This window comes from Actinacidiphila bryophytorum (assembly GCF_016916835.1).
GTDB classification, from domain to species: Bacteria; Actinomycetota; Actinomycetes; order Streptomycetales; family Streptomycetaceae; genus Actinacidiphila; species Actinacidiphila bryophytorum.
The window spans coordinates 1-56,018 of record NZ_JAFFIX010000026.1 but is presented as its reverse complement, the minus strand read 5'-3'; the positions used below and the strand labels follow the sequence as shown (position 1 = coordinate 56,018).

The 56,018-nt window shown below is 73.1% G+C and carries 51 protein-coding genes and 1 pseudogene (1 of these 52 running past the window's edge); 17 read left to right on the top strand and 35 right to left on the bottom strand.

Translation table 11 applies throughout. The features are described from left to right. On the top strand, positions 1-71 hold the 3' portion of the coding sequence (locus JT723_RS28910) for a HEAT repeat domain-containing protein (RefSeq protein ID WP_205047776.1). Its footprint begins 1,441 nt before the window's first position; 71 of the gene's 1,512 nt are visible here — the last part of the coding sequence; the start codon falls outside the window, past its left edge; its stop codon occupies positions 69-71. A 186-nt stretch (positions 72-257) separates the two neighbouring features. Here JT723_RS28910 and JT723_RS28905 read toward each other — a convergent pair whose 3' ends face one another. Both JT723_RS28905 and JT723_RS28900 read right to left on the bottom strand, forming a co-directional pair. After that, a complete protein-coding gene (locus JT723_RS28905) occupies positions 258-914 on the bottom strand; it encodes an HhH-GDP family DNA glycosylase (protein WP_205047775.1) in 657 nt (218 codons plus the stop codon). A 51-nt stretch (positions 915-965) separates the two neighbouring features. After that, a complete protein-coding gene (locus JT723_RS28900) occupies positions 966-2,558 on the bottom strand; it encodes an MFS transporter (protein ID WP_205047774.1) in 1,593 nt (530 codons plus the stop codon). A gap of 187 nt (positions 2,559-2,745) precedes the next feature. On the opposite strand from JT723_RS28900, the gene JT723_RS28895 reads away from it, so the two are divergent. Then, positions 2,746-2,994, top strand: coding sequence for a DUF6479 family protein (locus tag JT723_RS28895; RefSeq protein WP_205047773.1), 249 nt, complete (start codon positions 2,746-2,748; stop codon positions 2,992-2,994). 171 nt (positions 2,995-3,165) lie between these two features. Here JT723_RS28895 and ligD read toward each other — a convergent pair whose 3' ends face one another. Further along, complete coding sequence (ligD, locus tag JT723_RS28890; protein WP_205047772.1) at positions 3,166-4,173, bottom strand: non-homologous end-joining DNA ligase; 1,008 nt, start codon at positions 4,171-4,173, stop codon at positions 3,166-3,168. A 289-nt stretch (positions 4,174-4,462) separates the two neighbouring features. On the opposite strand from ligD, the gene JT723_RS28885 reads away from it, so the two are divergent. The 4 genes from JT723_RS28885 to JT723_RS28870 all read left to right on the top strand — a co-directional run bounded on the left by JT723_RS28885 (position 4,463) and on the right by JT723_RS28870 (position 6,609). Further along, positions 4,463-4,834 (top strand): DUF3040 domain-containing protein, encoded by a 372-nt coding sequence (locus JT723_RS28885; protein ID WP_205047771.1) that lies wholly within the window; start codon positions 4,463-4,465, stop codon positions 4,832-4,834. Between the two features lie 63 nt (positions 4,835-4,897). Further along, complete coding sequence (locus tag JT723_RS28880; protein WP_240166342.1) at positions 4,898-5,389, top strand: MarR family winged helix-turn-helix transcriptional regulator; 492 nt, start codon at positions 4,898-4,900, stop codon at positions 5,387-5,389. Further along, positions 5,386-6,204: a class I SAM-dependent methyltransferase gene (locus JT723_RS28875; protein ID WP_205047770.1), complete on the top strand. Its 819-nt coding sequence runs from the start codon at positions 5,386-5,388 to the stop codon at positions 6,202-6,204. The genes JT723_RS28880 and JT723_RS28875 overlap by 4 nt, the downstream gene beginning before the upstream one ends. A 51-nt stretch (positions 6,205-6,255) precedes the next feature. Continuing rightward, positions 6,256-6,609, top strand: a complete 354-nt coding sequence (locus tag JT723_RS28870; protein WP_205047769.1) for a VOC family protein — start codon at positions 6,256-6,258, stop codon at positions 6,607-6,609. A gap of 48 nt (positions 6,610-6,657) precedes the next feature. Here the strand turns inward: JT723_RS28870 and JT723_RS28865 are convergent, their stop codons facing one another. Then, positions 6,658-8,118 (bottom strand): ricin-type beta-trefoil lectin domain protein, encoded by a 1,461-nt coding sequence (locus JT723_RS28865; protein WP_205047768.1) that lies wholly within the window; start codon positions 8,116-8,118, stop codon positions 6,658-6,660. Positions 8,119-8,431: 313 nt separating this feature from the next. Between JT723_RS28865 and JT723_RS28860 the strand changes: the two genes are divergently transcribed. Further along, positions 8,432-9,643, top strand: coding sequence for an ABC transporter substrate-binding protein (locus JT723_RS28860; protein WP_251513198.1), 1,212 nt, complete (start codon positions 8,432-8,434; stop codon positions 9,641-9,643). On the opposite strand, the gene JT723_RS28855 is transcribed toward JT723_RS28860, so the two are convergent. The 5 genes from JT723_RS28855 to JT723_RS28835 form a co-directional block, all read right to left on the bottom strand. After that, on the bottom strand, positions 9,624-10,319 hold the full coding sequence (locus tag JT723_RS28855) for a hypothetical protein (protein ID WP_205047766.1): 696 nt from the start codon (positions 10,317-10,319) through the stop codon (positions 9,624-9,626). The two genes, JT723_RS28860 and JT723_RS28855, sit on opposite strands and share 20 nt — an antisense overlap. Before the next feature lie 5 nt (positions 10,320-10,324). Then, positions 10,325-11,149, bottom strand: coding sequence for a carbohydrate ABC transporter permease (locus tag JT723_RS28850; RefSeq protein WP_205047765.1), 825 nt, complete (start codon positions 11,147-11,149; stop codon positions 10,325-10,327). Next, positions 11,146-12,066: a carbohydrate ABC transporter permease gene (locus JT723_RS28845; protein ID WP_205047764.1), complete on the bottom strand. Its 921-nt coding sequence runs from the start codon at positions 12,064-12,066 to the stop codon at positions 11,146-11,148. Before JT723_RS28845 ends, JT723_RS28850 begins: the two co-directional genes overlap by 4 nt. Further along, entirely contained in the window at positions 12,063-13,328 is a 1,266-nt protein-coding gene (locus tag JT723_RS28840) for an ABC transporter substrate-binding protein (protein WP_205047763.1), read from the bottom strand. Before JT723_RS28840 ends, JT723_RS28845 begins: the two co-directional genes overlap by 4 nt. Before the next feature lie 73 nt (positions 13,329-13,401). Continuing rightward, positions 13,402-14,421, bottom strand: coding sequence for a hydroxyacid dehydrogenase (locus JT723_RS28835; protein WP_205047762.1), 1,020 nt, complete (start codon positions 14,419-14,421; stop codon positions 13,402-13,404). A 169-nt stretch (positions 14,422-14,590) separates the two neighbouring features. Here JT723_RS28835 and JT723_RS28830 point away from each other — a divergent pair, with 169 nt between their 5' ends. Continuing rightward, positions 14,591-15,742, top strand: coding sequence for a substrate-binding domain-containing protein (locus tag JT723_RS28830; RefSeq protein WP_240166341.1), 1,152 nt, complete (start codon positions 14,591-14,593; stop codon positions 15,740-15,742). Positions 15,743-15,841: 99 nt separating this feature from the next. On the opposite strand, the gene JT723_RS28825 is transcribed toward JT723_RS28830, so the two are convergent. The 4 genes from JT723_RS28825 to JT723_RS28810 form a co-directional block, all read right to left on the bottom strand. Beyond that, positions 15,842-16,555, bottom strand: coding sequence for a glycoside hydrolase family 12 protein (locus JT723_RS28825; protein ID WP_205047761.1), 714 nt, complete (start codon positions 16,553-16,555; stop codon positions 15,842-15,844). 230 nt (positions 16,556-16,785) lie between these two features. Continuing rightward, a complete protein-coding gene (locus JT723_RS28820; RefSeq protein ID WP_205047760.1) occupies positions 16,786-18,777 on the bottom strand; it encodes an anthranilate synthase family protein in 1,992 nt (663 codons plus the stop codon). Beyond that, entirely contained in the window at positions 18,777-19,460 is a 684-nt protein-coding gene (locus JT723_RS28815) for an isochorismatase family protein (protein WP_205047759.1), read from the bottom strand. The genes JT723_RS28820 and JT723_RS28815 overlap by 1 nt, the downstream gene beginning before the upstream one ends. 101 nt (positions 19,461-19,561) lie before the next feature. Then, the gene (locus JT723_RS28810) at positions 19,562-20,383 is read right to left on the bottom strand and encodes an arylamine N-acetyltransferase family protein (RefSeq protein ID WP_205047758.1); all 822 of its coding nucleotides are present in this window, start codon (positions 20,381-20,383) and stop codon (positions 19,562-19,564) included. A 265-nt stretch (positions 20,384-20,648) separates the two neighbouring features. Here JT723_RS28810 and JT723_RS28805 point away from each other — a divergent pair, with 265 nt between their 5' ends. Both JT723_RS28805 and JT723_RS28800 read left to right on the top strand, forming a co-directional pair. Further along, entirely contained in the window at positions 20,649-21,608 is a 960-nt protein-coding gene (locus JT723_RS28805; protein ID WP_205047757.1) for a 3-oxoacyl-ACP synthase III family protein, read from the top strand. A gap of 36 nt (positions 21,609-21,644) precedes the next feature. Beyond that, entirely contained in the window at positions 21,645-22,403 is a 759-nt protein-coding gene (locus tag JT723_RS28800) for an SDR family NAD(P)-dependent oxidoreductase (RefSeq protein WP_205047756.1), read from the top strand. A gap of 7 nt (positions 22,404-22,410) precedes the next feature. On the opposite strand, the gene JT723_RS28795 is transcribed toward JT723_RS28800, so the two are convergent. From JT723_RS28795 to JT723_RS28760, 9 genes and pseudogenes are all read right to left on the bottom strand, one after another. Then, positions 22,411-23,394, bottom strand: coding sequence for an NADPH:quinone reductase (locus tag JT723_RS28795; protein ID WP_205047755.1), 984 nt, complete (start codon positions 23,392-23,394; stop codon positions 22,411-22,413). Between the two features lie 306 nt (positions 23,395-23,700). Further along, positions 23,701-23,823: pseudogene (locus tag JT723_RS35525) on the bottom strand (ADP-ribosylglycohydrolase family protein); the annotation flags it as partial. Next, entirely contained in the window at positions 23,820-25,061 is a 1,242-nt protein-coding gene (locus JT723_RS28790) for an FAD-dependent monooxygenase (RefSeq protein WP_205047754.1), read from the bottom strand. The pseudogene JT723_RS35525 and the gene JT723_RS28790, both read right to left, overlap by 4 nt. Before the next feature lie 8 nt (positions 25,062-25,069). Further along, positions 25,070-26,647 (bottom strand): class I adenylate-forming enzyme family protein, encoded by a 1,578-nt coding sequence (locus tag JT723_RS28785; RefSeq protein WP_205047753.1) that lies wholly within the window; start codon positions 26,645-26,647, stop codon positions 25,070-25,072. Positions 26,648-26,660: 13 nt separating this feature from the next. Then, complete coding sequence (locus JT723_RS28780; protein ID WP_205047752.1) at positions 26,661-27,209, bottom strand: SRPBCC family protein; 549 nt, start codon at positions 27,207-27,209, stop codon at positions 26,661-26,663. Positions 27,210-27,342: 133 nt separating this feature from the next. After that, the gene (locus JT723_RS28775; protein ID WP_205047751.1) at positions 27,343-27,777 is read right to left on the bottom strand and encodes a pyridoxamine 5'-phosphate oxidase family protein; all 435 of its coding nucleotides are present in this window, start codon (positions 27,775-27,777) and stop codon (positions 27,343-27,345) included. An 83-nt stretch (positions 27,778-27,860) separates the two neighbouring features. Then, on the bottom strand, positions 27,861-28,700 hold the full coding sequence (locus JT723_RS28770; RefSeq protein ID WP_251513196.1) for an enoyl-CoA hydratase/isomerase family protein: 840 nt from the start codon (positions 28,698-28,700) through the stop codon (positions 27,861-27,863). Positions 28,701-28,726: 26 nt separating this feature from the next. Continuing rightward, positions 28,727-29,500, bottom strand: a complete 774-nt coding sequence (locus JT723_RS28765) for a 2,3-dihydro-2,3-dihydroxybenzoate dehydrogenase (protein ID WP_205047750.1) — start codon at positions 29,498-29,500, stop codon at positions 28,727-28,729. A gap of 87 nt (positions 29,501-29,587) precedes the next feature. Beyond that, on the bottom strand, positions 29,588-30,844 hold the full coding sequence (locus tag JT723_RS28760; protein ID WP_205047749.1) for an IS701 family transposase: 1,257 nt from the start codon (positions 30,842-30,844) through the stop codon (positions 29,588-29,590). A gap of 236 nt (positions 30,845-31,080) precedes the next feature. Between JT723_RS28760 and JT723_RS28755 the strand changes: the two genes are divergently transcribed. Continuing rightward, a complete protein-coding gene (locus tag JT723_RS28755; RefSeq protein ID WP_251513194.1) occupies positions 31,081-32,139 on the top strand; it encodes a methyltransferase in 1,059 nt (352 codons plus the stop codon). A gap of 18 nt (positions 32,140-32,157) precedes the next feature. Here JT723_RS28755 and JT723_RS28750 read toward each other — a convergent pair whose 3' ends face one another. From JT723_RS28750 to JT723_RS28735, 4 genes are all read right to left on the bottom strand, one after another. Continuing rightward, complete coding sequence (locus tag JT723_RS28750; RefSeq protein ID WP_240166351.1) at positions 32,158-33,429, bottom strand: phosphatase PAP2 family protein; 1,272 nt, start codon at positions 33,427-33,429, stop codon at positions 32,158-32,160. Positions 33,430-33,653: 224 nt separating this feature from the next. Continuing rightward, positions 33,654-34,046 carry a TIGR03618 family F420-dependent PPOX class oxidoreductase gene (locus JT723_RS28745; RefSeq protein ID WP_205047746.1) on the bottom strand — a complete coding sequence of 131 codons (393 nt, stop codon included), beginning with the start codon at positions 34,044-34,046 and terminating at the stop codon, positions 33,654-33,656. Positions 34,047-34,161: 115 nt separating this feature from the next. Then, on the bottom strand, positions 34,162-35,439 hold the full coding sequence (locus JT723_RS28740) for an alpha-L-fucosidase (protein ID WP_205047745.1): 1,278 nt from the start codon (positions 35,437-35,439) through the stop codon (positions 34,162-34,164). 232 nt (positions 35,440-35,671) lie between these two features. Next, a complete protein-coding gene (locus tag JT723_RS28735; protein WP_205047744.1) occupies positions 35,672-36,511 on the bottom strand; it encodes a pectate lyase in 840 nt (279 codons plus the stop codon). A 413-nt stretch (positions 36,512-36,924) separates the two neighbouring features. Here JT723_RS28735 and JT723_RS28730 point away from each other — a divergent pair, with 413 nt between their 5' ends. Together JT723_RS28730 and JT723_RS28725 are read left to right on the top strand one after the other, a co-directional pair. Then, positions 36,925-38,016 carry a pectinesterase family protein gene (locus JT723_RS28730; protein WP_205047743.1) on the top strand — a complete coding sequence of 364 codons (1,092 nt, stop codon included), beginning with the start codon at positions 36,925-36,927 and terminating at the stop codon, positions 38,014-38,016. Positions 38,017-38,130: 114 nt separating this feature from the next. Beyond that, a complete protein-coding gene (locus JT723_RS28725; protein WP_205047742.1) occupies positions 38,131-39,264 on the top strand; it encodes a Rieske 2Fe-2S domain-containing protein in 1,134 nt (377 codons plus the stop codon). A gap of 114 nt (positions 39,265-39,378) precedes the next feature. Here JT723_RS28725 and JT723_RS28720 read toward each other — a convergent pair whose 3' ends face one another. Further along, positions 39,379-40,299: a sigma-70 family RNA polymerase sigma factor gene (locus JT723_RS28720; protein ID WP_205047741.1), complete on the bottom strand. Its 921-nt coding sequence runs from the start codon at positions 40,297-40,299 to the stop codon at positions 39,379-39,381. An 83-nt stretch (positions 40,300-40,382) separates the two neighbouring features. Between JT723_RS28720 and JT723_RS28715 the strand changes: the two genes are divergently transcribed. After that, positions 40,383-40,832 (top strand): carboxymuconolactone decarboxylase family protein, encoded by a 450-nt coding sequence (locus JT723_RS28715; RefSeq protein WP_205047740.1) that lies wholly within the window; start codon positions 40,383-40,385, stop codon positions 40,830-40,832. Positions 40,833-40,866: 34 nt separating this feature from the next. On the opposite strand, the gene JT723_RS28710 is transcribed toward JT723_RS28715, so the two are convergent. The 3 genes from JT723_RS28710 to JT723_RS28700 are packed head-to-tail and all read right to left on the bottom strand — an operon-like array spanning position 40,867 to position 43,973. Next, positions 40,867-42,012: a caspase, EACC1-associated type gene (locus JT723_RS28710; RefSeq protein WP_240166339.1), complete on the bottom strand. Its 1,146-nt coding sequence runs from the start codon at positions 42,010-42,012 to the stop codon at positions 40,867-40,869. Beyond that, positions 41,996-42,604, bottom strand: coding sequence for an effector-associated constant component EACC1 (locus tag JT723_RS28705; protein WP_205047841.1), 609 nt, complete (start codon positions 42,602-42,604; stop codon positions 41,996-41,998). Before JT723_RS28705 ends, JT723_RS28710 begins: the two co-directional genes overlap by 17 nt. Then, a complete protein-coding gene (locus tag JT723_RS28700; protein WP_205047738.1) occupies positions 42,597-43,973 on the bottom strand; it encodes a serine/threonine-protein kinase in 1,377 nt (458 codons plus the stop codon). The genes JT723_RS28705 and JT723_RS28700 overlap by 8 nt, the downstream gene beginning before the upstream one ends. A 355-nt stretch (positions 43,974-44,328) precedes the next feature. Here JT723_RS28700 and JT723_RS28695 point away from each other — a divergent pair, with 355 nt between their 5' ends. From JT723_RS28695 to JT723_RS28685, 3 genes are all read left to right on the top strand, one after another. Further along, positions 44,329-47,868 carry a phosphodiester glycosidase family protein gene (locus tag JT723_RS28695; protein ID WP_205047737.1) on the top strand — a complete coding sequence of 1,180 codons (3,540 nt, stop codon included), beginning with the start codon at positions 44,329-44,331 and terminating at the stop codon, positions 47,866-47,868. A 232-nt stretch (positions 47,869-48,100) separates the two neighbouring features. Next, on the top strand, positions 48,101-49,447 hold the full coding sequence (locus JT723_RS28690) for an FAD-dependent monooxygenase (RefSeq protein WP_205047736.1): 1,347 nt from the start codon (positions 48,101-48,103) through the stop codon (positions 49,445-49,447). Between the two features lie 41 nt (positions 49,448-49,488). After that, entirely contained in the window at positions 49,489-49,869 is a 381-nt protein-coding gene (locus JT723_RS28685) for a VOC family protein (protein WP_251513192.1), read from the top strand. Here the strand turns inward: JT723_RS28685 and JT723_RS28680 are convergent. The 5 genes from JT723_RS28680 to JT723_RS28660 all read right to left on the bottom strand — a co-directional run bounded on the left by JT723_RS28680 (position 49,850) and on the right by JT723_RS28660 (position 55,877). Next, positions 49,850-51,235, bottom strand: coding sequence for an MFS transporter (locus JT723_RS28680; RefSeq protein ID WP_240166338.1), 1,386 nt, complete (start codon positions 51,233-51,235; stop codon positions 49,850-49,852). The genes JT723_RS28685 and JT723_RS28680 overlap by 20 nt on opposite strands. After that, positions 51,232-52,350 (bottom strand): MerR family transcriptional regulator, encoded by a 1,119-nt coding sequence (locus tag JT723_RS28675; RefSeq protein ID WP_205047823.1) that lies wholly within the window; start codon positions 52,348-52,350, stop codon positions 51,232-51,234. The genes JT723_RS28680 and JT723_RS28675 overlap by 4 nt, the downstream gene beginning before the upstream one ends. A gap of 103 nt (positions 52,351-52,453) precedes the next feature. Beyond that, positions 52,454-53,854, bottom strand: coding sequence for a choice-of-anchor A family protein (locus JT723_RS28670; protein WP_205047735.1), 1,401 nt, complete (start codon positions 53,852-53,854; stop codon positions 52,454-52,456). A gap of 62 nt (positions 53,855-53,916) precedes the next feature. Next, a complete protein-coding gene (locus tag JT723_RS28665) occupies positions 53,917-55,275 on the bottom strand; it encodes an MFS transporter (RefSeq protein WP_205047734.1) in 1,359 nt (452 codons plus the stop codon). Then, complete coding sequence (locus JT723_RS28660; protein ID WP_205047733.1) at positions 55,272-55,877, bottom strand: ArsR/SmtB family transcription factor; 606 nt, start codon at positions 55,875-55,877, stop codon at positions 55,272-55,274. Before JT723_RS28660 ends, JT723_RS28665 begins: the two co-directional genes overlap by 4 nt. Positions 55,878-56,018 lie beyond the last annotated feature (141 nt).

The window sequence follows — 56,018 nt, the reverse complement described above, 5'->3', positions numbered from 1 at the left end:
CGGCCGAGCTCGAATGGGAGCTGCTGGCCGAGGTCCAGGGGAAGCTGAAGGTCTACAACCCCGACCTCTAGGCCGTGTTTTGGAAGTCCCGCCTGCCCCGCGGCGCCTGGCACGCACGCTCGCTGCGTTGTCGGAGTCGTCCGAGTAGGCCCACTACGAGGACGACCCTCCGCCTTGCGATCGCACGCACCGGACGCCGCGGGGCCCGCCCTGTGGGCGGACGGCGCTACTTCCAAAACACGGCCCAGCCGGCAGGGTCAGGCGGCCGCGGCCTCGCGGACCGCGGCGGGGGCCTTCTTGTCCAGGGCCACGCGGACCAGGGCCGCCGCCAGGACGGCGGGGGCGGTGTCGTCGGCAAGGCGGAGCAGGCGGGCGGGCGACGGGGGAAGGTCCAGGGCGCGGGCGCCCTGGAGGGCCTTGCTGTCGATGTACGGGGACGCCTGCGGCCAGACCGCCTGGGCCTCGCGCAGGAAGATGTCCGCTCCGGCCGGGCCGAGGCCGGGGAAGTCCTGGAGGGCGCGGCGCATCGCCTCGCGGTCGCCGTGCGCCTCGTCGCGCAGCCGGCGCAGGTCGCCGCCGTAGCGGCGGCTCACCAGCTCCGCGCCCTCGCCGAGCTGCGTGGCGGTGCGCTCGTCGTAGCGCCGGTAGCCGCCGCGCCCGAGCGCGTCGACCCGCTGCTGCCAGGTCGCCGCGGCCATCCGGCGCGGGTCGCGCATGCCGGCCTGCGACAGTTCGCGGGACGCCCCGACGGCGGCGTCGGCCCTGATGCGGGCGCTGAGCAGGCAGGCCAGTACGAGCAGCTGGTAGAGCGGCTGCGGGGTGTCGCGCAGCCGTATCCCCGCCTGGGCGGCGTACGTACGGCCGTATCCGTCGACGAGCGCGTGCACGACATCCCGCTGGGTGGTGCGGGTCACTGGGACCACCTCCCGTGGGTAGGCCCCTCGGCTACCCGGCCGTGCCCGCCGTCACTCCTGCGTCGCAGGGACGAAGTCCCGGCTGCGGATGAGCAGCAGCGACAGGACGCCGCTGACCAGGGCGATGACCGCCGCCACCAGCAGGATGTGGTTCAGGCCCGCGGTGAAGGCCGAGCGGGCGGCCAGCGCGGCGGCGGGCCGCTGCCGGGCGGGGACGCCGGCCAGGGCCGCGGAGAAGCGGCCGTCGGTGAGCGAGGAGGCGATCTGCGGGGCGCGGGGGCCGAGCCCTGGCACCCGGTCCAGCCGGTCGGTCACCACCGACTGCACCCGGGCGGCGAACAGCGAGCCCAGCAGGGCGATCCCGGTGGCGACGCCGACCTGCCGGAAGGTGGAGTTGACGCCGGAGGCCATGCCCGCCTGCCGCGGCGGTACGACGCCGACCGCGGTCGAGGCCAGCGGCGGGTTGATCATGCCGATGCCGGCGCCGCCGAGCAGCAGGCCCGGTACGAGGTGGGTCCACTGCGAGCCGGCGTCGAGGCCGCGCATCCACAGCAGGCTCAGCCCGATCACGATGCCGCCGGGGCCGATCAGCAGCCGCACCGGGACGTGCGAGGACAGCCGTCCGGCGACGGCGGAGACCACGAAGATCGTCGCCGAGGCCGTCAGCAGCCGCAGGCCCGTGCCGAAGGCGGAGTAGCCGAGCACGTCCTGCAGGTACAGCGTCAGGTACAGCAGCATCGCGAACATCGACGCGGACATCCCGAAGGCCGCGATCAGTCCGCCGGAGAAGGTGGGCTTCGACAGCAGCGACAGGTCGAACATCGGCTCGCGTCCCGCGACCTCGACCACCAGGAACACCGCGAGGAGCACCGCCGACGTGGCGAAGCACCCCAGCACCAGCGGGTCGGAGAAGCCGCGCTCGCCGGACTTGATGAGCGCGAAGACCAGGAAGGCGAGCGAGGCGGTGAAGCAGACGAAGCCCCACCAGTCGGGCCGCCGCGGGCGCGGGTCGCGCGATTCGCGGACCCGGGTCCAGGTGATCGCCAGGGCGGCGGCGCCGACCGGCACGTTGACGAAGAAGATCCAGCGCCAGGACAGCCCCGAGGTCAGCGCGCCGCCGACGACGGGGCCGACCGCGACCGCCAGCCCGGTCACCGCGCCCCACACGCCGAAGGCGATGCCGCGGTCCTTGCCGCGGAAGGTCTGCGCGAGCAGCGCGAGCGACACCGCGAACATGGCCGCGCCGCCGACGCCCTGCGCTCCGCGGGCCAGTTCGAGGAAGAGCATGCTGTTGGCCAGGCCGCACAGCAGCGAGGCGGCCGTGAAGAGCATGAGCCCGGCCACGTACGCCCGCCGGCGCCCGAAGAGGTCGGCGAGCGACCCGCAGGTCAGCAGGGTCGAGGCGAGGGTGAGGGCGTAGGCGTCGACGACCCACTGCAGCCCGGAGAAGCTGCTGTGCAGCTCCTTCTGGACGTCGGGCAGCGCCACGTTCACGATCGTGATGTCCAGCAGCAGCATGAAGGTGCCCACGCACACGGCGGTCAGCGTCCACCAGCGGTGGACCTCGGGGCTTGAGCCCGGGCCGTTTCCGGGGCCAGGCGCTGCCAGGACCTCGTCCCGCCTTTCGTCGCCGGCCATGGGCATGGGCCGCTCCTTCCCTCGCCGCCTCGCCTCCCACGGGTGCCCGGTGCGGCCGCCCGCCATGCATTCCGCCGCCGGTCGCAGGCCCGGCCGGGTGACCCGTCCTGGTTGCCGGGCGGCAGGACGGGTACGCGCGGGCCGAGAGGGAATTGCGGCATCCGGTCGGTGGCGGCCGAGGGAGGCGGAGCGTATGGACACGGCGGTACGGCAGGCGGACCAGCTGGCCTCTGCGGCGGTCACCGGGTGGGCGGTGGTCTTCGGGGTGCTCGTCGTGGTGGTGCTGCTGCTGGCCTTCTGGTGGGGCGGCCGGCGGGCGCGGCGTCGGCGGATGCCGCCGCGCGACCCGCAGCCGGGCGCCACGTCGTGGCACGAGCCGCAGCGCACCGAGACCCACCACTCGGCGCGCTTGCACGGCGGCGACGACGACCCGGGCAGCTGACGGGGGCGGGGCCGACGGCGACCGGCCCCCTGAGCGGTCGCGCACGTGGTGAGCGAGCGGCCGCAGGCCCGGTGTGACCTCAGCGGCCGGTGGGCACCGGTCCGGTGTGACCTCAGCGGCCGGCGGCCGCAGGCCCGGTGTGCCGCCTGCGGTCAGCGACCCGGGCGGCGTTCAGCGCCCCCGCGGGGTCTCGCGGACCACGTCGGCCGCCGCCTTGTCCTCGCGCAGCCCCAGGTAGCGGGGGTGGCGCAGGCGGCCGTCGCGGGTCCACTCGGTGAAGCCGACCTGCGCGACGAGTTCGGGCCGCACCCAGTGGGCGCCCCGCTCCCTGACGGGCTCGCCGAAGGGCGGGCGGTCCACCTCGATCGCGTCGAGCCGGGCGCGCAGCGACCGCAGGGTCGCGGTGTCGTAGCCGGTGCCGACCTTGCCCGCGTACCGCAGCCGCCCGCCCTGGTGGTAGCCCAGCAGCAGGGCGCCGAAGCCGACCCGGCTGCCGGACGGCTCGGTGAAGCCGCCGACGACCAGCTCCTGCCCGGCCTCGCATTTCAGCTTGAGCCAGTTCGGCGAGCGGCCGTGCGTGTACGGGGCCGAGGCGCGCTTTGCGATCAGCCCCTCCCAGCCGCGGCCGCACGCCTGGTCGAGCAGTTGCTGCCCGCCGTGGTTGCGGTGCGGGGTGAAGCGCAGCGGCGCCCGGAAGTCCAGGACGTCGCGCAGCAGCGTCTTGCGCAGCCGCTGCGGCAGCCGGGTGGTGTCGATGCCGCCGACCCGCAGCAGGTCGAAGACGTAGTAGGTCACGGCCACACCGCTCGCGCGGACGGCGGCGGGCGCGGTCAGGCCGCTGCGCTGCTGGAGGAGGGCGAAGTCGGTACGGCCGCGGTGCAGCGCGACGACCTCGCCGTCCACGACGAAGTCCGGGCACGGCTGAGCGGCCAGCGCCTCCGCGACCTCGGGGTAGGTGGCGTTCAGCCGCTGGCCTGTGCGGGACCACAGCTCCACCCGGCCGTCCCGGAGGGACGCCAGCATCCGGATACCGTCCAGCTTGCGTTCGAAGAGCCAGTCGTCGCCGAAGTCCCTGAGGTCGGTGAGCCGGGCGAGCATCGGCGCCCCCGGGTCGTCGTCGGCGGGCCGCAGCAGCCTGCGCTGCCCCTCGGGGAGCCGCTGGAGCAGGTCGGGCCTCATGAGCCGGGCCTTCCGCCCGGCCCGGCGTGGTCTGCGGCCATGGCAGGCACTCCTCCCGGACACGACGATGCGACGACGACGGTGCGACGACGGTGCGACGCGGTCACCCGGGCGCGTACCCGGACCGGCGTGGCATATCCCGAATGGTGACTCATCGGTAAACAGCAGGTATAGGGGGGATTGGTCGGTTCTGTACCGGGTACCCGTCGTTCGTGACGGGTCCGAGCCGTCGGTACGGCCGGTGGGCGTGCGCGACGGTCGCCGGGCTCCTGCGGTGAGGAGGCGCACGATGGTCCTTTCCCTGCACGAGCGACGAGTGATCGCCGACCTGGAGCGGTCGCTCACCCGGGAGGAACCCGAGCTGTCCAAAACGCTCGCGGACTTCGGTGCCCCGCGCCCCGAACCGCTGCGGGCGCCGCCGGTCGAGGCCCCGCCGGAGGAGCGGACGGCGGTCCGCGCCCGCAGGATCACGTCGTGGTCGAGCGCGCTGGCGCTGATGCTGCTGTGTGTGGCGCTCGCCCTGTCGGCGGCCGGGCTGCTGCTCGGGGCGAGTGTGACCGCACTGCTCGGTGTCGTGTGCTGGCTGGTCTACCGCTGCCAGCGGCACCGGCAGCGCATGGCCCGCGAGGAGCCGTCCCCCGTACGCCGGCAGGGTCCGTAGCGCCTGGGGTGCAGAAGGCCCCCGGGGGCTTTACTTGCTTGGGCAAGCAGATATCATCGCGGCATGACCTCGCCGCCGCCGCAAGCCGCCGTCGACGACGCCCAGGACGACCGCTGGTGCATGGCCGTACGCCTGCTCGGGCAGGTGGAGAAGCAGCTCGACGAGACGCTCCAGCGGCAGCACGGGCTGCCGCTGTCGGAGTACCGGGCGCTGTGCGCCCTCGCGCGGCCCGACAGCGGACCCGCCCTGCGCATGGGGGAACTGGCCGCGCGCATCGGCCTCAAGGACAGCACCGTCACCCGTCTCGTCGCCCGGCTGGAGGCGATGGGCCTGGCCGAGCGGACCGCCGCACCCGGTGACGGGCGGGCCGTGGCCGCGGGCATCACGGACGCGGGGCGCCGCCGCTACGCCGAGGCGACGCCCGCCTACCGCACGGCGCTCGGCGCCGCCCTGGGCGACTCGCTGGCCAACGTCTACCTCGCCGACCTGGCCGGCTGGGTGCTGTCCGGGCAGTCGGCTGCCGACCTGCGGCCGACGGAGGACACCGGACGATGACGACCGCGGCGGAACACTACGAGCGGCTGCTCGCCGAGCACTACACCTGGATGCTCGGCGACGACATCGAGGCCGCGGCCGCCGCCCAGGCCGTACTCCTGCGGGAGGCGGGCCTGCGGCCCGACGACACCGCCGGGAGTACCACCGCCGGTTCCACCCCGGGCGCCACCGCCTCCCGCGCCGCGATCGCCGTCGATCTCGGGTGCGGCCCCGGGCCGCAGACCCTCGCGCTGGCCCGCCTCGGGTACGCACCGGTCGTCGCGGTCGACACCAGCGCCCGGCTGCTGGCGGAACTCGGCGCGCACGCCGCCCGCGCGGGCCTGTCCGCCGCTGTCCGCCCCGTGCACGGTGACATGCGGCACGCGCTGGCGCAGTCCGTGGCGCCCGGCACCGCCGACGTCGTCGTGTGCATGGGCGACACCCTGCCGCACCTCCCGACCCGCGGGGACGTGCCCCGGCTGCTCGGCGACGTGGCCGCCGCCCTGCGCCCCGGCGGGCAGTTCCTCGCCACCTACCGCGACCTGACCGCGGAACTCGCCGGCACCGACCGCTTCATCCCGGTGCGCAGCACCGACGACCGGCTGCTGACCTGCTTCCTCGACTACACCGACGCCGACACCGTCCAGGTCCACGACCTGCTGTACGCGCGTGCGGCGGACGGCAGTTGGGACCTGCGCACCAGCAGCTACCCCAAGCTGCGGCTCGCCCCGTCCTGGCTGGCCGAGCAGTGCGGGGCCGCGGGCCTGGACGTCGTGCGGGCGCAGAGCGGGCCGCGCGGACTGCAGATCCTGCACGCGGCCAAGCCCCTCGACTGACGGGCGGGCCGCCACGTATCCCGCACACGACACCCCTGGAGTGCTGACGACATGGTGAACCGCTGGGTCGGAGTGACCGTCGACTGCGTCGACGTGGAGCGCGTGGCCGCTTTCTGGAGCGAGCTGCTCGGCCGTCCGAAGGGGCCGTCGATGCCCGGCTGGATCTACCTCGGAGACCTGGACGACCCGCAGCCGCGGCTGGTCTTCCAGCCGGTGGCCGAGCCCAAGCAGGGCAAGGTGCGCCTGCACCTGGACGTCGCCGTGGACGACATCGGGCGGGGCATCGCCCAGGTGATCGCCCTCGGCGGGCGCGAGACCGGCGAGCGCCACGAGTACGACGAGGGCGTCGTCGTGGTGATGGCCGACCCCGAGGACCACGAGTTCTGCCTGTCGCAGTACTACTGAACCGCGGGCGGGCGGCGCCGGACCGCGGCGCCGCCCGCCGTACGGGGATCAGCCGGCGGCGGTGATCCGCCACTGCTGGTTGGTGCTGTTGCTGTCGCTGTACTGCCCCAGGTCGGAGCCCGAGCCGCTGCGTCCCATGCCGTCGATGTACAGGCCGGTGGCGCGGTTCCTGATGCGGACGTTGTCGGCGTCGGTCAGCACCGTCCACTGCTGGTTGGTGCTGCTGCTCGACGCGTACTGGCCGACCGCCGAGCCGTTGGCTGTGCGGCCCATGCCGTCGAGGTAGAGCCCGGTGGCGCGGTTCTTGATCCGGACGTAGTTGCCGTCGTTCTCGATGACCCACTGCTCCTCGTAGCGGCCCGAGTTGCTGCTGTACTGGTCGGCGTTGGCGCCGTTGGCAGTGCTGCCGGCGCCGTCGACGTAGAGCCCGCTGGCGGCGTTGCCGATCCTGACGTACGTGCCGCCTCCCGAGCCGATGCCCCAGGCGTACTGCAGGCGGGTCAGGCCCGAGGCGTTGACCAGCGACAGGTTGATGCCGGAGCCGCTGCCGGTCTTGCTGGTCAGGCTGTACCAGTCGCCGTCACGCAGCCCCGGCCAGAACACGCTGCCCATGCCGAGGGTGCGCAGCTCGCTGCTGACACCGCGGATGTAGTCGGCGAAGAAGGACCCGCTGGGGATGCTGTAGTCGATGGTGCCGTAGTTGACGCCGTTCTTGCTGCCGGGGCTCATGGGGCCGCCCCATTCGGTGGCGATGGTGCGGCTCGCGTAGCCGCCGATGTAGCCCGCGATGTGGTTGGCCCACTCGGTCTCGTCCTCGTAGCCGGCGAAGAACGAGTAGTCGTGCACGGCGAGCAGGGTGTTGTTCAGCCGGCTGTCGCCGCCGACGGCCGCGACGTTCTGGGCGTAGCCCGCGCCGTCGAGGATCACCCGGCCGCGGGGCACGCTCGGGTACCGGTTCAGCCAGTCGTTGTAGAAGTTGTCGAGGTCGGTGGTGCCGTACGCGTACGGCTCGTTGATCACCTCGAAGTAGGCGTTCGGGTTGCTGCCGTAGGCGGCGACGACGGTGTCCCACATCTGGTCGAAGCCCGCCGTGCTGGCCGGCCTGCCGTTGGCGTACGCCCAGTACGCCAGGATCACCTTGCCCTTGCTGAGCGCGGTGTCGATCGCACCGGTGTAGGCCGACCAGTAGCCGGCGACGGTCGGCTCGTTGATCGGCATGCGGACGGTGTTGGCGCCGGTGATCGAGTACATCTGGCCGACCACCCGGTCCGCGACGGTCGCCGCGGAGGCGTGCGTGTCGGACGCGCTGAGCCCCGAGGGGTACAGCACACCGTTGACGAAGTTGTCACGCTGGTCGGCCCAGTTCACGCCCTTGAACTGGTTGGTCGCCGCGTGTGCCGGACCCGATCCGACGGTCGTCAGTGTGCCGAGCGCCAGTGCGAGCACGGCGAGCAACCTGACCAGCGCAGACACGTGTGCATGGGGTATCGCGAAGTGAGGGGATCTCATCAGCCATCCTTCGTGCGGCTCCTGATGGTTCGACCGCTGCGGTCTGAAGCATCGATAACGGACCGTCACACCCGCTCGCTACGCCGCGAACCGAAGCGCACACAAACGTCTGGATGCGAACATCCGCGCAGCGCTTTCGTATCTGTGCGTATCGGAGCGATGCCGAACGTCCTCTGGTGGGCGGTGCACCGCCGCCGCTATCCCTGCTGGAACACCACATCCGGTCCGGTCCGCCCCCCGAGGAGCAGCGCACACCATGGGAAGAACAGCCGCCAGATTCCTGCCCTTAGCTCTTGCGACCCTGCTGTGCGGGGTGTCCGCCTGCGGCGGTAGCACCGGCAGCTCGGATACCGGGGCCGACGAGCGGACCACCATCAAGATCGCGCTGTGGAACTACAAGACCACCCCCGAGTTCAAGGCGCTCATCGACGGCTTCGAGGCGAAGTACCCGCAGATCCACGTCGAGCCGGTCGACATCCTCGCCGACGACTACTCCGACAAGGTCACGGCCATGCTGGCCGGCGGCGACGCCACCGATGTGCTGACGCTCAAGAACGTGACGGACTACGCCCGGTACGCCACCCGCGGCGAACTGCGCCCGCTGACCGGTGTCGTGCAGGGGCTCATCGACAAGTCGGCCTACGGCGGACTGTCCGACTTCGAGTTCAACGGCCGCTATTTCGCGGTGCCTTACCGGCAGGACTTCTGGGTGCTGTTCTACAACAAGAAGCTGGTGGGGAACGCGGACCTGTCGCACCTGACCTGGAGCGACTTCGACGCCCTGGCCAAGCAGCTGACGACCGGGTCGGGTGCGTCGAAGACGTACGGCACCTACCTGCACACCTGGCGCTCGGTGGTGCAGGCGGTGGCCTCGGCGCAGACCGGCGGGAACCTGCTGGGCGGGGACTACTCCTGGATGAAGGACCAGTACGACATCGCCCTGGACGTGCAGAAGGCCGGTGCCACCCTGCCGTTCGCGACCGCGACCACCCAGAAGGTCGGCTACGACGCGCAGTTCACCACCGGCAAGGCCGCCATGGTCCCGATGGGCACCTGGTGGGCCGCGGCGCTGCTGTCGGAGAAGGCGCAGGGCAAGAACCCCGTCGACTGGGGCATGGCACCGCTGCCGCAGATCACCGCCGACGGCAAGGCCACCACTTTCGGGTCGCCCACCGCCTTCGGGGTCAACATGCGCTCGCACAACGCGGACGCCGCCGAGAAGTTCGTCGAGTGGGCGGCAGGCCCCGAGGGCGCCGCGACGGTGGCCAGGATCGGGATCGTCCCGTCCTACACCGACGCGTCGATCACCGAGGCCTTCTTCCGGGTCGCGGGCATGCCGGGGGACGCCCTCACCCGGCGCGCGATGCAGCCCTCGACCGTACGGCTGGAGCTGCCGGTGAGCGTCAGGTCCTCCGACGTGGACCAGATACTCACCGAGGAGCACGAACTCGTCATGACCGGCGAGAAGTCGGTCGACAAGGGCATCAAGGAGATGGGCAGACGGGTCAGGTCCGAGGCCCCCTGACGTTGCGCCACACCACGTAGAGCGCGCACCCGGGCAGCGTGGCCAGGCCCAGCAGCGGGGAGCGTACGACCAGGGCCGCCGCCGCGAGCAGCAGCACCGCGTCGGTCAGCGCGAGCGGCCAGCGGCGCAGCACCCCGTAGGGCGCCGCCAGGTACGCGGCGGGTGTGAGCCGGCCGGGCTCCTGCTCACCCGCCAGCAGGGCCATCGCATGCACTCCCGACAGTGCGGAGAGCGCCGCGACCAGGGCGAGCGCCGGGCACACGGCAGGCCCGATCGCGGTGTTCCGCAGCAGCACCGCGTCGGTGCCGCTCACCGCGGCGAGCAGGGCGTACGGCACCCACAGCGCCGCCGCCCGGCGGAACAGCCGGCGGTAGGCGCGCGGGAGTTCGACCGCGTGGGCGGTGTCGGCTCCCTCGTCCGCGGCCCGTTCGAGGTAGCCGAAGGCACCGGCGAGCGCGGGCCCGACGCACATCCACAGCACGGTGAAGGGCACCGGGTGGCGCCACGGCTGGTGGGTGGCCGCCAGCGCCGCGAGCAGCGGAAGGCAGCCCGCCGCGACGCCGGTGTTCACCACCAGCACCTGGTGGACGTGGGACCAGATCAACTCCCAGGACCCGTAGGACACGTTGGTCGGCAGCCGGCGCCTGGCGCCGGATGCCGCACTCGAAGTCGCCATGGCGGTCAGCCCTTCAGTCCTGTGGTGGCGATGCCGCGTACGAAGTAGCGCTGGCCGAGCAGGAAGACGACCAGGATCGGGACGACCGAGATGACGGAACCCGCCATGATCATCGCGTACTGCGCGTCGTACTGGCCGATGAAGGAGCGCAGCCCGATCTGCACGGTCCACAGGTTGTTGTCGGTGAGGTAGATGAAGGGACCCATGTAGTCGTTCCAGGTGTTGACGAAGGTCAGCAGGGCAAGGCTGGCCAGCGCGGGCTTGGACAGCGGCAGCATGATCCGCGCCCAGATCCCGTACTCGCTCAGTCCGTCGAGCCGGGCCGCCTCGCTGATCTCGTCGGGGATGGTCAGGTAGAACTGCCGCATCAGGAACACCCCGAAGGCCCCGAAGGCCTGGATGAGGATCAGCGACCAGCGGGTGTTCACCAGGCCCAGTTTGTCCATGATGATGTACTGCGGGATCATGTACGCCTGCCACGGCACCGCGATGGTGGCGATGTAGCCCACGAAGAGCGCGTCGCGGCCGGGGAAGCGCATCTTCGCGAAGCCGTAGGCGGCGAAGCTGCCGGTGAGCACCTGCAGGAAGGTGATCACGACGCTGAGCAGCAGCGAGTTCTCCAGATATGTGGCCAGCGGTATCTGCGTCCAGATGTCGGTGAAGTTCGACCAGTGGTAGCTCTTGGGTATCCACTGGATGGGCACGGTGAAGACGTCCCGGTCGGCCTTGACCGAGGAGATCGCCATCCACACGAAGGGCAGCAGGATCGCCGCGGCCAGCACGACCAGGAACACGTATGCCAGCCCGCGCCGCAGCAGGGTGGTGGTCATCGTTCGCTCCTGCGCTGGAACTGGAACTGGACGAGCGTGACGGCCAGCACGATCACGAACAGCGCGAGCGAGACCGCCGAGGAGTAGCCGAACCGGCCGTGCGTGATGCCCTCGCGGAAGATCAGCTGCGACAGCACCAGCGAGGACCGCCCGGGGCCGCCCTCGGTCATCACCTGGACCAGGTCGAAGACCTTGAAGCTGGAGATGGTCAGCATGATCAGCACGAAGAAGGTGGTGGGCCGCAGCCCCGGCAGCGTCACGTGCCAGAACCGCTTCCACGCGCCCGTGCCGTCCACCCGGGCCGCCTCGTACAGCTCGGCCGGGATGGTCTGCAGGCCGGCCAGGAAGAGCACCATGTAGTAGCCCATGTCGCGCCACACGCTGGTCAGGATCAGCGCGGGCAGCGACCAGTCGGTGGACGTCGTCCAGCCCGGCGGGTGCGACCAGCCCAGGTGCCGCAGCAGCTGGTTGACCGGACCGACGTCCGGGCTGAGCAGCATGTTCCACACCACGGCCACCGCGACGAGCGAGGTGACGTAGGGGAAGAAGAACGCGGTGCGCAGCAGGCCGACCCCGCGCAGCTTCTGGTTGAGCAGCACCGCCAGGCCCAGCGACGCGGCGAGGGTCAGCGGGATGTGCCCCGCCGCGTACCAGCAGGTGTTCTGCAGGGCGGTCCAGAAGTTGTCGTCGTCCTTCATCCGGCGGAAGTTGGCCAGGCCGATCCACTTGGGGCTGGAGTAGGAGTCCCAGTCGGTGAAGGCCACCACGAACGTCCCCACCACGGGGACGAGGGTCAGGGCGGCGAAGCCGAGGAAGTTCGGCAGGATGAAGCTCCAGCCGACCAGCACATGACGCCGGCGCCGGCGCCGGTCACTGCTGACCGGCGCCGGAACCGAGGGGGAGGGGACCGTCGTCACTGGACTTCGGTCTTCACGCGGTGGTCCATCTCCTTGATGCCGTCGTCGACCGACTTCTCACCGGTCATGACGAGTTCGTGCTCCTCGGTGAGTATCTGGTCCACGTCGGAGGACTTGTCGCTGACCGGCATCTCCAACTGCACCTTCGACGGCTGCATGGCCTGCTTGGACAGGGCGTCGTTCGGCATCCCGGCCACACCGAAGAAGGTGTTCATGACCGAGTCGCTGTGGTATGAGGGGACGATCCCGATCTTCGCCACGGCCGCCGCGCCCTCGGGACCCGAGGCCCACTCGACGAACTGCTCCGCCGCCTCGGCGTTCTTGGCCTTCTTGTTGACCGCGAAGGCCGTCGGCGAGCCGAACGTGGTCACCTTGCCGTCCGTGCCGACCTGCGGGATCGGCGCCATGCCCCAGTCGACGGGGTTCTTGCCCTGCGCCTTCTCCGACAGCAGGGCCGCGCCCCACCAGGTGCCCATCGGCACCATGGCGGCCTTGCCGGTGGTGAACTGCGAGTCGTAGGTGATCTTCTGGCTCTTGGCGGTGCCGAACGGCAGGGTGGCACCGGCCTTCTGGATGTCCAGGGCGATGTCGTACTGGTCCTTCATCCAGGAGTAGTCCCCGCCCAGCAGGTCGCCGCCGGTCTGCGCGGAGGCGATGGCCTGCACCACCGAGCGCCAGGTGTGCAGATAGGTGCCGTACGTCTTGGACGAGCCCGACCCCTTGGTGAGCTGCTTGGACAGCGTGTCGAACTGGTCCCAGGTCAGGTGGGACACGTCGGCGTTCCCGACCAGCGCCTTGTTGTAGTAGAGGACCCAGAAGTCCTGCCGGTAGGGCATGGCGTAGTACTTGCCGTCGATGTCGAAGTTGTCCAGGCCGGCGTAGGAGGCCTTGTCGGAGAGCTTGCCCACGTAGTCGGTGAGCGGCAGCAGTTGGCCGCGGGTGGCGTAGCGCGAGTAGTCGGTGACGTTCTTCATGGTCAGCACGTCGGTCTTGTCGCCGCCGGCGAGCATCGTGGTGACCTTGTCCGGGTAGTCGTCGGCGAGGATGTCGACCGGCTGCACGTCGATCTTCGGGTACTTCGCCTCGAAGCCGTCGATGAGCGCCTTGAACTCCGGGGTGGTCTTGTAGTTCCACAGCGCGATCTTGACGACGGTGCGCCCGTCCGACGTGGTGCCGGAACCGCCGCCGCTGCCGCAGGCCGCGGCGCCGAAGAGGGTCGCGGCCAGGGCGACGGGGACAACTCTCGCGGTGGTCTTTCTCATGGGGGTGCGGCTCCTTGTAGGTGAGGGTCGACGTGCGGGGGAAGGGTTGCGGGTGTGCCGAGGCGGCGGGCGGTCAGGCGCTCAGGCCCAGCGCCCAGTGCTCGGCGGTGATCTCGGCGGTCAGCGGCTGGTGCGCCGTCCAGCGCGCGAGTTCGTCCAGGGTGTGGTCGGTGAGCCGGCCGATCTCGGTGCCGAGCGAGCCGGCGATGTGCGGCGTCACCATGACCCGGGCCAGCCGCCGCAGCGGGGAGTCCAGCGGCAGCGGCTCGGGGTCGGTGACGTCGAGGATCGCGAACAGCCGGCCCGCGGCGCACTCGGCGGCCAGCGCCGCGTCGTCGATCAGGCTGCCGCGCGCGGTGTTGATCACGGTGGCGTGGTCGGGCAGCAGGCTCAGCTCCGCGGCCCCGATCAGATGCCGCGTCTCGGCGAGTTCGGGGGCGTGCAGGGTGAGGATGTCCGTCCTGGGCAGCAGCTCGTCGAGCGCCACCAGGGTGCCGCCGGCCGCCGCGACCTCCTCGGCGTCCGCGTGCGGGTCGGCGACCAGGCAGGTCGTGCCGCCGAGCAGCCCCAGCAGGCCGACGACCTTGCGCCCGATCCGGGAGAAGCCGACGACCCCGACGGTGCGGCCGTAGTTGGACAGGTCGCCGTAGCCGGTGACGCTGCCCCAGCCGCCGTACGCCCGCTGCTCGTCGGCCGCGAGGAAGGGGGCCTTCTTCCCGGCGAAGATGATCGCGGCCAGGGTGTACTCGGCGACCGGGATGGCGTTGGCGTCGGCGCCGCTGGTGACGCGGATGCCGCGCCGCCACACCGCGTCGCCGACCAGGCCCCTGACGCTGCCGGCGCAGTGCAGTACCGCGCGGAGCCGGGGTGCCGCGGCCAGCCGGGCCGGTGTCAGCTGCGGGGCGCCCCACGAGGTGAGCAGGACCTCGACGTCGGCGAGGCGGGTCCGCGCCGCCGGGGTGTCCAGGTCGTCGGTCCACAGCGGGTCGCCCACCGTCACCAGCGCGTTGAGCCGGTCCAGGCGCTGCCGGTCGAAGTGCGCGTCGAAGCTCTGCCGGCTCATCGCGACCAGCGCGTGCGGCTTGTTCGGCATCGGGCGTCGGATCCTTTTCCTCGGAACGAGTGCTGCACCGGTGTTTCCTGAGAGTTCCGTTCCAAATACGTTGGAACAGAGATAGTGGTGTTCAGGACGTGTTCACCAGAGTTCGAACAGAACCGCAACCAAACATTCAGACGTGCACACCGGAACGAGAGGCGCCTTGATGGGCGACGACCGACTCTTCGCGCTGCAGCGGCGCGAGCGGGTGATGGAGGAACTGCGCAGGCACGGGGCGGTACGGGTCCGCGACCTGGCCAGGATCCTCGCGGTCAGCGAGCTGACCGTCCGGCGCGACATCGCCGCGCTCGCCGCCGACGGCCTGCTCACCAAGGTGCACGGCGGCGCCACGCTGCCGACCGACCTGGAGCCGGCGACCTCCGCGGTGCCCGGCCGCAGGCCCCGCCCCGCCGCGGCCGGCTTCACCATCGGCATGGTGGTGCCCTCGCTGGACTTCTACTGGCCGCCGATCGTCGGCGGCGCCCGCGCGTCGGCCGCCGCGCTCGGGGTGCAGATCCAGCTGCGCGGCTCCAGCTACGACCAGGCCGAGGACCGCCGGCAGATATCCCGGCTGATCGCGGCCCAGCAGGTGCAGGGCCTGCTGCTTGCGCCGAACCTCGAAGGCGACGGTGTCGAGGAGATGATCGACTGGATCGGCAACCTGCCGGTCCCCACCATCCTGGTCGAGCGGCAGACCCCGCACTGGACGCCCACGCCACGGCAGTTGGAGTGGGTGCGCAGCGACCACGCGCTGGGCCTGGAGATGGCGGTACGCCACCTGTACGAGCACGGCCACCGGCGGATGGGCCTGGTGCTGTCCAAGGGCAGCCCCACCTCGGCGCACCTGGCCGTCGGCTGGCGGCGGGTGTGCGCCGACCTGGGCCTGCCCGCCGAGTTCGTGGTGCGCGAGAGTGTCGCCCTCGACGTGCCGGGCCACCGCGAGATCATCGGCCGGGTCCTGGAGCGCTGCCGCGACCACCGCACCACCGCGCTGATCGTGCACAGCGACCCCGATGCGATCTCGATCGCACAGTATCTGGCGGAAGTCGGCATCTCCATCCCCGGCGACATGGCGATGGTCAGCTACGACGACGAGGTCGCGCAGCTCGCGGAACCCGCCATGACCGCGGTGCGCCCCTCCAAGGGCCGGGTCGGCCGGGTGGCGGTGGAGATGATGGTGTCCCGGCTGATCGAGGGCAAGCGGCGCCCGGCCCAGCGCGTCCTGATCCTGCCCGAGCTGGTCATCCGCAACTCCTCGGTCGCCTCCTCCCGCCAGGTCTGGACCGCCCCCGCGGGCGACAGCGCTCCCTACAGCTGACCGCTGCCGCCCGGTGTCCGCATGACGGGACCGGCTGGTCGGATGTGAACGCGTCTGTGCGTTCGTGTTCACAGTCCCGCCTGTGCCGGTGGCGCCCGGTCAGGAGGACGACACGGAGAAGGAGTTCGTCCTGAAGTCCATGCCGCCGGAGGACGAGGTGATCTCGTATCCGAACTGGACGTTGCCGAGGGTGACATCGCCGAACCAGCCCTTGGTGTTCTTCAGCCAGTTCATGACGGCCAGCACGTCCACGCTGGAGGAGCTGGTGTTGGACGTGCGGACGAAGGAGAAGACGGCGTTGGCGCCGTTGCTGCCCTTGTAGACCGTCCAACTGCTGCCGCCGACAGTGACGTTGCCCTGCGAGGTGCCGAGCGGTCCGACCGGGCCGGTCTTGTTCATCCAGAGCATGATCTCGTAGGCGTTGTTGCTGTCCCAGATGTCGTACGCCGTCTCGTACGCGCCGCTGGAGGGCACCGTGACGTTGAAGCTGGACTGCACCGAGTGCAGGGCGCTGAGCTTCTTGCCGATGTAGCGGGTGGCGTTGGGGTACGACTTGATGCCGCCGGTGTTGGGGTGGTTCGCCCACACACCCCAGTTGCTGTACGAGTTGGCCCAGATCGTCTGCGGGCCTGCCCCGCTGCCCCAGATGTCGTTGTAGAGGGTGTAACCGCCGTTGGACCATGTCGCCCACTGGTCGTTCGATGACCAGGTGGCCGCCTGGGCCGGCGCGGCGGCCAGCCCGACCGCGGCGGCAGCGGCGGCCACCAGGCCGACCAGGACGGTACGGGGTTTGCTCCGGAGGGTTGCACGCATGGGGGGACTCCGTTTCGTGTGCCGTGACGGCTGCTGCGAACGGACTGACTGAGTCGAAGCGCTTCGATCGTGAGGTGAAGCAGTTCGCTGCCGTCATCGGAGGATTGGCCGATACGATGACAGTCGAATTGTCGAAGCGCAACGAGTGCGACGGTGCGACTTTCCGGCGGCTGGATACCGCCGGGTCGAACGGGGAGGCCGGGCTCCGGCCGGCGGCCGTACCGGCCTCGCTACCGGTCGGGTTGCTGCCCGGATGCGCCCAGGGCGTGCGTGGTCGCCGCGGTGAGGAGCCGCAGGCCGTCGACGGTGAGCACCGACTCGGCGTGGAACTGGAAGGACGCGAACCCGGGGCCGCGCAGCGCGTGGACCTCCGACGTCGCCGCGTCGGCCGACACCCGCACGGGGGCGCCGCCGAGCCGGGGCGGCCGGATCTGCGGTGACGCGCTGGTGGCGGCGAAGGTGTTGTAGAAGCCGACCCGCTCGGCGCGGCCGAAGAGGTCGATCGCCTTCTGCGTGCCCTGGTTGGGCACCGTACGGCGGCGCAGTGGCAGTCCGAGTTCCGTGCACAGCACCTGGTGGCTCAGGCACACGGCGAGGAAGGGCCGCGAGTCCGACAGCAAGGTGCCGAGCAGAGTGCGCAGCCGCGCGATCTTCGGGTCGCCGTCCTCCCGCGGGTCGCCGGGTCCGGGGCCCGCGACCACCAGGTCCCAGTCCTGCTCCCGGAGGGGCTCGTCGAAGCGACGCACCTCGATGCCGAGCCCGATCGCGCGCAACTGCTCGGCGATCATCGCGGTGAAGGTGTCCTCGGCGTCCACGATCAGCGCCCTGCGCCCGTCGAGCTGCGGGACGGGCCGCGCCCGCTCCTGCTGCGGGGCCAGCCAGAAGCCGGCGAGCCCGCCGTTGCGCCGGGCCAGGGCCGAGCGCACCCGGGGGTGGCTGCCGAAACGGGCGGCGGGCGCGGGCGGTTGCGTCCCGGGCCGCGGCGTCCCGTGCTGTACGGGCGCGGGCGCGCTGTCGCCGTCGGCGGTGTGCGCGACCCCGAGCGCGTGCAGCAGCCCGGCTGCCTTCGCCGCGGTCTCGGCGACCTCGGAGACCGGGTGGGAGTGCCGCACCAGGGTGGCGCCCACACCGATCCGCAGCCTGCCGCGCGGGTCGATGTCCGCGGTGCGGATCATGATGGCGGAGTCCAGGGTGCGCCCGCCCTGTTCGTCCCGCCCGATGAGCGCCGCGATCCCGCTGTAGTAGCCGCGCCCGCCCTGCTCGTAACGGGTGATCACCCGGCAGGCGTTCTCCAGCGGGCTGCCGGTCACCGTGGGGGCGAACATGGTCTCCCGCAGGATGGTGCGCGGGTCCTGCTCCGTACGCCCCTCGATGAGGTACTCGGTGTGCGCGAGCCGGGCCATCTCCTTCAGGTACGGACCCACGACGCGGCCGCCGCCGGTGCAGAACCGGGCCATCATCTTGAGTTCCTCGTCCAGGACCATGTTCAGCTCGTCGGTCTCCTTGCGGTCGGCCAGGAAGCGCTCGACCTCCGCGAGGGTGGCGCCCGACGGCGGGTGGCGCAGGGTGCCGCTGATCGGGTTCATCACGGCGGTGCCCCGAGCGAGGCTGACATGGCGCTCCGGGCTGGCGCCGACGACGGTGCGCTCGGCGGTGTGCACCACGTACGTCCAGTAGGCTCCGGACTCGCCGCGCAGCAGCCGGCGGAAGATGGACAGGGCGGCGCGCGCACGGTCGCCGGCCAGCTCCGCCACGTACGAGCGCCGGATGACGAAGTTGGCGCCCTCGCCCCAGCCGATCTCGTCGGTGACCACCTTCTTGACCGTCTCCGCGTAGTCCTCGTCGCTGACGTCGAACCTGCCGCCGGTCACGACCGGCGGCTCGTCGGGCAGCAGGCGCAGCGCGGTCCGCAGCGGCACCCGCTCCCGGTGGTCCACGGACATCGCCAGCAGCGGCGCCCCGTCGTCGGTGTGGGCGAAGCCGCGCTCCGCGATCTGCCGGTAGGGGACGAGCGCGAGCACGTCCTGCCGCGGGCCGCCGGCGCCCCCGGCAGGCGGCAGCGGGATGTCGGCCAGCGCCGTGGGCGTGCTGACCTGGCCGAGCAGCAGGTCGAGTCCGTCGGCGCCGCTGTGCGGGCGGTGCAGCAGGGCGAAGGGCGGCGGGTGCCGCTGCGCCACGAGGCCTGCCAGGACCGGTGGTTCGGGCTCGGGCGGGCGCGGCATCAGGCCAGGGTCTCGGCGGCCGGCAGCCCCGCGGCCCTGCCGGTCCGCGCGAGCCGGGCGAGCGTCTCGTCGGTGGTCTGCACGACGGCGCAGCGCTCGGCCGCGTAGGTGACGGCCAGCCGGTGGTAGTCGGCGGTGAAGTCGGCGACCGCGTCGGCGACCAGGAAGGGCTGGATGTCGTGGCTGAACGCCTCCACGCACGTCATCAGGATGCCCACATGGGCGTACACCCCGCAGACGACCAACTGGTCGCGGCCGGCGGCGCGCAGGCTGTCGAGCAGGTCGGTGCGCTGGAAGGCGCTGTAGCGCCACTTGGTCAGCCGCCAGTCGCCGTCCCTGGGCGCGAGGGCGCCGGTGACGGCGCGGTCGTGCTCGGCACGGCGCATCCCGGGTCCCCAGAAGTCCCGCAGCAGGCCGCGTTCCGCCTCGGTCATGTCGCCGGGCTGCTCGGTGTAGGCGACGGGCATGCCGCTGCCCGCGCACGCGTCACGTAACCGGGCGGTGTTGGCGAGCAGTTCGCGCCGGGGCGAGCCGTCCTCGGGGAAGGGCCGCAGGAAGAAGTTCTGCATGTCGTGGATGAGCAGGGCGGCGCGGTCCGGATCGAGCTCCCAGCGGGCGGTGTTCTCCGGCAGGTCGTCCCGGGTGGGCACGGGGTAGGCCGTGATCGGGGGTATGGCCGGCATGGCCCTGCCTCCTCCTGGTTCGGTGGACGTCGGGGTGGTGCGGGGGCGCCTGGACGGCGTGCGGCCGGGGGAGTGCCCGCCCGCTCCGCCCGGCACCCGGCTCAGTCCTGGTCGACCGCCATCACGCGCGAGGGGTCGGTGCGCGCGTGCGGGCCGGGAGTCGGGCGCCGCTCCAGCGTGAACCCGAACCACTTCTCGTACGCCGCGAGCACCTCGGCGTCGCCGGCCAGTTGCCCGGTCTCCCGCCCGGCGCCGCTGACGACGGTGAGCACGTCGTCCTTGAGGGTCACCCAGCCGTCCTCGGTCGGCCGCGAGCAGATCATGTTCTGCAGGGTCGGCGACTGCGGGCTCGTCCGCATCCACCACACGACCTGGTCGAGGTCGACGTCCAGGTCGACCTCGTCGTCGTAGAAGCGGTACTGCGGCTTGCCGTTGCGGAACACGTCGTACGTCCTGGCGTCGACCTTGCGCACCTGGAAGACGCCGTGCGCATTGCGCTGCGGCTCCTCGGTGTCGCGCAGCAGCGGATAGCGGGAGATCTTGCCGAATCCCACGTCCACCACCCACTTCTGCCCGTCGATGTCCACCGACAGCAGGAAGTGGTTGTAGGGCGCGTAGAGCCGGTCGCCGAACCAGACCCTGCCGTGGTGCATCGTGCTGGCGAATCCCAGGGACCGCAGCAGGAAGTGGAATGCGGTGTTGGTCTCCCCGCACACCCCGCCGCGCCGCTCGTGCACGATCTTCTCCACGACCCGCAGGTCCTTGTAGAAGATCTCCCGGGGGATGTGGAAGTCCAGGGTGTCGAACGGCACCGACAGCACATGCCGTTCGTGCAGCAGCCGCAGGGCCGCGGCGTCGGCGCGTTCGGGCCGTGCGGCCCCGATCCGCTCCAGGTACGCGGCCCTCAACTCGGCGTCCAGCACGCTGCTCCCCTCCCGCGACCGGCCAATTGCCGCCGGAATCCGGCACGCCGTCAGTAAATGCCGCGAGATCGGTGTGCTCAATGGGCACCCGGCGGAGTCTGTCAGGTCGTCAGGTCGCCGACCGGCTCACCTGACAAACCCGCGCGGGCGGGCTGGACGCCCCTCCCGCGCAGCCACTGTGCTTCTCGAACGGCGGTCCTCTGCCGTACGACGCCGGCGTCCGCCGACGTGAAAGGCCATGGCCGTCTGGACGACAACGGAGCGGATGATGGACACAACCTCGTTGGGCATCGTCGGAGTCGGGCACTACCTTCCCGGTGCACCCGTTTCCAACGAAGCGGTGGCCGAGACCGCGAGCGTCGACATCGAGTGGATACGCGAGCGCACCGGGATCGAGAGCCGGCACTACGCGGCACCCGAGTCCCTGACCTCCGACCTCGCCACCCAGGCCGCGACCCTGGCGCTGGCCGGCGCACCCGTCGGCGCCGACCTGATCGTCCTCGGCACCAGCACCCCCGACAAACTCGCCCCGTCCACCGCCTGCTACGTGCAGAAGAAGCTCGGGCTGCCCGGCATACCGGCCTTCGACGTGAGCGCCGGCTGCTCCGGCTTCCTCTACGCGCTCTCGGTCGCCACCGCCATGACCGCCGCGGGCCTCGCCCGGCACCCGCTCGTGGTCGCCGCCGACGTCCTGACCCGCTGCGTCGACCCCACCGACCACCGCATCGCCCCGCTGTTCGGCGACGGCGCGGGAGCGGTCCAACTCGGCCCCGTACCCGCCGGATACGGCATCCTCGCGCTCGAACTGTGGGCCGACGGCTCGCTGTCGGAGATCGCGACGATGCCGCGGCACGACGGCTACTTCCAGATGGACGGGCGCGGGGTCAAGAGGGTGGTCATGGAACGCGGCCCGAAGATCCTCGAAGCCGCGCTCGCCAAGGCCGGGGTCCGGCTGGACGAGCTGAACCGGGTCCTCATCCACCAGGCCAACCCCAAACTGGTGCGCATGCTCGGCGACTTCGTCGGCATCCCGCCCGAAGTCGCCCCCGACTACGGGCGGCTGACCGGCAACACCGCAGGCGCCTCGGTGGCGGTCGCCTTCTCCATGGCCCACGCGGACCGGCCCTTCCGCGACGGCGACCTCTTCGCGCTGCTGGCCGTCGGGGCCGGCATGACCGCGGGCGCCGCGATCGTGCGCTGGTACGACCCGGACACCGCGGCCTGAGCCGCGGGCTCCACGACCCAGGAGAGGACGGCTGCGGTGCAGCTCAAGGACACGGTGGCGCTGGTCACCGGCGGAACAGCGGGCCTGGGCCTGGCGACCGCGCGGCGGCTGGTGGCGGCAGGGGCGCGCGTGGTGGTGATGGGCCGCTCGCCGGAGACCGGCAGGGCCGCCGCCGCCCGACTCGGCCCGCAGGCGGTCTTCGTGGCCGGCGACGTCACCGACGACGACGCGGTCGGCCGGGTCCTGGACGCGGCCGAGGAACTAGGGGAGCTGCGCAGCCTCGTGTGCTGCGCAGGCACCACCTACAGCAAGCAGATCCTGGGCCGGCGGGTGATGCGCCTGGACGAGTTCGAGGCGGTCGTCAGGACCAACCTCATCGGCACCTTCAACGTGGTCCGGCAGGCGGTCGTCCGCATCGCGGCGCAGCCGCTGGTCGAGGAGGACCGGGGCGTGGTGATCACCACGTCCTCCATCGCCGCCTGGGACGGCCAGAGCGGGCAGTCAGCGTACGCGGCCTCCAAGGCCGCGATCGCGGGCATGGCGCTGCCGCTGGCCCGCGAACTGGCCCCGCACGCCATCCGGGTGGTCGACATCGCGCCCGGCCTGTTCGACACCCGGCTGATGCAGGCGGTCCCCGAGCGGGCGGTGGAGCAGCTGCGCGGCCAGCTGCCGCACCCCAAACGCCTCGGCGCCGCCGACGAGTTCGCGGCGCTGGCCGAGCACGTCATCGGCAACTCGATGCTGAACGGCGAGTCCGTGCGGCTGGACGCGGGGCTGCGGATGGCACCGATCTGACGATATGTCAGCTCTCCGGGCCGACGCGGAGGACGATCTTGCCGCGGACCCCGCCGGACTCCAGGCGGCGGTGGGCCTCGGCCGCCGCGCTCAGCGGCAGGGTGTGCGTGGCCGACGGGCGCAGGGCGCCGCCGGCCAGCAGGCGGTTCACCGTGGCGGCGGCCTCGGCGAGTTCGGCCGTCGTGGCGTGCGAGATGGCGAAGCCGATCACCGAGCGGTCCATGACGTAGAGCGGCCCCGCGGGCAGTTCCGGCCGCGCACCCATCCCGGCCAGCAGCACCACCCGGCCGCGCCAGGCCAGCAGCCCGACGGCCAGATCCAGGTCCACCCGGCCCGAGGTGTCGACGTACAGCCCCGCGCCCTGCGGGCAGGCCGCCGCCAACTCCCCTGCCAGCTCAGGGCCGTGGTGGTCGACGACCTCCACGGCGCCCAGCGCCCGGCAGCGCTCCGCGTCCCGCCCGCCCGCCGTCGCGACGACCCGGGCACCCGCGTGCACGGCCAGCGTGATCAGGGCGCCCCCGACATTGCCCCCGCCCCCCGCGACCACCACCGTCTCCCCGGCGCGCAGCCGCCCGTGGGTGAACAGCGCCAAGTACGCGGTCGCAGCCGGGTGCACCACCGCGACCGCCTCGACGGGGTCCACCCCCGCGGGCAGCCGGTAGAGCCGGTCCCCCGGCACCGCGACCCGCTGCGCGGCGGCACCCTGCCGCCCCCCGTGCCCCATGCTGTTGCACCACACCCGGTCGCCCACCCGGAACCCCGGCACCCCCGGACCGGCGGCGGCAACGGTGCCGACCAGGTCCCGCCCTATGACGAAGGGGAGCTCCATCGCCGTACGGAAGGCCCCGGAACGCACCATGGTGTCAACGGCGTTGACGGCACTGACCTCGACGTCGACCAACACGTCAGTCCCCCCGACCCGCGGCTCCGCCACCTCCCCGACCCTGATGACCTCCGCCGGCCCGCACTCGTCCACGTAGGCACCGATCACACCCCCGATTCTCCCCCCACCCACCCTGACCGCCCCCGATCCCCAACCCACCTCTGTCAGGTCAGCCCGGTGCATCCCCGCCCGGTGCAGTTCCTACAGCCAGCGCATGCCCGTCGAGGACGAGCACCCAAGTCCCCCTGATGTCGGCGCGATGCTCACTGACCGGACGAGCCCGTGCAAGGCAGCACGCGACGTAATCGCGACCGGTGGCGAGATACGGCAACGCCGTTCGAGCCTTGGCTTACCTCATCCGCGAAGCAGCCGATCGCGCCCTTTCCGCCACTCAGGTCGTGCCGCGCCTTCTGCTGCCCCGGGCTCGGGGAACCGGCTTGAGAGCATGCCCGCCGGTCCGAACTCGAACGGCGCCCCCAGCGCGTCCCCCACAGCAGAGCCGACCACGGCACCGACGGCCCGCTCGACACGATTCACTGCGGCGGCGTATCGGCGCGGCCGTCGGCGGCAGCCGGTGTGTCGGACTGCTGACCGTCCTCGGGGGTGCCGAAGTGGCGGGTGCCGTGGATCCATGCGACCTGGTCGTGCAGTTCTGACTCCGTCAGGCCCGCCAGCAGCGCGTTGCGGGCCTTCGCCGCCTCGCCCGCCGGGTGCCACAGGCGGGTGCTCCGGCGGGCCAGGTGGGTGAGGCGGGCGGTGCGGTCGCGGCGCTGCGCGTTGTACGCGGAAAGGCGCTCGGGGACGGTGTCCGCGTCGCCGTCGAGCAGGTCGCCGAGCAGGACCGCGTCCTCCAGGGCCTGGCAGGCGCCCTGCGCCGCGTAGTGCAGCATCGGGTGGGCCGCGTCGCCGAGCAGCGCCACCCGGCCGTCGGTCCACACCGGGACCGGGTCGCGGTCGACCAGCACCCAGGACCTCCACTCCTCGCCGAGCGCCAGCAGCCGCCGCGCGACCCGGCCGAGCGGGGCGAAGGCGGACAGCACCTGGTCCGCGCCGACGGGCACCCCGGAGACGGCCTCGGTGGCGCCGTTCTCCACGCTCGGCGCGAGGTTGAGGTAGCGGCCGCCGGCGATGGCGTAGTGCACGAAGTGGCAGCCGGGTCCCGCCCACCAGGTCACCGCGTTCCAGCGCAGCTCGACCGGGACACGCTCCATCGGGACGACCGTCCGGTAGACGGTGATGCCCGACACGCGGGGCTCGCCGTCGCCGACGAGCTGCCGCCTGACCGCCGAGTGGACGCCGTCGGCCCCGATCACCGCGTCGCCGGCGACCTCCTCACCGCTGGTCAGCCGTACGGCCGCGGCCGCGCCGTCCTGCCAGTAGGACCTGACGGCGCTGCCGGCGCGCAGCTCCACCGCGTCGTCGGCGCGGCAGGCGGCGAGCAGCAGGCCGTACAACTCCCCGCGGTGCACCACGACATAGGGGTTGCCGAAGCGCAGCGGGTAGGCGCCCTTGAGCGGCAGGCTCGCCACGTGTTCGCCGGTCACACCTTCCATGAAGCGCAACTCGTCGATGTGCACCCCGCGTTCGCGCACCTGCGCGCCGAGTCCGAGGCGGTCGAGCGCGTGGATGCCGTTGGGGGCCAGCTGGATGCCCGCGCCCAGCTCGGCGAACTCCCCGCCGCGCTCCAGCACCACCGCCCGGTGGCCGCGGGCGGCCACCGCGAGGGCCGCGGCCAGGCCGCCGATGCCGCCGCCGACGATGACGACCTTGGCCATGCCGGGCCTCACTCGCCCGGGTCGGCGCCCGCCGACAGGAGCTTGGCGAGGTCGAGCCGTTTGATCTTGCGGGTCGCGGTCTGCGGCAGGTCGTCGAGGCGCCAGTGAACGGGCTCTGCCATCGCGGGCAGCCGGGCGGTGGCGGCCCGCCAGGCCGCGGGGTCCAGCGGCTTGTCGTCCTTGGTGCACACGACGGGTATCGGCGGGGCGCCGTCCGCGCCGGGCACGATGACGACCTCGGCCAGCTGGTCGAGGCGGGTGAACAGGACGTCTTCCGCGGCCAGGCTGCTGCCGAAGCCGGGGATCATGTCGACCTCCCGGTCCAGCAGGTGGAAGCAGCCCCACCGGGTGCGGTAGCCGACGTCGCCCATCCGCCACCAGCCGTCGGTGAGCTGCTCGGCGTAGCGCTCACGCTCGCCGAGGTAGGTGACGATCCGGCCGTCGCTGCGCACCTCGATGAAGCCGGGGTTGTCCGCCGACGGCGGGCGCCCGCCGCGGCTGACGACCCGCGCCTCGGTCATCCCGGGGACGGGCATGCCGACGCAGCGGCCGTCGGCGTCCGGGGCGCGCCCGCGGGTGAAGCCGCGCATCAGCGCGGGGCCGACCTCGCTCTGCCCGTAGATCTGCCCGAACAGCGGCTGCGTCCGCCGCGAGGCGCCCAGCAGGCGGCGCACCGTACGCGGGTGGATCGCGTCGAAGGTGCTGCTGAAGAGCTTCACATTGGCCAGCGGCCCGCGCGGGTCGTCCGCGAGGCCCTCCCAGGCCATGTACGCGTTGGGGTGCGCCTCCAGGATGCCGGGGCGCAGCCGCGCGAAGAGGTCGGCGACGTGCCCGGGTTCGCCGTCGCGCAGCACGAGGACGGGGAAGCCGCGCAGCAGCGCGATGGCCAGCGCGGTGACCAGCCGCGAGTGGACGAAGGAGACATGGATGGCGACGGTCTCACGGCCGCGGATCAGCGGGGTGACGGCGGCGCGCTGCGGGCGGTAGCGGGCCTGCATGCTGCGTGCGGTGTGCACGGCCAGCTTCGGGGTGCCGGTGGTGCCCGAGGTGTGGGTGATGAGCATCGGCCGGTCGGCGAGTACGGCGACGGGTCGCGCGGGCGGGTCGCCGCCGAGGTCGGCGAGCGGGACGGTGCCGGGGTGCTCGCCGGTGGTCAGGACGACGGTGCGGGTGAGCGCGAGGACGCCGGGGGACAGCTCCCGGTCGAGCTTGGCCCGGTCGGTGACCAGGTGCGGCCGCTCGGCGCGGCGTACCAGCTCGGTGGCCGTCGCCCCGTCGAGCGCGGGCGACAGCAGGACGGGCACCGCGCCGATCCGGTTCACCGCGCAGGCCAGCAGCATGATGTCGAAGCCCTCGGACTTGTAGACCACCACCCGCTCACCGGCCCGGATCCCGGCTTTGCGCAGCCGGGTCGCGCAGTCCGTGACGATGTCGGCCATTTCCCCGACGGTCAGCCGGCGGCCCGCGTCCGGCGCGATGTCGAGGTCGTGGTCGAGGACCATCAGGGTCGCCGGATGCCGTGCCGCCGCGCGCTCGAAGAGCGTCCCGAGCCGCAACCCCCGGTTGCCTATGCGTTGCAGGAACATCCGGTCACCACCCTCAGCTCTTCTCGACGACGCCTTTGACGCGCTGGACGGTCGCTGCCATCTCGGCGGTGAGCTTGGCGGCCCAGGCCGAGAAGAACTCCGTGCGCTCCGCCTCGGTCATCTCGGCGGTGATGCCGCGGATCCCCTCGGTGGCCCTGCCCATCCAGAAGCTGTGCACCAGGACGGTGCTGTCCGCCTCGTTGCCCGCGGCCAGTTCGTAGGACCACACGCTCTCCTGCGCCCGCCCGGCGCTGTCGCGCATCGCCCAGCCGAAGCGCCGGCCGGGCTCGGCGGCGACGACCTCGGCCTCCGTGTGCCAGGTGCCGCGGACCACCGGCGCCCAGGCGACGACGTCGGGGCTGCGGAAGTTCTCACCGCGGAAGACGGCGCCGACCGTGCCGGGGGCACCGGAGATCCACTCGCCGCCGTTGCACTCCTCGCTCCACTCGCCGCACCGGGGCAGGTCGCTCACGGTGGCGTACACCGCCTCGGGCGGCGCCGCGATCACGGCCTCGGCGCGCACTTCGAAGAGGGGGCCGTCCTTCATCGGGGTGTCGGTCATGTCCGGCAGCGTCGCCAGCGCCCCGCGCCCCGGTCAACAAACGCCCGCCGTATCCGTCAAGTCGGCCCGCGGATACGGCGGTACGGCGTACGCCACGGGCGCCCGCCGTCCCACGCGCGTGTGCGTCCGTGCGTCACATGCTCTTGCTCGCGTCGTACGTACGCCACCGCTCCGGCCGGATCGCGAGCGTCACGAACTGCGGGAGCACCGACTTGACGGCGTCCGCGTAGGCCCCGCCGATCGCCTCGCCCAGGTAGCGAACCGACCGTGCCCGGTGCTCCTCCGGGTCGGTCGGCTCGTCCAGGACGACCGGGCCCTCGACGCACACGTAGCGGTAGGGGAAGACCTCGGTCTGCACCAGGAAGGACACCCGGCCGACCGCGCGGGCCAGTTGTAACTTCCGGCTGGTGACCTTGGTGGAGATCCGGATGTCGCCGCCGGGGGCGTAGTCGTAGCCGATCGGCACCTGGAGCGGGCCGCGCCCTTCGGCGTCGGCGATGCTCAGCACACCGACGTGCAGATCGGCAAGGAAGGCCTCGCGCTCCTCGACCGTCATCGTGGTTGCCATGGGTCAACTCCTCATAGTGGCAAGGGAATTGGGACGGAGGGGCACGATACACGCGGCTGTGGTCCGGCAGCCGCGGCGCGGTGTCACTTCACGGCCCACTCGCCGGTGAAGACCGGTTCGGACTTGTCGAGGAAGGCCGTGAAGCCCTCGCGGGAGTCGGCGGTGGCGAAGTTGACGGTCTGCGCGCGCGCCTCGCCGGCCAGCGCCTCGCGCAGGCTGCGGTCCGCGCCCTCGTTCAGCAGCGCCTTGCTCTGCGCCGTCGCCACCGGCGGCCCGGCCGCGAGCCGCCGCGCCAGGTCGGCGGTGAAGCCGTCGACCTCGTCGTCGGCCACCACCCAGGTCACCAGGCCCAGCCGGTGCGCCTCGTCGGCGTCGAGCGTCTCGCCCAGCAGCACCAGGCGTTTGGCCTGCTGCAGGCCCACCAGCTTCGGCAGCAGCCAGGAGCCGCCGAAGTCGACCGACACCCCGCGGTGCACGAAGATCTGCGAGAAGCGCGCCTGCGGGGAGGCGACGACCAGGTCGCAGCCGAGCGCGAGATTCCAGCCCGCGCCGACCGCGGCGCCCGTCACCTTCGCCACCACGGGGATCGGCAGGTCGTGCAGCCGCAGGGCCAGTTCGTTGGCCCTGCGCATCTCCTCCAGCGGGTGCGAGCCCGGGCCCCGCCCCGAGACGTCCAGCGGGTGCCCGCCGTCACCCGCGCCCGCCAGGTCCAGGCCGGCGCAGAAGGCGCCGCCCGCACCGGTGATGACCAGCGCCCGCACCTGCGGGTCGTCCGCGGCCGTCACCAGGGCCTCGCCGAAGGCGGCCCACAGCGGGCTGTCGATGGCGTTCCTGCGGTGCGGCCGGTTCAGCGTGAGGGTGAGCACCCCGCCGTCCCTGCTCTGCAGCAGCGGCTGCTCGCCGCCCGCTCCCGGCCCTGCCACCGCCGGCTCCTGTCCGGGCACCGCCCTCACACCCCGAGGGTGGCGCCGCCGTCGACCGTCAGGCTGTGCAGCGTGATGTGCGAGGCGCGGTCGGACAGCAGGAAGACGACGGCGTCGGCGACGTCGCAGGCGCGGCCGAGCTTGCGCAGCGGGATGCCCGCCTTGTAGTGCTCGGCGATGCCGTCGATGATGCCCGCCCGCTCGGCCTCGCCGTTCACCCCCATGCCCACGAGCATGGGGGTGTCCGTCGAGCCGGGCGCGACGACGTTGCAGCGGATGCCGTAGCGGGCGACCTCAAGGCCCAGGCACTTGGTGAACATCGTCGCCGCCGCCTTGGAGGCCGCGTAGGCGGCCATCTGCATACGTGCGGTGCCGGCCGCGTTCGAGGCGACCGTGACGATCGCGCCGCTGCGCCGCGGCACCATGCGGGAGACCACCGCGCGGGACATCACGAACACCCCGGTGGCGTTGACCGCGAAGGTGGCGTCCCAGTCCTGGTCGGTGAGGTCCCTGACCTCGCCGGTCCGCAGCACACCCGCGCAGTTCACCAGGTAGTCCAGCGGCCCGAGCCGGTCCTCGATCGCGGCGACCGCGCCGTCCACCTGGGTCCGTCCCGCGAGGTCGACCGCGAAGGCCTCGGCGCGCAGCCCGTCAGCGGTGAGCTTCTCCACCGTGCGCGCCAGCCGGTCCTCGTCGCAGTCCACCGCGGCGACGGCGGCGCCGAGCCGGCACAGCTCGCCGGCCACGGCCGCACCGATGCCGCCGGCAGCCCCGGTGACCAAGGCGACTCTGCCCTCCATAGCCCCGTCTCCCTCCAGCCGCAGGTCGGAACGCCCCCACCCTTGGTCCCTGCCACCGGGGCGTCAACGCGGCTCCGCCTTACTTCGTCAGGTGCGGCCCGCCGCGGCGTGCCCGCCGTCCAGGGCGCCCCCGAGCACCAGGTCCCCGTGCGCGGCGGGCGCCAGAGCGGCCGGCGGCAGCGCGACGGCGTGCGCCACCGACGCGAGCGTCATGTGCCGGTGCCACCCGCAGAACGAGCGGCCCGCGTAGTCCTCGATGCCGACGCTCTTCGCGGTGGCCGCGTAGTCGTACTCGACGCGCTCCAGCAGGGTGCACAGCCGCAGCAGCGACGCCGGGTGGGCGGTGGGGATGTCGGTCAGCCACAGCTGCTGCGCCTCGGGGCGGCCCCGCTCGGCCAGCCCCATCAGGGTCAGGATGCGCGGCTCTGCCAGGTGGTCGCCCGCGCCGCCGTCCGCGGCCTTGACGGCGACGCCGGTCAGCTGCCCGGCCCGTACACCGCCGGGCGCGCCCGGGCCGCGCCACCGGGCCGGGCACGCCGTGCCCTGGGCGGCGCGCACCGCCTCGCCCGCGGTCATCCTGGCGGACACCGGGTGCCCGGTCAGCGCCGGGTCCGCGACCGTCAGCGGCACGGAGGCGTCGATGCGCGCGAGCACCGGGATGTCCGCGCGGCCGAGGCGGCCGAGCACCGTGGCGAGGTCCATCTCGCGGGCGTCCAGGACGACCGGGCGGACCGGCAGGCCCCAGCCCTGCACGACGGTGCGGCACTGCCGGGCGACCTGCTCGGCGTACGTCTCGGGGAAGGCGCTGTCCGGGATCGACGCCCTCCTGCGGCGTAAGTCGTCGTCGAGCCAGCCGCGCGGCAGCCGCAGCTCCCAGTCGACGGGGCCGCTGCCCTCGGCCGAGGCGGCCCACACGCCGACGGCCTGCTGGGCGTTGAGCACCCGCCCCGCATCGGGCACGAAGGTGCGGTGGACGCCCACGGAATGCTGGCCGACCTTCTGAATGAGCGTTCTGCGCACCACCCATGCGTCCACCGAAATCCGCGGTACCAAGTATTCCGCAAGTGCCCGGCGCACCGGGTGCCAGGCCCAGGTCGACTGGTTGACGAAGTGGTGCAGGCTCTGGTCGGCGCCCCGGCCGCCCATGAGATGTGCGATGTTCCGTGCCGATTTCCGCCCCGGTGTGCGCAACAGGCCCATCACGTACTCGGCGCCGGTGCGCCGCTGGTCGGCCCGCGGCAATGAGGCGAACAGCGATTCCAGCAGGTCGGGCGGTGGATCGCTGGAAAGTGCCGCAATTTCCGGGAAACGGTCGGATGCGTGGATTTCCTGCCGGTCTGCCATTCGAAGACACCCCTCGGTACTCGGCTCATGCGGCTGCAGGAGAATTCAGCCGGGAAGAGACCGGGGTGTCGGGCAGCACTGCGGAGAAGGCGAACTCCAAACCGATTCACAATTCAAGTTTCCCGGCTGATTGATCGTCAAGTAGCAGGTTCCTGTCAATGCACCGCACGGAGCCGGACTCGGAATGCCGAGTACTGTGCGGGGCGCCGGGCAGTGTCGACGCGGGGAGGCCAGCGGTGCCAGCGAGCCAGCAGGAGATCGACGTAGCCCAGGGCCAGCTGGCCCGGCTGGTGTTCGGCCAGCTGGCCGCGCGGGCGGTGGGCACGGCGCTGCGGCTGGGCGTCCTGGACCGCTTCGGCCGCGACGGCACCCCCCGCCCCGCCGCCGAGGTCGCCGCCGGACTCGGGGCCGAACCCCGTGCCACGCTACGGCTGCTGCGTGCGCTGGCCGCCCTGCAGCTGCTGGCCGAGCCGGCCCCCGGCTCCTTCGCGCTGGCACCGGCCGGTGCGCTGCTGCACGGCGATGCGGAGTCCCCGGAGGGCGACGGGACCTCCATGGCCGCCTTCGTCCGGATGTTCACCGGGCCCGTGGTGCTGAGCGGCTGGGACCACCTGGCGGACAGCCTGCGCACCGGCGAGCCGTCGTTCGAGAAGGCCTTCGGCGTCGACTGCTTCGGCTACCTCAAGCAGAATCCCCAGGCGTCGGCCGAGTTCAACGCGGCGATGAGCCAGGGGACGAAGGCCCCGGCGGCGGCGCTGGCCGCGGCCTACGGCTTCGACCGGTACAAGACGGTGGTGGACGTGGGCGGCGGCGACGGCACCCTGCTGGCGGCGATCCTGCGCGGGCACCCGGGGCTGCGCGGCATGCTCTTCGACACCCCCGAGGGGGTCGCGGAGGCGGGCGCGGTGCTGGCCCGCGAGCAGGTGGCCGAGCGCGTCACGGTCCACGCGGGCGACTTCTTCGCGGGCGTGCCCGCGGGCGGCGACCTCTACCTGCTCAAGAGCGTGGTCATCGACTGGGAGGACGACGCCTGCGTCGCGATCCTCGACCAGTGCCGGCGGGCGGTGCCGGACGGCGGGCGGCTGCTGGTCGTCGAGCCCGTCCTGCCGCCGGCGGTGGACGGCAGCACCCCGCCGGGCGCGTACCTGTCGGACCTGAACATGCTCGTCAACACCGGCGGCCGGGTCCGCACCCGCGCCGAGATCGAGGGTCTGATGACCCGCGCCGGCTTCACCCCCACCGGGCTCACCCCGCTGCCGCCGCCCTTCGCCGCCCTGGAGGCGGCCCCGGCCTGAGCCGGTGCGGCACCGGGCTCACACCAGCTCGGGCAGCGGCTTCCTGCGCAGCGCCGGCGCGGGCACCGGCTCCCACTGCCGGGTGGTGCGGACGTAGCCGGCGATCACCGAGACCAGGGCGGCGATCAGCAGCGGCCCGAAGACGTACGGGTGGCGGGCCATCTGCATCGGCAGGAAGCGGTAGGACAGCAGCAGCGCGGTGAAGACCGCGGCGCCGTGCACGACCAGCTGGACGCCGGCCTTGTCCCAGCCGCGGTCGTACGTGCGCAGCGCCGCCTCGACGGTGATCGAGAAGACCGCACCGGCGACCAGGTCGACGCCGTAGTGGTAGCCGAACCCGAGCGTCGCGCAGAGCGTGGCGACCAGCCAGAACGTCCCCGCGAAGCGCAGGCTGCGCGGACCCCTGCGGGAGTGGATGAAGATCGCCGTGGCCCAGGCGGTGTGCAGGCTGGGCATGCAGTTGCGCGGGGTGATCCCGTCGAAGGGCATCGCGTGCGGGGTGGTGACCTGCGGGGCGGTGGCGGGCCACACGTTCGCCAGCGCCCAGTGGCCGCCGTCGGGGCCGTAGGCGAAGACCGGGCCGACGGTGGGGAAGAGCATGTAGATCGCGGGGCCGATCAGGCCTATCACCAGGAAGGTGCGCACCAGGTGGTGGCGCGGGAAGCGGCGCTCGGCGGCCACATTGCGCAGCTGGTACATCGCCACGGCGACCGCGGCGACGGCGAGCTGGATGTAGACGTAGTCCAGCAGGTGGCTGCCGACAGGGCCGGTGGCGTCCACGATCCGCCCGGCCAGCCACGAGGGGTCGCCGAGCGCGTGGTCGGCGGTGGCCGCGTACCGGTCGAGCACGTCGGGCCGGGTCTTGGAGGTGATCAGCAGCCAGGTGTCACCGGTCTTGCGGCCGGTCACCAGCAGCAGGCCGAGGCCGACGCCCTTGAGCAGCAGGGTCCGCTCGCTGCCCGTGCGGCGGGTGACCGCGATGACCGCGCAGCCCATGATCACCCACAGCGGGCCGTTGCCGCAGGCGAACCCGGCGCCGGCCGCCAGCCGCACCAGCAGGAAGACCAGGTCGATGCCGACCGCCGCGGCGGCGGCGACGAGGCGCTGCCGCCAGGTGAGCACCACCATCATCAGGCCCATGCTGGCGTAGAGCAGCGGTCCCGACTTGGGGGCGAAGACCACTTCCTTCGCCTGGTTGGTGACCGGCCCCGGTATGCCGTAGTGGCGGGCGGCGATCTCCAGCGCGACCAGGAAGGCGGCGGTCACCGCACCCGCGGCCGTCCACAGCAGTGCCCGCGGCCTGCGCCAAGCGGCGAGGACGGACGAACCCGATATTCGAGGGAATTCCCGCGATGTTATGTTTATCAATTTTTGGTCGATTTGTTCGATTGCGGCTGTCTGGGTGAATCGACTCCCCGTCAAGGGCGGCGGTGGGGGTGATCGCCGATCGAACATGTTAACGGAGCGGGAACGGGCGGATTACAGGCAGGGCAGGGTGACCCGCGCGACCGCCGTCAGGAGAGGCCGACTGTCTGCCGGTCGGGGTCGATCAGGGCGACGACCCGCTCCCGGTCGCGCGGGTAGGGGCGGCCGGTGTACTTGGCCGACACCTCGTCGATGACCTGCCAGGCCGCCTCGCCCTCCAGCCACTCGGTGACCCGGCCGCGGATGGAGATCGGCTGGAAAGGATCGTCGGGCGGGGTCAGCGAGAGGGCGACCCGCGGGTCGCGGCGCAGATTGCGGGCCTTGCGGGACTCGGGCCCGGTGAGCACCGCGATCCGGTCGCCGTACGTGCCGATCCAGACCGGAACGGAATGCGGGGCGCCGTCGGGCAGGACGCTGGCGAGGTGGGCGACCGGGGTCTCGTCCAGTGCGCGGCGGATTACGGGGTCGAGTGCCGTGGCCATCTGCGTGGTCCTTCCTCGGATACTTCGGGAGTCGTACGGTCCTGGCTGCTGCGGCGACCCTACCCAGCGGCCACGGCGCGGCCCGGGATCTTCGGACAACCTCCCCGGGGTGCGCTCACGAACGCCCCTGGCCGCGGTAGAGGTCGAGTTCACCGTCCAGCTCCACGGCCAGCACGGTCGCGTACTCGTCCAGGTCCGCAGCCGCGGGTGCGTCGATCCAGCTCAGGCCCGGTACGTTGCCGAGGCCGCCGGTCACCCGGTGGGCCAGCTCCGCCCCGCTGCCCAGCACGGTGACCCGCCGGATGGCGTTGCGCAGGCCGCGGACGGCCAGGGCGTCGCGGGGGATGTCGTAGCAGACCAGGTAGAGGGTGCGGCGGTCGGCGGACAGGGTGCTCGGCCCGTAGTGGTGGCCCGGGGGCAGGCCCGCGCCGGTGCCGTGGACGGCGGCGCCGTGCCGGGCGATCCAGCCGCCGAGGCCTTCGAGCCGCTCGGCGTGCTCGGCCGGGATGGTGCCGTCCTCGCGCGGTCCGACGTCCAGCAGCAGGTTGCCGCCCATCGCGACGGTCTCGGTGAACCAGCGCACCAGTTGGCGCACGCTCTTGTGGTTGCGGTCGGCCGGCTGGTGGCCCCAGGAGTCGTTGACGGTCAGGCAAAGCTCCCACGGCCCCTCGGGGGCGTGCACGGGCAGGCCCTGCTCGGGGGTGGCGTAGTCGCCGCGGGAGAGCATCCGGGCGTTGAGCACGGTGTCCGGCTGCTCGGCGAGAATCCGCTCGGCGAGCCGGTCGATGCCCCACTGCTCCTCGCTGCGCTCCCACTCGCCGTCGAACCACAGCAGGTCCGGCCGGTAGCGCCGCACCAGCTCGCCGACCTGGCCGTCGCGGTAGGCGAGGTAGCGCCGCCAGGCCGCCGGGTCCTCGCGCCCGCCGGGCGGTGCGACCAGCGGGTGGGTGCGGACGTCCGCGTGCCGCGGGTGCGGGTCCGGGTGGACGACGGCGGGGTAGTCGGGGTGGTTCCAGTCCGAGTGCGAGTAGTACAGGCCGACCTTCAGCCCCTGCTCGCGCAGCGCCTCGGCGAACGGGCCGACCAGGTCGCGGCCCGCGGGCGTGCGGTCCGCGACGTTGAGCGGACCGTGGGCGCTGTCCCACAGCGCCACCCCGTCGTGGTGGCGGGCGGTCAGCACCGCGTAGCGCGCACCGGCCCGCGCGAAGAGCGCCGCCCACTCCCGCGGGTCGTAGCGGGCGGCGGTGAAGCCGCCGAGCTGGGCCATGTAGTCCTCGCGGCTGACCCGGCCGTCGTAGAAGGCCCAGGACTCCGGCACGCCGTCGACGGCGTAGATCCCGTAGTGGACGAAGATGCCGAGCTTGGCGTCGGTGAACCACGGCTGCATGGGCATGGACGGCCCCTCCCTCGGCTGGTGCGCCCCCGGTCCCGGCGGCCGCGCTGGTGTCGATGATCCGCCCCGCGTCTCGGCGGGCAGGCACCGGGGCGTCGGCCGCACGGGGTGCAGTGCGCCGCCCGCCGCGGATGCCCTGGCCGGACACGGCAGCGCCCCGGACCGGCGGGAGGCCGGTCCGGGGCGTGCGCGGGACTCGGTGGGGGGAACCCGAACGGGTCCTGGCGTCGGACTACCGGTACGTGATGTCCGAGGACGTGTAGTTGCAGTAGTGGCCGTCGGGGTCGGAGCCGTTCTTCGGCGGCTCGGCCCCGGTGTTGTTGCCGATGTACTTCTGGCACGGCACGATCTTGTGGCTGCTGTCGCCGATGATGGTGATGTTGCGCAGCGAGACCGTGTCGCCGTAGTTGGTGTTGATCCCGGCGATCGCGCTGCCCTTGTACGTGGCCTCGATGCCGTTCAGCTCGATCGTGCGCTTGTACTGCGTCGAGCAGTTGCCGCACGACCGGACGAGCTTGCCGAAGTCCTGCACGGCGAAGTTGCTGACGACCAGCTTGCCGGCGCCGTTGAACTGCAGGACCTTGTCCGAGGCGTGCCGGGCGCCGCCGCCGATGACCGTGTAGACGTTGGACGACGACGAGCCGCGGAAGGTCGCCGCGTCCTCGCCGACGTCCTCCCACCACACGTTCTGCAGGGTGCAGCTGCCCTCGCAGTGCACGCCGTCGGCGGCCGGGGAGCCGATGACGACGTTCTTGAGCGTGGCACCGGGCGCGAGGTCGAAGATCGGCCCCTGGTCCTCCGACTGGCCGTCGGTGCCGAGGTCGCCGGTGCCGTAGTAGCGGGCCATCCCGTAGTCCTTGGTGCCGGAGACCGAGATGGTCGAGCCGGTGCCGTGGCTGCTGGTCGGCGTCGGCCAGGTCGCCGCCGCGGCGGACGGCACGAAGGCCCCGGTCATCATCGCGACGGTGGTCAGTGCGGTGGCGGAGCCGAGGCCGACGGCGGCACGCCGGCGGGCGTGCCGCCGGCCGGTGTCCTGCCGCCCTTGCCGGTGGGGGCTGGTGAGTGGAGACATGGCGGGTCGTCCTTTGTGGGGGGATGAGTCAGTCGTGTAGCAAGCGCTTGCCAACGAGCCATCGCCAGGCGCTGTCGAAGCGCCGAGGTGCCAAGAACCGTAGGACACGCCCGCCACGCGGGCAACAGTTTTCACAAGGTTCGTGGATGGTCGGCCAAATCCCCATTCATCGGTAGGGGAAAGGGCGCATGACACCCGCACAGGCCGGTGGCGGTACGGCGGCGGCCGGTGGTGAAGCGCATCGACAGATCGTCGTGAGCGACCCTGGAGGTTCGTCTCACGAGGATGGTAAAGGCTTACTTTCCGGAGTGGTGGGCGCACGACGGTTGTGCAAGGAGTTGGATCCTGTTCATACTGCGGAACGATCGGAGCCGCGCCACCGGCGCACCACGACCCCCTCCAGGAGTGCACCCATGGCCCCCACGCGCAGAGACGTTCTCACCGCAGGCGCCGCCGGTGCGGCCGCCGCCCTGGGGCTGGGGGCCGCCGGCGCGCCCCGGGCCCGCGCCAGTGCGGGGCGTCTCGGAAGCCGTGCTCTTTACGTGTCACCCGACGGGCGGGGCGACTTCACCTCCGTGCAGGACGCCGTGGACGCCGTGCCAGGCCCGGGCGCGACGATCGTGCTCGCGCCCGGCACCTACCGGGAGGCCGTCGTCGTCCCCGCGGCGGCCCAGGGCCTGACCCTGCTCGGTGCGACGGGCGACCCGTGCGACGCCGTCATCGTCCTCGACCGCGCCAACGGCACCCCCAAACCCACCGGCGGCACCTACGGCACCTCGGGCTCCGCCACCGTCACGACCCAGGCCGCGGACTTCACCGCCCGCCACGTCACCTTCGCCAACGACTGGCTGCGCGCCGACCACCCCGGTGTCACCGGCACCCAGGCGGTCGCGATCAAGGTGCAGGGCGACCGCTCCGCCTTCCACCACTGCCGCTTCCTCGGCCACCAGGACACGCTGTACGCCGACACCCTCGCCGTGGACGTCTTCGCCCGGCAGTACTACCGGGACTGCTACGCCGAGGGCGACGTCGACTTCGTCTTCGGCCGCGCCACCGCCGTCTTCGACCACTGCCGCCTCCACACCCTGGACCGCACGGACCTGGCCGCGCCGCCCTACGGCTTCGTCTTCGCGCCGAGCACCACCGCCCCCGACCCGCACGGCTTCCTCGCGACCGGATGCCGCGTCACCAGCGGCGCCCCGGACGCCGCGTACAAACTGGCCCGCCCCTGGGTGCCCAGCTCCGACACCACCGCGGTGCCGATGCTGACCGTGCGCGACACCTGGCTCGGCCCGGGAATCGACGCGGCGCAGCCGTACGCAAACATGTCCGCCGACTTCCCCTGGCAGAGCATGCGCTTCCGGGAGTACGCCAACAGCGGCCCCGGCGCACACGTGACCGACCCGGCCGCCCGCCCCCAACTGACCCGGCAGGAGGCCCGGTCGGCCACCCCCGAGGCGTACCTGGCGGGCGCCGACGGCTGGGCGCCCTGGCGCGGCCGCTGACCGGATCGCGATCCGGCGGGAACGGACCCGCCCCCCCGTCACCCGTGCGGACCCGCCGGGCGGGCCGGGGCGACCGGGTCCCGGCACGATGGGGGCGTGACCGAGGGAGCACCGATGACCGAGACCACGTCCCCGGGCGGACCTGCCGGTATCGCGGCGCCGGACCCCGGGTCCGCCCCGACGGCCCAGCCGCGCCCCGGCGGCCTCCCCGACCTGCGCCGGGTCGGCGCTCACCCGGACCACTGGTATCCGGTCGCGCTGTCGTCGCAGGTGCGGGGAAAGCCGGTGGCCGCGGTCTTCGGCGGCGAGCGCATGGCGCTCTACCGGGGTGCGAGCGGCGCCGTCCACGCGCTGGAGGACCGGTGCGCGCACCGCCAGGTCCCGCTGAGCATGGGAGTGGTCGAAGGCGACGCCCTGCGCTGCTGCTACCACGCCTGGGCCTACCGCGGCGACGGCCGGATCTCGCAGATCCCCTACCTCCCCAAGGGGGTGGGCCGTCCGCCGCGCGGAGTACGCGCCTTCCCGGTCAGGGAGGCGTACGGCCTGGTGTTCGTCTTCCCCGGCGACCCGGCGAAGGCGGAGGCAACCGCGCTGCCCGTACTCCCGGAGTACGGCTCGGCGCGGCACCGCACCATGACGTACTCCCGGACGGTGCGCTGCCACTACTCCTTCATGCACGAGAACCTGCTCGACATGAACCACCAGTTCCTGCACCGGGGTGTGGTCGGCCGGCTGCAGCCGAAGCTGCTCGGCTACGAGGCGGACGCCCGGTCGGTCGAGGCCCGCTACCTGTTCACGCACGGCGGCGGCCGGCGCAACCGCGGCGCGGGCCTGCTCGCGGCCGAGGGCATCGGCGGCTCCGACAGCGCCGACGTGATGACGATCCGCACCGAGTACCCCTACCAGACGCTCACGCTGGTCCCGGAGAAGTCCGACCACCCGGTCTTCTCGCTGTGGGTCGCCTACGTGCCGGAGGACGCCGAGCAGCGGACCTGCCACGTCTACGGCCTGCTGATGATCGAGAAGCCGCGGGTGCCGGGCGCCGTCCATCTGGCGTGGCCGCTCATCCGGCGCTTCACCGAGCGGGTGTTCGCCGAGGACCGGATGGCCGTCGAGGCCGAGCAGCGCGCCTGGGACGAGCAGGGCGAGGACCGCAACCATGAGGTCTTCCCGCTGATCCTGGACGTCCGCGAGGTGCTGCGCAGCAACGGCGTCCCCCTCTCGCCCTGCGCCCGGCCCTGCGGCTGAGCCCGCCGGCGGCCGGGCGGCGGTCAGCTCAGGACGACGGACGCCTGCCGGGCGATCAGCCCGGCGCCCAGGGCGAGCACCACGAAGGCCGAGACCAGCGGCGCGCCCCGGCCGTCAGGCGTCCGCGCCGGGCTCGGGGCGCGGCGGGTCGAGCAGTGCCAGCCGCTCCAGGCTCTGCGGGTTCGTCACCACCGTCATCTCGGTGATCCGCCCCGCGGCCACGGTGAAGGCCAGCACCGCGAGCGGTGTGCCGTCGGCGCGCCAGGAGACGACCCCGGGCCGGCCGTCGACCAGCACCTCCCGGCCGCCGCCTGCCGCGCCCGCGGACAGCTTCGCGCCGCGGGCCACCGCTGTCGCGCCCAGCGTCACCGCCACGCCGCCGGGGGAGTCCACCGTCAGCCGCACGTCGGGGTCCAGCAGCCGCAGCAGCCCCTCGAAGTCGCCGTGCCGGGCCGCGGCAAGGAAGGCGGTGACGACCTCGCGCTGCTCCCGCCCCGCGCCCGCGGGCGGCCGGTTCTCCTGCACCTTCCTGCGGGCGCGGCTGGCGAGCATCTTGGCGGCGGCGGTGGACTTCCCGAGGATCGGCCCGACCTCGTCGAAGGGCACCGCGAAAAGGTCGTGCAGCACGAACGCCAGCCGCTCGCTCGGCCCGAGCGTGTCCAGCACCACGAGCAGGGCCAACCCCACCGACTCGGCGAGCGCCGCGTCCTCCGCGGGCTCCGTACCGCCGCCCGGGGTCTCGGCCAGCTCGGGCAGCCGGACGTCGTAGGACACGTCGGGGCGGCTCCTGCGCGAGCGCAGCACGTCGAGGCTGATCCTGCCGACCACCGTGGTCAGCCAGCCGGCGAGGTTGCCGATGGCCGCCGGGTCCTGCCGGGACAGCCGCAGCCAGGCCTCCTGCACCACGTCCTCGGCGTCGGCGTGCGAACCGAGCATGCGGTAGGCGACCGAGCGCAGCCGGTCGCGCTGCGACTCGAACGCGTCGGCCACCCGGTCCCCGGACGCCGGGTCCTGCGGGCTGCTGTCGTCGGCCATGGAGTTACCTTCCTGCGTTCCGCCCCGTCATGGGGGATGACGGCGCAGGAGCGCCGCAGGTAACGACCCGAGGAGCAGAGCCGATGCCCGTACGTACCAAGGGAACCCCCCACCCCGACCTGATCACCGCGATCCAGCACCTGCACAAGGCGATCGGCGCCGGGGGAGTGGCACCGGGGCTGCTCTCGCTGGTCCATCTGCGGGCCAGCCAGATCAACGGCTGCAGCCCCTGCGTCTTCTCCGCCGTCACCGCGGCGAAGAAGCACGGGGAGAGCGACGAGCGGGTGCACCACGTGGCCGCGTGGCGCGACACGCCCTTCTACACCGACCAGGAGCGGGCCGCCCTCGCGCTGACCGAGGCCGCCACCCGCCTCCAGGACGGCGCGGACGGCGTGACCGACGCGATATGGGAGGAGGCCGCCGCGCACTTCACGCCCGAGCAGCTGTCCGCGATCACCCTGGAGATCGCGACGACCAACTTCTTCAACCGGATCAACCGCACGATCGGCGAGCAGGCGGGCAGGACCTGGTGAGCCCGCCGCCCGGAGCAGCCCCGCCGCGGGGGGGCTACTCCGGGCTCTCGGCTGCCACCGCCGAGCCGACCTCCATCAGGTCGAGGGCGTGCTTGAGCACCTCGCAGGCCTGGATGTGGTTGCCGGCCTCCTGGAGCAGGTCGGCCAGCCGGCGGCAGACCAGCACCGCCTCGGGGCCGAAGGACTTGCGGGTCTGCAGGAACGCCTGCTCCAGCACCTCGACTGCCTCCCGGCTCTGCCCGGTGTCGGCCAGCAGCTCGGCCAGTTCGAGCTGCACCGCGAAGTTGTGCGCGCCCGGCTCGGGGGTGCCCTCCTGGAGGACGAGGCGGAGCACCGGCAGCGCGTCCCTGCTGCGGCCGGCCGAGCGCAGCATGCGGGCCAGCGACAGCCCCGCGCCGAGCATCGCGGCGCGCACCTCCTCGCGCAGCACGGGACCGGCAGGCAGCGGCTCCGCGGTCGCGGCACGGTTGCGGACCAGCGGCAGCCGCCCGGTGTTGTTCTCCTGGTGCCGCTGCGGCCGGGGCCGGTTCTTGGCCCGCAGCCGCGCGTCCAGCTCCTGGTAGATCGTCTCCAGGTCGATCAGCTCGGGGCCGTCGGCGATGCCGGCCCGCAGGATGTCCAGCAGCTCACCGGTGAAGGCGGTGTGCATCTCGCCGTCGGGGGCCAGCGCCACCCGGTCCCGCGGCGAGGCGGCCAGCACGTAGGCGCCGTCGACCGCGGCCTCGTCGATGATGCCGCCGGTCAGCGCCTTCGCGGCCCGCCCGCTGAAGCAGCAGTCCAGCACGATGATCTTGCGCCGGGCGCGGGACTGCCGGACCACGGCCCGCAGGTGCTGGTAACCCACCGCCGTGTAGCCGGTGTTGGCGCGCGACCCGGTCAGCGCGAGGTAGAGGTCGGACGAGTCGGCGTCCCGCAGGCCGTGCCCCGCGTAGTAGACGAGCAGCGTGTCCTCGGCGTCCTCGCCCGCACTCTGTACGGGGTCGAGCAGCGCGGAGGAGTCCTGCGGATCGGTCACCACGACGCAGTGCCGGTCGGGCAGGCCCCACAGCATGGGGTCGCCCAGCGCCTGCGCCAGGTCCCGCAGGTTGGCGGTGACGGCGGGCAGCTGCTCCAGCTGGCGGTAGGCCGCGGTGCCGATGAGGACGGCCCGCGATCCCATCGGATCAGGAAGGCGTTCCATCACCCGCCGCTTCCCCGGTGCGTACGTTCGCTGCCCGCGCCGGTTCCGGTACGGGCGCCGGCTCCTGCGCGGGCAGGGGCGGCCGGGCGGGCATCGGCGGTACGGCAGCGGCGGCCCGCACAGGTGCCGCCGCAGGTGCGGCCGCAGCCGGCGCCGCGGCCGGCAGCGGCACGTCGGCCGGCTGCGCCCCGAGCACCTGCAGCGCTCGGGCCAGCGCGGCCACGTCGACCGGCCCGGTCGCGGGGATCTCGACGGTCGTCCGCCCCCGCCGCAGCGTGATGCCCGGCGGGCGGCGCCGCGCGTCCCGCCACTGCGCGACGGAGACGGCCAGCGCACCCGCGGACAGCCCGGAGCCGATCGTCAGCTGCAGGACGTCGAAGGCCAGGCCCATGGCGCCCGGCTGCGGGGGCTCGCCGTCCCGTATCCGGCCGGCGGACAGGCCCGTCAGCGTCTCGTCCGCACGCAGCCAGCGCAGCAGCGACCGCAGGTCGTCCTCCGCCGTCCCCGGGGCCGCCGGGTCCGCGGGGGTGAGGACCACCTCCACCTCACCGGCGGCGGCAAGGGCGCCGCCGGCCGTGCCCGTCTCATCCACGCCCGCTGTTCCTCTCCGCCTCGCAGCGCTCGCTCACCGCGGAGAACAGCACGACGGCCTCCCCGCCCGCTCCCTCCCGGGACAGGCACATCGCCTGCCAGAACTGCGCGGCCAGTGTCGTGGGGTGGGCCGTCCCCAGGGAGATGGGGCAGACCCTGGCCAGGGTGCCGAGGATGCGCACCGCCTCCTGGAGGTCGCCACGGTGCACCAGGGTGACCGCCTCGCGCAGCCGCGAGGTGGCCTTGGCCTCGGTCATGCCGCTCATCACCATCTGCTGGGTGCTGCTGCTCAGCCCCACCGGGTGGCCGCCGGGCAGGCCGTCGGCGGACGTCGTGGGCCAGGACACCTGGGTGGGCACGGCTGTGGTGTGCAGGCCCGCGATGTTCTCCGGGCGCTCCCTGCCGCCGCCCGGCGCGGGGCGCGGGATGGTGAGGGTGCCGCCCTCCGGGTCCGCCGCGGCTTCCGCTGCCGGCCGGTGGACGGTGGCGAGCGCCTGGTCGCGTATGCAGTCGGCCACCAGCGAGCGCAGCCGGCGTACCGGCTCGGCCGAGACGGTGGTCGCCAGCCGGCCCAGCACCTCGACGGCGCTCGCCGGGCGCAGGTCGGCGTCCCGCTCGGTGAGCGCGTCGGCCAGTGCGGCCAGCCGCGGCGGTACGCCCGGTGTGCCGGTCAGCCGGGGCAGGCCGGTGTCGACGACCTGGAGGATGATCGGGGCGATCTCCTCCTCCCCGGCGAAGGGGTGCCGCCCGCTGAGCATGGTGTAGAGGCAGGTGCCGAGCCCGTAGAGGTCGGCGGCGGGCCGGGGCGAGGCGCCGCGCAGCGTCTCGGGCGGCAGGTAGCGCGGGGTGCCGACGACCTCGCCCAGTTCTGTGACGGGGGAGTTGTCGACGGCGCGGGCCAGCCCGAAGTCCTGCAGCACGACCCGGCCCGCCCGGGTGATCATGACGTTGGACGGTTTCACGTCGCGGTGGACCACGCCCGCCTCGTGGACGGCGGCAAGTCCCGCGCAGACGCTGGCCGCGACCGCCTCGGCCACCTCGGGCGGCAGCGCGCCGTGGGTGCCGACCAGGGCGTCGAGTTCGACGCCGTCGAGCAGTTCCATCACCACGAAGGGGGTGCCGGCGTCCGCGCCCGCGTCGAGGACGGCGACCACGTAAGGGGAGCTGATCCGGGCCAGCGTCGCCGCCTCGCGCCGGAAGCGCTCGGCTGCCACGGCGTCGGCGGGGTCGGAGCCGCCGGCCAGCAGCTTGACGGCGACGCGTCGGTCGAGGGCCAGGTCCTCCGCCTCGTGGACGTTGCTGCTGCCGCCGGAGCCGAGCCGCCGCAGCAGCCGGTAGCGGTCGGCCAGCAGCCGTCCTTCCGCCGCCATCCGCCCTCCCGGTCCCCGTCCGCGCCCGTGCCGCCCGACTGCCCTTCGCGCCCCACGATCTTATCCGCCCGTGCCTCCCGGCGGCCGTGGACGGCCTGATCCGCTGTGAGTTGACGCAATGTCAGCAGTCCGCCGGTGGAGCGCCCGGTCAGTGGTGACGGAGTATCAGCCATCGGGGGCGGCCCCGCAGCACATCCGCGGATCGACCACCGCTCCTTCCGCCAGGGTTCACCACCTGCTCGCGGTGGCGTCATCCGCGCTCCTCGGCAGGTCCTTTGGATCGGTGCGCACCCCTGGAGGAACCGGGGGCAGCGGGGGCGTCCGCCTCCGTGTCCTTAACCAACCTGAGGTTCGCATGAGACTGAGGGTCATCGACGGCCGGCGTGTGAAGCCACTGCTCGCGGTGCTCGCCGCCACGGCCGTCGTGGCGGCCGGACCGGCCGCCGCGTACGCCGACACCGCAACTCCCGCCCAGAAGGCCGGCGGAGCCGCCCACGCGCACCAGCCCGGCGCGGGCACACCCGTCTCCACCGGAGCACCCGCGCCGGTCACCGGCGGCATCCCGCTGATCAACACGGTCGAGCAGACCGGCCCGGGGATCAGCCTGCAGCACGTCAAGGCGCTGGACCAGAAGGGCTGGTACGACGCCCAGTTCCTGACCGTGGACCTGGCCGACCACGCGGTCGGCACCGACCTGCTGACGTCCGGTCCCGCCGCGTCCGGCGGCCCGCTCAGCGAAGCCGCGAACAAGGCGGGCGCCGTGGCGGCCGTCAACGGCGACTTCTTCGACATCGGCAACTCCAACGCGGCGCTCGGCGGCGAGGTCAGGGACGGGCAGCTGGTCAAGTCCGCCGACATCGCGGGCAACCGGCAGCACGTCGGCGTCAGCTCCGACGGAGTCGCCCAGCTCGTCGACCTCACCGTCGACACCAGCGCGACCTTCGGCGGCGCACAGCACAAGGTCCTCTCCCTCAACGCGGCCAACGGCGGCGGCGTCCCCGCGGACGGCCTGGTCGCCTTCACCCCCGCGTGGGGCACCTACAGCCGCAACACCGGCCTGAACGGCGTGGCCGCCGACCAGGTCGCCGAGGTCCTGGTCGTCGGCGGCAAGGTCGTCTCGGTGACGCCCAGCGGCCCCGCGGGCGCGGGCGCCGTCCCCGACGGCGGGTTCGTCCTGGTCGGCCGCGGCGCCGCCGCTGCCGCGATCCGTACGCTGCAGCCCGGCGACCCGGCCTCGCTCGGCTACTCGCTGGCTGACAACGCTGCCAAGACCATGAAGTTCGCCCTCGGCCACGGCGGCACCGTCGTGACCGGCGGCAAGCCCGTCGGCGGGCTCGACACCTCGATCGCGCCGCGTACCGCGCTGGGCTTCAAGAACGGCGGCAGGACGCTCGTGCTCGCCACCTGGGACGGCCCGGGCGGCACCGGAAAGGGCGGCGTCGGCATCGACAAGGAGGCCCGCGACCTGGCCGCGATGGGCGTGCAGACCGCGGTCAACCTCGACGGCGGCGGCTCCACCACGATGGTCGCCCGCGCCCTCGGCGACGACAGTGCGACCGTACGCAACGTCCCCTCGGACGGCCACGAGCGCAATGACCCCAACGGCGTCGGCGTCTTCGTCACCAAGGGCGACGGCAGACTGCACCAGCTCCTGGTCGGGCCCGCGCCCGGCGCCGCCTCCGCCGACGGCGGCGTGAAGGTCTTCCCCGGGCTGCGCCGCGCACTGGTCGCCAAGGGCGTCGACGACCACCAGACGCCGGTCGCGGTCACGGCGAAGTCGGTGCACTGGTCGGCCCGCGGCGCCTCGGTCAAGGACGGTACGCTCACCGCCCCCGCCAAGGCGCACGGCCCGATCACCGTCGAGGCGCGGGTGGGCCGCGAGGACGCCGGGCAGAAGGTCGCGGTGCTCGGCCCGGTCGCGTCCCTCGAGCTGTCCTCCAAGCTGCTGTCGATCGCCGACGCGACACCCGAGGACGCGGCCACCGTCTCGGTGACCGGCCGCGACGCGCAGGGCTACACCGCGCCCGTCGACCCGCGCGACCTCTCGCTCGACTACGACCACGCGGCGGTCGACATCCAGCCGGTGGGCGGCAAGCTGAAGATCACCCCGCTGGCCGCGGCGAGCACCCTGCTCACCGTGAAGGCCGGCGGCAGATCCGTCCAGCTCCCGATCACCATCGGGGTGCAGACCCGGACCGTCTACGACTTCGGCGACGACGTGCTGGCCCGCTGGCACAACAACAGCACCGCGGCCACCACCTTCTCCGCCGACCCCGACGGCCTGCGGATCGACTTCAACGCGATGCGCAACGTCGGCATCGCCGCGGCGTCCGCCGCCCAGCGCGTCGAGGTGCCCGGCCAGCCGCTGCGGCTGCGGATGCGGCTCAAGTCGAGCATCAGCGTGCCCAGCGGCCTGACCTACATCGGCTACACCGACGCCAACGGCAAGGGCAACGGCGTCTACGGCACCGGCCTGACGCCCAGCGCGGACTGGCAGTACGCCACCTTCACGCTGCCGGCCAACACCGCCTTCCCGATCGCCGTCTCCAGCTTCCAGGGCATCAACACCAGTGTCGCCCAGCAGAAGGCGGGCACCTTCGTCCTGGACCGCATCGAGGCCGACATCCCCACGCCCGTCGACCTGCCGGTGCAGGGTCCCCCGACGGCCGACCCGCTGGTGTCCGACGACGGCTCGCTGCCGCAGGGCCGCAGCAGCTGGCAGTTCGCGACGCTGTCCGACGTGCAGTTCACCGCGGACAACCCGGCGCTCTCGCAGGTCGCGACGGCCGCCATCGCGCGGATCCGCACCACCCACCCCGACCTGCTGGTCCTCAACGGCGACATCACCGACCGCGGCCTGCCGCAGGACCTGGCGCTGGCCCGCCAGGTGCTCACCGACGCCGGGTGCGACCTCGTCCCGGTCGGCCAGGAGCCGGCGGAGAACAGCACGCCCGACCCCAGGGCCGGGTCGATCCCCTGCTACTACGTGCCGGGCAACCACGAGTCGTACGGGCTGAACAACGTCCAGTCCGACCTGACGAACTTCACCGCCCAGTTCGGGCAGCCCTACCGGACTTTTGACCACAAGGGCACCCGCTTCATCCTGCTCGCCAGCTCGCTCGGCACGCTGCGCGGCACCGCCTGGGACCAGCTGCCGATGATGCAGCAGGCGCTCGCCGACGCCAGGAAGGACCCGTCGGTGCACAACGTGCTGGTCTTCGCCCACCACCCGGTGGACGACCCGGCCGACACCAAGTCCAGCCAGCTCGGCGACCGCGACGAGGCCGCGCTGGTCGAGAACATGCTCACCGACTTCAGGAACTCCACGGGCAAGGGCGCCGCGATGGTCGGCTCGCACGCCCAGATCGCCGACGTGCACCGCGTGGAGGGCGTCCCCTACGTGGTGCTGCCCTCGTCCGGCAAGGACCCCTACGGCACCCCTGACCGGGGCGGCTTCACCGGCTGGGTCGACTGGTCGGTGGACTCGGCGCGCGGCGCCGGCCAGCAGTGGCTGGAGGGCGACGTGCGCGCCTTCGCGCAGTCCGTCACGCTGGATGCGCCCGAGGCGCTGCGGGTCGGCGGCACCGCCGTGCTGTCCGGCAGCATCGTGCAGCCCGAGGGCGTCTCGGCCGGCACCCGGGTGGTGCCGCTGCGCTACCCGATGTCGGTCGACTGGGGCGGCTCGTCCGGCCTGGCCGTCGGCAGCGGCAAGCAGGCGGTCGCGGACGCCCGCCACAGGGGCAAGGTCGCGATCCTCGACCCGCGGACCGGGACGCTCACGGCGCTGCGCCGCGGCACGGTGACCGTGTCGGTGACGAACGACTCGATGCGCCCCTACACCGGCGCCGACTCGCTCGGACCGGTCACGGCGTCCAGGACGATACGGATCGGCTGAACCGCCGCCACCGGGTGACCCCCGGTGGCGGCCGGGCGGAGGGCGGGCACGTGCGGCGTGCCCGCCCTCCGCGCTGCCCGGCGCGCGCCCCGCCGTGTACGGCTCACACCGGCGTACGTAACGCCCGGAAATGTACGCCCTGTTGCTCACTCACCGTATACCGGATGATACGGAGTGACGTCACCCGGGGTCACGACCAGTCACCGGGGGCCATCGGAGAAGGGGGCAGGCGGTGGCGGTCGAGGAGACGGGCCATGCGGTGGTCGTCGGGGCCGGAGTGTCGGGGCTGCTCGCGGCCCATGCGCTGGCCGCGCGGTTCGAGCAGGTCACGGTGGTCGAGCGGGACGCGGTCGCCGAAGGGGCGGAAGGCACGGCGCAGTTCCGCGCCGGCGTACCGCAGTCCCGGCATGTGCACATCCTCTGGTCGCGCGGCATGCAAGCCCTGGAGGAGCTGCTGCCCGGGGTCGGCGCGCAGCTCGAAGCGGCGGGGGCCGCCGTCATCGACGCGCCCGCGCAGATGCGATGGCTCTCGCCCGCGGGCTGGTTCGCCGGTGTGCCGGGCACCCGCTACCTGTCGGTGTCCCGCGAGGTGCTGGAGTCGACGCTGCGGCAGCGGATCCTCCGCAGGCCGGGGATCACCCTGCTGGCCCGCCACGAGGCGACCGGCTTCGCCGCGGCCCCCGGCGAGGGCGCGGTGGGCGGGGTGCGGCTGCGCGAACGCGGCGGCGGCGGCCGGGAGATGACGCTGCCGTCGGCGCTGGCGGTCGTCGCCACCGGGCGCGGCTCCCGTACGGCGGAGTGGCTGCTGCGGCTCGGCTATGCGGTGCCGGAACCCGAGCGCATCGACGCGCACCTCGGCTACTCCTCCCGCTACTACCGGCGCCCCGCGGCGGGCGGCACCTGGCGGGCCATGTACCTGCAGGGCAACACCGAGGTGCCGCGCGGCGGGGTGATCGTGCCCATCGACGGCGACAGGTGGCTGGTCACCCTGATCGGGCAGGGCGAGCACCAGCCGCCCGTGGAGGAGGCGGCCTGGCTCGACTTCGCCTCGTCGCTGCGCTCGGCGGAGCTGTCCGACGCGCTCGACGGCGCGGAACCGCTCTCGGACGCCGTCGCCTTCCGCGCCACGGCCAACGAGTGGACGCACTTCGAACGCGCCAAGCGCTGGCCGCGCGGCCTGGTGGTGACCGGGGACGCGCTGTGCCGCTTCAACCCCGTCTACGGGCACGGCATGACGGTCGCCGCACTCCAGGCCCAGGCCATCGGTGCCCAGGTCGCGGGCCGCGAACCGGCGGAGATCGCCGAGCGGGCACGTGAGACGCAGCGGGCGGTGGCGCGCTGCGTCAAGGCGGCCTGGATGATCGCCACCGGCGAGGACTGCCGCTATGCGAGCACCGACGGCCCCAGGCCAGGCGCGCTCGGCAGGATCCAGCAGGACTACCTGGCGCGGGTGCTGGCCGCCGCCAACACCGATCCGGTCGCCTCCGCCGCCTTCTTCGCGGTCCTGTCGCTCAACCGCCGCCCCGAGACGCTGCTGACGCCGCGGGTCGCGGTACGCGCCACCCGCCGCCGTCAGTAGGGTGGGCGTCGGACAGGCCCACCGACCGGCGGGGAGGCGCGGTGCAGCAGCCGCTGTTGACGTTGACGGCGATCACCCTCGACTGCGCCGACCCGGTGGCCCTCGCCGCCTTCTACCGCGAGGCCACCGGTTACGAGCCGCACCCGCAGTCCGACGCCGACTTCGAGGGCCTCACCCGGCCGGACGGCCTCTTCCTCGGCTTCCAGCGGGTCGAGGACTACCGCCCGCCGCAGTGGCCCGACCAGACCGTCCCCCAGCAGTCCCACCTGGACTTCGCCGTCGCCGACCTCGACGAGGCCGAGTCCCGCCTGCTGGCGCTGGGCGCGGGCAAGCCCGGCTACCAGCCGGACGAGGCGCGATACCGGGTCATGACCGACCCGGCGGGTCACCCCTTCTGCATCGTCAGGGCACGCGCCGCCTGACGCCCGCCGTCCCGGGCGCCGGCGCCGGTGCCGTACCCGCCGCGTACCGGTGCAGCTCCGGCACCGAGCGGACGACCGCACCCACGGCCAGCACCGTGAGCAGCCCGCCGGCGCAGATCACCGGGCGCGGGCCGAAGGCGGAACCGGCCGCACCGTGCAGCAGGTTGCCGATCTGCGGCCCGCCGATCGTGACGACCGTCAGCGACCCCTGGACGCGCCCGCGCAGCGCGTCGTCGGTGAGCGACTGCGTGAGGGCGTTGCGGAAGGTGCTCAGCACGAAGTTCACGGCGCCGCCGAGCGCCAGTGCGGCCACCGCGAGCCACAGGACGGGCGCGAGCCCCAGCAGCACCACGCACGCGCCCCACGCGGCTGCCGCCGCCGCGAGCACGGCACCGTGCCTGCGGGCGCGGGTGAAGGTGCCCGAGACCAGCCCGACCGCGAACACCCCCGCCGGGTAGGCCGCGTAGAGCAGCCCGAGAGCGGGGCCGCCGCCCGCCGTGCCGCCGTAGGTGCGCTGGGCCAGCTCGGGGAAGAGCGCGACGGGCATCCCGAAGGCCATCGCGGCCAGGTCCACCGCGAGCACCGCCACGAGCAGGCGGCTCGCGGCGAGGCACCGGAAGCCGTCCGCCACCTGCCCGGGCACCGAACGGGCCTGCGCGGCCCGGGCGTCGGTACCCGCCGGGAGCGGCGGCGGTAGCGGCGGCAGCCTGAGGACGGCCCACAGCACGGCGAGCAGCGCCGCGGCGTCGAAGAGATACAGCGTTCCGAGCCCCGTCACGGGGATCAGCACCCCGGCGAGGACCGGCCCCAGGATCGACCCGGCGTAGCGGACCAGCGAGCTGAGACTGCTCGCCGCGGGCAGCAGCGCGGCCGGGACCAGGCGCGGCACCGCGGCGCCCATCGTCGTCATGACCGCCCCGAAGGACACCCCCTGGCACGCCACCAGCGCCAGCAGGGCGGGCACGCAGCGTCCGCCGAGCACCGCCTGCGTCCACAGCCCCGCGTATGTCACCGCCAGCCCGCAGTGCGCGGCCAGCAGCACCTTGCGGCGGTCGCGCACATCGGCGACGGCCCCCGCCCACAGCGCGGCCACGACGAGCGCGGCGAGCGACACCGCAGCCGCGAGCCCCACGACCGCGGACGACCCGGTCACGGTGAAGAGCTGCGTCGGGATCGCGACGACACTGAACGACCCGCCCACCGCCCCCACCGCGGACGCCACCCACAGCCGCCGGTAGGCCGGCACGCCCAGCGGCCGCCGGTCCACGGTGAAGGCCGCCGCCGCCCTGAACGCCGACCGTCCGCCGGCCCCGTCGTGCGGCCGCCCACCCGCGCGGGGAGCGCTCGCCCGCTCGGGCGCCGTCATGCGTGCGGACCCGCGCCGACGCCGGCGGCGTCCGGCTCGGGGGGAGCGTCCAGTGCGACCACCTCGGCGACCGCGCAGGCGATGTTGTCCGGCGCTCCGGCCGCGTACGCGCGGGCGAGGAGCGCGTCGAGGGTGTGGCGCGGGCTTTCGGTGCCCGCCAGGAGGTCGCGCAGCGCGGTGTCGGGGACGACCGTGGACAGCCCGTCGGAGCACAGCAGGTAGCGGTCGCCGGGGGCCGCCGCGTGCAGCGACAGGTCGGGGCTGGCCGTGCCGGTGCCGGACAACGCCCGTACCAGCAGCGCCCGCTGGGGGTGGGAGGCGGCCTCCTCGGGGGTCAGCCGGCCCGCGTCCACCAGCGACTGCACATAGGTGTGGTCATGGGTGATACGGAAGAGCTCGCCGCCGCGCAGCAGATACGCCCGGGTGTCGCCGATGTGCACCAGTGCGAGCTGGGAGCCCGACCACAGCAGGGCGGTCAGTGTCGTGGCCGCGGCACCCGCGGCCGTCGAGGCGGCGATCTCCGCGATCGTCAGGTCCGCCGCTCTGACCGCGTCGGCGAGCGCGCCGAGCAGGTCGGCGGCCGGTACGGGCAGCGCCTCCAGCGGCCGGAGCGCGGCCACGGCAGCCGCGCTCGCCCGGTCGCCCGCGGCGCCGCGGACCCCGTCGGCCACCGCGAGCAGCCGGGGTCCGGCGTACGCGGTGTCCTCGTTGCTGGTGCGCAGCAGCCCGGACTCCGACCTGGCGGCGTACCGGATGCCCAGCACGGCGGGGGCGGCGTCCACCGAACTGCCGCTGCCCGTCAGGTAGTCGACCAGGAAGGTGGCCAACTGCCCGCGTGCCGCGGTCTCCGCCTGCACCTGCCGCCAGAAGTCGGCGATCTCCTCCGCCGCCTGCGCGGCGGGGAGCCCGCACACCCGGCGGATGCGCGCGAGCGGCATGCCCACCCGCCGCAGCCACGCGATCAGCCGGGCCTGCTCCACCTGGCCGGGGTCGTAGTAGCGGTAGCCGGAGTCGCCGTCCACCACGGCCGGCCGCAGCAGGCCCAGCTCGTCGTAGTGGCGCAGCGCCTTGGGCGAGAGCCGGACGGCCCGCGCGAACGCCCCGATCGTCAGCAGTTGCCGCACGGCTCCTCCTCGCACCCGGCCACCGCGGCCGGGTGCGGGCAAGGCTGCCGCTTCCCCCAGGGGGAAGGTCAAGGGCGGGCGCCGCGGCGCGCGGTCACCAGGTGGGCGTGGCGGTGGGCTTGTCGGTGGGCTTGTCGGTGGGCGGGCAGGTGGTCGGCGAAGGCGAAGGAGTGGGGGGTGTGGTCGGCGGTGCCGTGGGAGGCGTGGGAGGCGTCGGCGGAGTCGGCGGCGTGGGTGGAGTCGGCGGCGTGGTGGGGGCGGTCGTCGGCGGGGAGGTGGGCGGTGTCGTCGGAGGTGTCGTCGGCGGCGTCGTCGGCGGCGTCGTCGGCGGCGTCGTGGGCGGTGTCGTCGGCTCGGTCGTCGGCGGTGTGGTGGGCGGGGTGGTCGGTGACGCCGCGCAGTCGATGGTGCCCGCGAAGGGGAAGTTGTGGATCTCGCCGGCGTTCACGTAGTCCCCGCCGGCCAGCCGCGGACCGGCCTGCAGGGAGCGCACCACGATGTCGCCCTCGATGTTGGAGGCGTCGCGGTCGGTGAAGTCCGCACCGGGGGCGTAGACCGTGCCCTCAAGGCTGTCGCCCGACTCCATGGTGATGTTCTCGGCGTCCGGGAAGTCCCACAGCATGTACGGAGCCTGCGGGCCGCTGACCCCGGCGAGCTGGACGCTGTCCCATGCGTCGGTGCCGCCCGTGGCGGTCGTGTCCACCACGACGACGAAGGGCGTGTTCGCACTCGGCTGGTTCCTGAACGTCAGCACGGACAGCCGGTTGAGGTCCTCCCCGGAGATGTGCAGGACGTTGGTCTCGCCGGGTGTGAGGGTGACGTACGCCTGGGTGCCGTCGGGGAAGCCGGTCTGCGGGTCGAGGGGGTTGCCCTGGGCGTCGTCGAGCGTGACGTTCGCCGCGCAGGCGGCCATGTCGGCGGCGCGGCTGCGGTAGGTGGCGAACAGCGAGGTGAAGTCGATCAGTCCGGGTCGGGGGGCGACCGACGCGGGGGGCTGGTCGGTGGTCAGCTCGATGCGCGGGGTGGAGTCGTAGCCGGAACCCGCGGCGACCACGCGGGTGTTGACCGCGGCGCCGTTGGCGTCCCGGTCCAGGGGCGTCACCCCCGTCGGGTCGCCGATCTTGACGTAGCCGTTGTTCTCCACGCGCAGCACGCCCACCGGTGAGCTGCCCGCCATGTCGACCCGGCCGCCGACCAGCAGGGCGGTCGGGTTGGCGTCGCCGTCGTCGACGAAGGTCCCGGCCGTGTGGATGGCCACGTTGTAGCCGGGGCCGAAGGTGAGGTCGCCGCCCAGCGCGACGGTCCCCTCGGTCTCGGTGCTGCCCAGCAGCGCGTTGTTCTCGACGATGGTGCCGAAGCCGTGGTTGCCGGCCACCGGGTTGCCGATCGCCCGGGGTGCGGCGGCCGCGGTCCCGGCCGACGGCAGGGCCGCCAGGCAGGCGACGGCCAGCCCTGAGGCGCAGACGAGCGCCGGAGCAAGTGATGGAATACGCATGAAGCGGACAATAGGGACCTTTTGTCCACTGTTCGTCCTGACAGAGGTACCAGGGGGCCGGTTCAACCCGATCGGCGGCAGCTCGCCCCGCCGGGTCGAGGGGTGCTTCGACGGTCAACAACCCCGGTGGGGCAGCCGAGTTCGTCCGCGCCCGGGACATCACCCCGGGCTCCGGAGAACACGGGAAGGTCCCGGCGGCCGCGGACCGGGGAGCAGAGCAGGACCAGTGCGGCCAGCGGCACCCCCGCCGTGGTGACCGCCATGGCGCTGCGCAGTCCCAGTGCGGTGCCCAGCGCACCGCCCAGCAGCGCGCCGAGCGGGACGGTCCCGTAACTGACGAAGGCGGTGCTCGCGGTGAGCCGTCCGAACAGCTCCGGCGGGCAGTAGCGCTGCTGGAAGCCCGCCTTGACGACGTTGCCCGCCACGACGCCCGCCGCCACGCTGGAGCCGCCGGCCACGAAGAGCAGGACACCGGCCCCGCCGGTGGTCAGCGCCATGAGCACCGCGGGCGTCGCAAGGCCGAGTTCGAAGACCAGCGTCGCGCGGGCCGTACCGATCCGGCCGGCCACCCGGCGGGCGGCGAAGGCCCCGGCGACCCCGCCGGCACCGGTCGCCGCGACCAGGACGCCGACCGTACCGGGGGCCAGCCCGACGGTGCGCACCAGGAACACCACCTGGATCGACTGGTACCCCATCAGTGCCAGGTTGGAGGCGGCCCCGAAGAGCGTCAGCGTCCGCAGCCACGGGTCGTGCGCGATCAGCCGCAGCCCCTCCGCGACCTCGCGTGCCAGGGCGTGGCGCGGGCGCTCGGCCCTGGGGGCGGGCGGCTCGCGGTGGCGGATGCGCGCCAGGCACAGCAGCGAGACCAGGAAGGTCCCGGCGTTGGCGGCCATCCCGCTGACCGCGCCCGCCGCCTGCGCGATCAGGCCGCCGGTGCCGAGCCCGGCGATCTGCGCCGCGGACGCGCTGCCGTGCAGCTTGGCATTGCCCTCCGCCTGGTCCTCCGGCGCCAGTACGCCCGGCAGGTAGGCGCTGTAGGCGGTCTGGAAGAAGACCGCGGCCGTACCCGCCAGCAGTGCGACGGCCAGCAGCAGCCCGATGCTGAGCCGCCCCGCCCACGCGGCGACCGGCAGGGCCGCGTAGAGCAGCAGGGACACCGCGGCGGCGGCCAGCATCACCGGCCTGCGCCGCATCCGGTCCACCCAGACGCCGGCCGGCAGCCCGATCAGCAGCCAGGGCGCCCAGGCGGCGGCGCTGAGCAGGCCGACCTCGAAGGTGCCGGCGTGCAGGGTGGCGACGGCGGCCAGCGGCATCGCCACCCCGGTGACCGACGCACCGAACTTGCCCGCCGTCTCGCCGTACCACAGCAGCCGGAAGTCGCGGTGGCGCCGCAGCAGCCCACGGCCCGCGACCCGGCTCATCCGGTCTCCCGCGCCTTGCGGGGGAAGGACTGCAGCTGCACGACGACCGGGCGGGCGTCAGGACCCGGCTCGGCGCCCGGCGGCGGGGTGTGCCGGGCGACGACGTCCGTCAGTTCGGCGTTGAGCGCGGCCAGTTGCTCAGGTGTCAGCCGCAGGTCGCGCCAGTCCGCGATGGTGCCCGCGCTGCGCCAGCGGTCGTCCCAGTCCTCCCCGACGTACGTCACCACACGGCTGAAGTACAGCTGCAGCAGCTCGTGCAGATACACCGAAAGGGCGCCCCGGCTGTCGGGGTCGTCGCGGAAGTCGGCGGTGTTCAGCTCGTTGGTGACGCCGACCCGGCGCCACCAGCGCTCGCGTTTGGTGCCCCGCCCGGTCTCCTCCTCGATGAAGCCGTGTTCTGCGAGGTGGCGCAGGTGCCAGCTGACGGTGCCGGTGTTCTCGCCGAGCCGCTGAGCCAGGCCCGTGGCGGTGGCGGGTCCGTCCAGGCTCAGCAGTTCGAAGATGCTCATCCGCAGCGGGTGTGCGAGGCCGCGCAGGCTGCGCGCGTCGAGCCGCCGGGTGGGCGCGGGGGTCTGCTGGGTGCTGCCGGAGTCGTGGGACATACCGGCAGCCTATCTTGCAGAGAAATCTCTGCATAGGACTCTCTGCAGATGATCCTCTGCATGTGCGGTCAGTCCGCCCGCACCGCCCGCAGGCCGGGGGAGGCGGACAGCGCGGCCGGGTGGTGCGGCGCCGTGGAGTGG

What these genes read in the sequence shown, in the direction of transcription:
- JT723_RS28900 (WP_205047774.1), bottom strand. Translation starts at nt 2,558, where the DNA reads ATGCCCATGGCCGGCGACGAAAGGCGGGACGAGGTCCTGGCAGCGCCT.
- JT723_RS28895 (WP_205047773.1), top strand. Translation starts at nt 2,746, where the DNA reads ATGGACACGGCGGTACGGCAGGCGGACCAGCTGGCCTCTGCGGCGGTC.
- ligD (WP_205047772.1), bottom strand. Translation starts at nt 4,173, where the DNA reads ATGAGGCCCGACCTGCTCCAGCGGCTCCCCGAGGGGCAGCGCAGGCTG.
- JT723_RS28885 (WP_205047771.1), top strand. Translation starts at nt 4,463, where the DNA reads ATGGTCCTTTCCCTGCACGAGCGACGAGTGATCGCCGACCTGGAGCGG.
- JT723_RS28880 (WP_240166342.1), top strand. Translation starts at nt 4,898, where the DNA reads ATGACCTCGCCGCCGCCGCAAGCCGCCGTCGACGACGCCCAGGACGAC.
- JT723_RS28875 (WP_205047770.1), top strand. Translation starts at nt 5,386, where the DNA reads ATGACGACCGCGGCGGAACACTACGAGCGGCTGCTCGCCGAGCACTAC.
- JT723_RS28870 (WP_205047769.1), top strand. Translation starts at nt 6,256, where the DNA reads ATGGTGAACCGCTGGGTCGGAGTGACCGTCGACTGCGTCGACGTGGAG.
- JT723_RS28865 (WP_205047768.1), bottom strand. Translation starts at nt 8,118, where the DNA reads ATGAGATCCCCTCACTTCGCGATACCCCATGCACACGTGTCTGCGCTG.
- JT723_RS28855 (WP_205047766.1), bottom strand. Translation starts at nt 10,319, where the DNA reads ATGGCGACTTCGAGTGCGGCATCCGGCGCCAGGCGCCGGCTGCCGACC.
- JT723_RS28850 (WP_205047765.1), bottom strand. Translation starts at nt 11,149, where the DNA reads ATGACCACCACCCTGCTGCGGCGCGGGCTGGCATACGTGTTCCTGGTC.
- JT723_RS28840 (WP_205047763.1), bottom strand. Translation starts at nt 13,328, where the DNA reads ATGAGAAAGACCACCGCGAGAGTTGTCCCCGTCGCCCTGGCCGCGACC.
- JT723_RS28835 (WP_205047762.1), bottom strand. Translation starts at nt 14,421, where the DNA reads ATGCCGAACAAGCCGCACGCGCTGGTCGCGATGAGCCGGCAGAGCTTC.
- JT723_RS28830 (WP_240166341.1), top strand. Translation starts at nt 14,591, where the DNA reads ATGGGCGACGACCGACTCTTCGCGCTGCAGCGGCGCGAGCGGGTGATG.
- JT723_RS28825 (WP_205047761.1), bottom strand. Translation starts at nt 16,555, where the DNA reads ATGCGTGCAACCCTCCGGAGCAAACCCCGTACCGTCCTGGTCGGCCTG.
- JT723_RS28820 (WP_205047760.1), bottom strand. Translation starts at nt 18,777, where the DNA reads ATGCCGCGCCCGCCCGAGCCCGAACCACCGGTCCTGGCAGGCCTCGTG.
- JT723_RS28815 (WP_205047759.1), bottom strand. Translation starts at nt 19,460, where the DNA reads ATGCCGGCCATACCCCCGATCACGGCCTACCCCGTGCCCACCCGGGAC.
- JT723_RS28805 (WP_205047757.1), top strand. Translation starts at nt 20,649, where the DNA reads ATGATGGACACAACCTCGTTGGGCATCGTCGGAGTCGGGCACTACCTT.
- JT723_RS28790 (WP_205047754.1), bottom strand. Translation starts at nt 25,061, where the DNA reads ATGGCCAAGGTCGTCATCGTCGGCGGCGGCATCGGCGGCCTGGCCGCG.
- JT723_RS28785 (WP_205047753.1), bottom strand. Translation starts at nt 26,647, where the DNA reads ATGTTCCTGCAACGCATAGGCAACCGGGGGTTGCGGCTCGGGACGCTC.
- JT723_RS28780 (WP_205047752.1), bottom strand. Translation starts at nt 27,209, where the DNA reads ATGACCGACACCCCGATGAAGGACGGCCCCCTCTTCGAAGTGCGCGCC.
- JT723_RS28775 (WP_205047751.1), bottom strand. Translation starts at nt 27,777, where the DNA reads ATGGCAACCACGATGACGGTCGAGGAGCGCGAGGCCTTCCTTGCCGAT.
- JT723_RS28765 (WP_205047750.1), bottom strand. Translation starts at nt 29,500, where the DNA reads ATGGAGGGCAGAGTCGCCTTGGTCACCGGGGCTGCCGGCGGCATCGGT.
- JT723_RS28760 (WP_205047749.1), bottom strand. Translation starts at nt 30,844, where the DNA reads ATGGCAGACCGGCAGGAAATCCACGCATCCGACCGTTTCCCGGAAATT.
- JT723_RS28745 (WP_205047746.1), bottom strand. Translation starts at nt 34,046, where the DNA reads ATGGCCACGGCACTCGACCCCGTAATCCGCCGCGCACTGGACGAGACC.
- JT723_RS28740 (WP_205047745.1), bottom strand. Translation starts at nt 35,439, where the DNA reads ATGCCCATGCAGCCGTGGTTCACCGACGCCAAGCTCGGCATCTTCGTC.
- JT723_RS28735 (WP_205047744.1), bottom strand. Translation starts at nt 36,511, where the DNA reads ATGTCTCCACTCACCAGCCCCCACCGGCAAGGGCGGCAGGACACCGGC.
- JT723_RS28730 (WP_205047743.1), top strand. Translation starts at nt 36,925, where the DNA reads ATGGCCCCCACGCGCAGAGACGTTCTCACCGCAGGCGCCGCCGGTGCG.
- JT723_RS28725 (WP_205047742.1), top strand. Translation starts at nt 38,131, where the DNA reads ATGACCGAGACCACGTCCCCGGGCGGACCTGCCGGTATCGCGGCGCCG.
- JT723_RS28720 (WP_205047741.1), bottom strand. Translation starts at nt 40,299, where the DNA reads ATGGCCGACGACAGCAGCCCGCAGGACCCGGCGTCCGGGGACCGGGTG.
- JT723_RS28715 (WP_205047740.1), top strand. Translation starts at nt 40,383, where the DNA reads ATGCCCGTACGTACCAAGGGAACCCCCCACCCCGACCTGATCACCGCG.
- JT723_RS28710 (WP_240166339.1), bottom strand. Translation starts at nt 42,012, where the DNA reads ATGGAACGCCTTCCTGATCCGATGGGATCGCGGGCCGTCCTCATCGGC.
- JT723_RS28700 (WP_205047738.1), bottom strand. Translation starts at nt 43,973, where the DNA reads ATGGCGGCGGAAGGACGGCTGCTGGCCGACCGCTACCGGCTGCTGCGG.
- JT723_RS28695 (WP_205047737.1), top strand. Translation starts at nt 44,329, where the DNA reads ATGAGACTGAGGGTCATCGACGGCCGGCGTGTGAAGCCACTGCTCGCG.
- JT723_RS28680 (WP_240166338.1), bottom strand. Translation starts at nt 51,235, where the DNA reads ATGACGGCGCCCGAGCGGGCGAGCGCTCCCCGCGCGGGTGGGCGGCCG.
- JT723_RS28670 (WP_205047735.1), bottom strand. Translation starts at nt 53,854, where the DNA reads ATGCGTATTCCATCACTTGCTCCGGCGCTCGTCTGCGCCTCAGGGCTG.
- JT723_RS28665 (WP_205047734.1), bottom strand. Translation starts at nt 55,275, where the DNA reads ATGAGCCGGGTCGCGGGCCGTGGGCTGCTGCGGCGCCACCGCGACTTC.
- JT723_RS28660 (WP_205047733.1), bottom strand. Translation starts at nt 55,877, where the DNA reads ATGTCCCACGACTCCGGCAGCACCCAGCAGACCCCCGCGCCCACCCGG.